This window comes from Streptomyces sp. NPDC056347 (assembly GCF_042262625.1).
Classification (GTDB): domain Bacteria; phylum Actinomycetota; class Actinomycetes; order Streptomycetales; family Streptomycetaceae; genus Streptomyces.
The window spans coordinates 1-52175 of record NZ_JBHJQP010000002.1 but is presented as its reverse complement, the minus strand read 5'-3'; the positions used below and the strand labels follow the sequence as shown (position 1 = coordinate 52175).

Genomic DNA, 52175 nt, shown 5'->3' with positions numbered 1-52175 from the left:
CCGGGGAACAGCGGCCTGGGTGCGGCGCAGTTCGGGCGGCGGGTCGAAGATGGCACGCTCGGCCTTGAACAGGTCCTTCTCTTCCTGCATGCCGTCGGTGATCCATGCCCACACGGAGGACACGATCCGGTGCCCAGATGCGGTGTCGGGGTCGAGGCCGCGGCGGGCGCACCAGGCGGACCAGTCCCGCCACCGCTTCTGTGCCAGGGAACACAGACGTTGCGCTGCCCACCACTCCACGCCATACAGTTCAGGCGCCAGCCCGAGCGTGATCCGGAACGCGGCGTGCCAGGTCATCGGGTCGGACGCTGCCCGGAGCCGGTCGATGACGTGCTCGCGGTCCGCCTCATCGAGGAGGCCGGGGAGAATCTGCGGCCACTGCCCGGACACGGCGATCCCGGCGAGGACCCGCCCGTCGGGCACCTGGAGGGTCAGGAGGGTGTCGTCGATGGTGATGGGCAGGGGCCCCGGCGAGGCGGGGCCGAACCTCACGACCGGGCAGCCCTGGGCGCCGCAGTCTTCTTCGCCGCAGGCCTCTTGGCCACCGTCTTCTTCGCGGTCCGCCGCTGTTCGCGGTTGCCGGTCGCCATGCCCATCTCCTCCTGGTACGCGGCGAGCTCCGGCTCGTAGTGCTCAACGAGGCGCGGCAGCAGGTCGTTGAACAGCTCGCTGATCGACACTGAGCTCTGCGCCGACCGGGCCTTGACCAGGAGCTCGTCGGCGGCGGTCTCGTCGAAGGTGTGCAGCAGCGCGCCCCGCAATTCTGCGAGCACCCCGGCGGCGTCCTCGCGTCCGGCCACGTCCTGCATGTATGAGAGCTGGAGCTGAACGGCGGACGGGTCGAAGCCGTGCGCCTGGTATCGACTGCCGTCGGACAGCTCGACGGTGACCGGCGGCAGAGCGCGCGGGTCGAATCCGGACGGCTCGGACTTGATGACGAACTCGGTGGTCATGATGTCCCCTTGTGGTGGCGGTTCTTCGCCACGACCGTAAAGGTCAGTACCGCACGGTCCCGTCGACCGGTCCCGGCGCCACGTCCCGCAGCGCCCTGAGCAGGAACGGATTCGGGCGCTGTCCCTTCACCGAGCGGGCAAAGGCACGCGGGCCGCTGCGAGGCTGCCACGACAGCACCCGGGCCCGCACCGGCCGGATCGGCTGACCAGTCGGCCCGTAGATACCGGTGCCCTCATGCACATAGGCGGCGTACTCCAGGTCCGAGTACACCTCGCCGACCACGGTGCTGCCGCGTACCGCTACCGACTCGCGGATCGACGCGCGCAGCATCCCGTTGTCGACCGGAGCGCGGCGCCTCGCCTGATTCGCCGTGGCGGTCGTGACCTCGGCGACGATCTCGCGGACCAGCTCGGCGACGGCCGCCTCGTCGACGTCTGTCGTCACCCGCACGGTCACTTCCGCCGCCTCTCCGCCGCTGCCTCGATCCGGGAGATCTCCACCTTCGCCCGCGCGAGGACCGCCGTCACCGCGACCACGCACCCGCCGAGGAGCACCCACACGAAAGCCGTCGTACCAGCCATCTATGCCTCCACCGTGATCTGTACCGTCACACCTGCACAGCCGCCCTGTGGCCCCATCGGGGTCACCGCGCCCGGCCACACCTGCACATCCGCCAGCGCGTCGCAGCACGCCACAGCCTCCCGCAGCAGCCGAGTGTCGAGGACCAGCCCCCACGCATCCGTCTCGCGCTGGTCGCATGTCGGCGCCGACTGGCCGTCCGGCGCGGTCACGGCGACGCACCGGGCAACACCCAGCTCGATGACCGTCTGCATGCGCCACGTCTGGCACCGGCGCCGCCGCTGATCCGTCACCGCCGGGTCCTGGCGTACGACCCGCACCCACGCCTGCCCATGCCCGCCCTCGCAGTCGCAGCTGCAGAAGTCCTGCGCCGGTGGGGACGCACCCCAGACCAGGCAGCACGCGCACGCCGGGCGGCCGCCGGCCGCGAGCGTCGCGCACAGGCACGCGGTCAGCCCAGACAGCACCGGCCCGAGCTGCGGATCGGCATCGGGCGGCAGGAGCACCTCGTCGGTCGGTGTCATCATCGGGGCACCCCCGGCCGATACCGCGCCGCCACAGGGGCAGGCGGCAGATCCAGGCTGAACACGGCCCCGAACTGCCGCACTTGCTTGGGGTTGACGAGCTGTACCCACGCCCACACCTGTGGCATGTGTGCCTGCAGCGTCTCCGGCCACGACCCCGGCGGCACGATCTCGTACGCCACGCCCTCGCGCGTCACCGACTTCGTACCAGTCGGCAGCGCACAGCCGCCCGAGGAGCCCGAGCACAGCTTGTCGATCTCGCACGCCAGTTGGCCGACCGCCCGCCGCCCGGCCGCCGGAACCTCCAGGCCACGCAGGTAGTGCACGGACAGGGTGCCCGGCTCGGTGTCTGGCAGCCGAAGATCCTGGCACTCTGGCCAGCACTCACCCCCGGTACGGATGAGACGCCCTCCGGTCGCCGTTCGGTGCAGCTCGTATCCGGACGGGTCGACGACCTCACCGTCTTGCAGTACCTCAAGCACCTCGTATACGGGCCCTGGCAGGTCAATCACGCACAGTGGGACGCACGAGCACCCGCTGGGACCGCAGCCGCACGGCCGGTTGAACCAGCGGCCACCGTCCAGGACGGGGCGCAGCAAGCCGCCGCCTCCGTAGGACGTCGACGGCATCGGCTCGTCGCAGCCCTTCCGGCACGGCCGCAGCACCTCCTCGCACAGCCCGTACCGGCCAGCCGTCAGCCGCCACAGCACATCCGTGGCGATCTCCGCTGCAGCCAGCTGGGCCGGAGACCAGTCCGCCGGATCCTCCGGCCAGCCGGGGCAGCACGATGTGTCGAGCGGCCACGGACCGCACGGCCCGTCGAGTACCTCATCCGGCACGGCCGGCCTCCTCCGAGCAGGGCGGGGCCGCCGCGTGGGCGGCCCCGCTTCGGCTACTTCTTCCGGGCCGCCGCGCGCAGCCCGGCACCGCCCGGCGTGAACACGGTGGTCGCGGTCTTGGACGCGTCGCCCACGGACGTGGCCGTGATGGTCTGCTCCATGGTCACCGCCGCGTCGTAGACGTGACTGCCAGCCGTGGTGCCCGCCGCGATCTCCTCGGCCGTCGACCCGTCGCCCCAGACGACCGTCACGGCGCTGTCGGCCGGGAAACCGGTCAGAGTGATGGTGGCGGTGTGCCCGGTTGCATCGCCCGCGTCCGCGACCGCGGTGACGGCCGGCGCGGGCACCGGGGCGGTCGGGGTGAACGCGGTGGTCGCGGTCTGCGTGGTGTCCTGCTCGGATGTGACCGTGATCGTCTGCTCGGTCCCTCCAGCTCCTGCCGCGTAGGTGTGGGTGGCGGCGCCTCCGCCGCCCGTGGTGGCGAGCCCGGTCTGGGCGGCGGTGCCGTCGCCCCAGTTGACCGAGACGCTGGTGGTGGCGGCCGGGAAGCCGGTCCACGCCAGGCTCGCGGTCATCGAGTCCGCGACGTCCGGCGTGGCAGTTGCTGCCGGGGTGGCCACGGGCGGGGTCGGGGTGAAGGACGCGGTCGCTGTCTTCGTCGGGTCGCTGACCGACGTCGCGGTGATGGTCTGTGCACCCTCGACACCGGTCGCGTAGGCGTGCGTCGCGGTCGTGGTCCCGGCGGGCAGCTCCTGGGCGGCCGTGCCGTCACCCCAGTTGATGCTCACCGCCCCGTCCGCAGGGAAGTTGGTGAGCGTGATCGCGGCGGTGCGGCCGGTCGTGTCCGCCGGGTCCGCGGCCGCGGTGACCTCGGGGGTCTCCTCCGGCACGGCCGGGACGAGGATCGCGGCCCGGGTGCGGTAGGTGTCGATGTCGCCGCGCCGCACCGTCACCGTGTACACAGACGGGACGCTGTACTTGTGGATGACGGCGACCGTGCCGTCCGCGCCGACGGTGACCTCCTCGGGCTCGGTGCCGTCGCCCCAGTCGATGGTCGCGGTGCCGTCCGATTGCGACGGCATTCCCACCGTCGCGGTCACCTCGTACGGGTCGTCCGGATTCTCGGCGGACAGGACCAGCGTCGGCTCGTCGGCGGGCAGCGGGATCGTGACGTCGCGGCTGGAGCAGACGACGGGGGTCTGCTTGTCGCACGCCGTGATCGTGTAGGTGCCGTCGGTGTCGTAGACGTGGGTGACCCACGCCCCGTCCGCGACCTCCTGCGGCGGGGTGCCGTCGCCAAAGTCGACCATGAGCGGGCCGAAGCCGTGGTTGTCCGCCCGGAAGCGGATCGTCTTCCGCGGGGACTCGTTGCCGATGCCGGTGATGTACAGGTCCGCCGGGTCCGGGGTCGGACGGTCGACCGGCTGGCACCCGCACTCCGGCTCGGGCGGCCGGATCGTCGTCACGAAGAAGCGCCTCGGCACCTTGGGCCCGACGGGCTTCAGCATCGGGACCGGCACACCGCCGGGCCCGGCCTGCACGTTGTACGGGCCGCGCCGCCAGCCGGAGCCGACCTTGGTACGGCCGTTGAAGGTGAACGACACCGCGTCATTCGTGATCTCCAGGTCGCCCGGGGCGCCGCCGACGACCCACGGCAGCAGCAGGTATCCCCACTGGCCCTGGGATCCGGCACCGGAGCAGGCGTCGTTAGAGGAGGAGACGTTGGTCCACAGCTCCAGGGCGTACCCGGTGTCACAGCGGAGCTCGATCGAGTCGTCCCAGCCGATCGCGTTGCCTTCGGCGTCGCGGTAGATCTCGAACGACGGGTTCATGATCTGCACGAGGTCGGGGTCGACCGCACAGAATTCGATCTCGGTCGTGTAGCCAGTGAGCTGCTCGCACCCGGCCTCGTTGATGCAGGTCTGGCCGTTGGCCTTGGTGACCGAGATCGCTTCGCCTTCCTCGGTCTCGGCACTCATGGACACGGTGACGAAGCCGTCGCTCACGACCTGGTTGCAGTCGCCGTAGACGGGGCGCCCGCAGGCGTCCAGTCGGGTTGCGCGCATCACGACGCCGCGCAGCAGGGAGGGGCACGCCATGTCAGTTCTCCTTCGACGTGGACTTGCGCCGCGCGGCATGGCGGCGAGAGGACTTGGTCGAGCCGTCGTCGGACTCGGCGGGAGCGAGCGGGGGTTCGGGGACGGGGGCGGCGTGCGCGGGGACCACCAGCCCGGCACGCTCGCCACCCGTCACCACCTGCACCCCGGCCCGCACCTCGGGTGACAGGTCAGGCAGGACGCGGCACACGAGCTGACGCAGCGTCTCGCCTGGCTCTGGGAAAACTACTTCGGCCATCAGGCACCGGCCGGGGGAGCGACGGTGACGAGGACGGCCGCGATGTAGCAGTCGTGGTCGAGCGCGTAGGTGCGCTCGGCGATCGCCACGAGGCTGTTGGTCGGAGGCTCGAACGCCTCATGCGCGAACGGCTGGCTACGCCTCGCTGTGACCGTCCCGGTGGCGTACAGCCAGAACTGGCCGGCAGCCGGGGCCGGATCGGCGGGCGCGGCCGGATCGTCGTAGTAGCCGCCGCCGAACGCGACCCTGGACTCCAGCTCGGTACGCAGCACGGGCCCCTGCTGGGACACGAGCCGCGCCTCGGTGAAGAACGGCTGCGCCCAACGCGGCGCGTGGAGCGTGGGCTGCCCCGCGTAGTACAGGGCGGCATCGGCCTCCAGCGCGCCGAGCGCCGTCAGCAGCGGCACCGCCGTGGTGCCGAGCGGCAGTCGCGGAGTCTCGCCCGCGAGCTGGAGCGAGAACGCCCGCTCGACCTCGCGGCTCTCGATGATCCGCAGGCGGCGCAGGGCCCGGTCCTGCGCCGCCGCGAAACCGACCGGCGAGCACTCGGCCCGGGTGTAGACGGTGAATGGGCCGCCGCCCTCGACCCACGTCATGCCCTCGACGAGCGGCTTGTCATGAGAGGTGCCGCCGCCATCGACGGGCACCGGGCACGATCCCTCGACGCGGCCGCCTTGGGCGCATGCGTCGGTCTCGTACTCGACGCCGCCCATCTGCCAGCGGCCGTCCTCGGTGACGACTTGGGCGACCGAGAGCAGGCCGTAGGTGTAGGGCTCGATCGGAGGCGCGTCGACTTCCACGCGCCCCGGGACAGGGGTACTCAACTGCGCCTCCGCGAAACGATGGGGAGGCAGCCCGGAGCGTCAACGCCACCGTGGGGGGACGGGCCGGCGGACGCTCCGGGCTACCGGATCAGGGGGTCGGGGCTGCGCAGGTCGTGGTCTGCAGACCACCGCTGAGCCCGTTCGGGCAGAGCGGGATTGTCACGACGTACGAGACGCCGCACCGCATGCACACCTGGAGGCCCTCCTCGGTGAAGAGGCTCGTGTACATGTTCTGCGTGAGCGACGCGTGGTCGTAGATGCCGTCGAGGCTGATGACGTCCGCCTGGAGCTGGAAGAAGCTGCCCGCCCGGTAGAGCAGGATCTTGACCTCGCCCGGCCACACGGTCGGCACGGTCGTGCCGCCGAACCCAGCTGCGTCCTGCTCGGCATAGGCGTCCTGCCAGTCGTACACCCACTGCGGGTTCACGCCAATGCTGCGGAGGTAGCCGTCGATGTCGCCGTCCGCGACAGTCCACCGGCCCTCGATCGCCTGCTTCTTCCGCAGGTCGCTCTTGAGGATGCCGCGCAGCCAGTACGGGGCGAGCATCTCCAGCGTCGCCGACTGCGACAGGCGCTCCCGGTACCGCTGGTACTGGACCTGGAGCTCCAGCATCGACAGTACCGACTCGATCAGGCCCGGACCGTGCGGGTCGGAGACCGCCGCCTGCGGGTTCGGGGCACCCGGCGCGGGCATCGCGATCGGAGTGCTCAAGGCCTCCATCTTCGCGATCTTCCACGCGTTGAGCTTGTGCGCGTGGATCGCGAGGACGCCCTCGGTGAACTGCGCGACCCTCTCAGGCCACCCGCGCTCGGTGAGGATCGGGGTCCGCAGGCACACGCCGTCGACATCGAGGCGGCACTCGATGAAGTCGTCCGGGCACGGCACTTCCATGCACGGCTTCTCGGTGCCCGCGATCGCCTCAGCCTCGGTCTGGTGGAACCCGACGGTGTCCCAGGCGCCGAAGATCGCGGCCCAGTCGAAGTCCGCCGGGTAGCGCACGCCTCCGCGACGGGCGGTCACGGAGGGGAGGTTGACCATGCCCTCCTGGGTGATCCGCATGTCGCACAGGTCGTACAGCGTCTCGGACGGCGCGCACCAGCCACCCGCCGCGACGAGCGACCCACCGGAGAGCTTGGTCTCGTCGGTGGCCCGCTTGATGACCTCGTCAGCGTCACGGTCGTCGCGGATCGTGAACTCCGCCGGGGTGCTCCGCTTGATGCGGGCGACACCGACACGCTGCCGGCCACCACCCCGCCCACCACCGGACGAGATCAGCGGCATCATCCGCTGTTCCCACGCCTGCCCGAAGTCGGCGAGCCCGTTGAGCTGCTGGCCCTGGGAGAAGCCAGGGACGTCGGCGGCGGCGACGAGGGTGAAGGTTTCCCGGTCGCCGGAGATCGCGGCCGGGGCCTGGGTGTTGTTCAGGCCGAGCGGTACACGCGGCCGGGCCGAAGCCGCGATCGGCTCAGCCACCGGGGCCACCTCGGCCGGCGTCGGGGCCTCCACCGCGACGGGAGCCACGACCGGCTCGGTGACTACGGGCTCGGCCACCGGCTCGGCGGCCGGCGGGCGGAGAGCGTTAAGGCGGTCGCCGAGCTCCGCCGCGCGGGCGGTGCGCTGCTCGGCGGCGGTCTGGTGCGCGGAGATGCCCTCGCCGATCGTGGCCAGGGTCTCCAGTACGGCGACGGCCTCGTCGTCGGTCGGGGCGTCACTGGCGGTGGCGGCGTCGAAGCGGGCCAGGACATCGGCCTGCACCGCGCTCGGGTCGAAGTCGGTGCCGGCGTCGGTGATCGCCTGGCGGACGATGTCCGCGTGCTGGTCGCCGGGGGCCTCGCCGAGCTTGGCGAGGAGGTCATCGAGGAAGCTCAAGGCTCCGTCCCTCCTGGGTCGGTTCAGTGAGCGTCCGGTCCACTAACCAGCGACGCGTGTGGGTGGTGAGGCTAAGTGCGTGTACGGCTAGGCCGTCTTGGTGCTGGGCTGGATCGGTGCCCCGGTCCGGGCGTCGACCTGCTGGATCACGCCACCACGGGCGTTCAGAGCGATCTCCGCGCGGTCCTGGGTGGGGTAGTCGACCCGGCCGCCGTACTGGTCGGTGTGCCGCCACACGACGCCCGCAGCTCTGCCGGTGGCCCGGCCGCCGGAGCGCCCTCCGCAGCTGCCACATGCCATGGTGTTCTCCTTCGGGTTGGTGGTGCCTTGACGGTAGGGGCGGGTACGAGGCGGTCAGCTGGCGCGGGATTCGGCGCGCTTCGCTTCCCACTCACCGAGAGCTGCACATGCCTTCGCCTGGGTGTCGGCCTTCACGTCGCCGCCGCCGCGGCACCATTCCTTGGTCCGGTTGACGGCCGTGGCGATGGCCCTGCTCTCCGCATATCCGTGGTCGCGGATCAGTGCGTCTGCGATCTCCCGGATGTACGGCGGGAGATGACCGGTGCCGGTCTGCTCGATCCAGTTCTCCGCGAACCTCGCGCGCGGTCCCTGGAGTCGACGACTGGCTGCCTGGACTCGTAGGGAGCGCACCCGGGCGGCAGCCGCACCCGCCCGGGTGCGCCGGTCCTGCTCGGCGAGCACCGCATCGGCCAGCACTGCCACGTCCACCTGGGCAAGCACGGGCGGCACAGCCCCGGCCGCGACGAGCGCGTAGTCACCCTGCTCGGTACGACGAGCCTGCGGGACCGGGAAACCCTCGGTGTTCACCGCGAGCGCGGCCACCAGCTCCAGGCCGCCGCCCTCCTGCCGCCAGTCCCCGCTGAACCGGGACAGCGACAGACGGAGCCGCTGCTCCGCCGTAAGGTCCGGGAGCACGGCCCCGGCCAGCCAGATCCCGCGCGAGTCCTCGCCCGCGCGCACGACCGCGGCCATGGTGCCGGTGTCGTCGTAGTGCGAGGCCGCGGCCTTCCGGTCGAGGCCAAGTGCGGCGTGCCCCGTGCCCATGGTGATCAGGCCGACATCGACGAGGCCCTCACTCGTCGAGACGGGCCGGGTGTTGAAGAGGCCGTACTTCGAGCGCGATCGCGGCGGGGTGATCGAGCGGCCCGGGTACGAGCGGTGGCTGACGCCCCACGCCGCGAGGTACCCGCGGACACGGCCGTCGTCGTCCACGGTGACCGGCTGGAGATCGGCCAGGTCGGGCGACCGGAACCACTCGGTGCGCGGGAGCCAGCCGTCGTGCCGGAACGCGGCGGCGACAACCACCTCCTCCTCGACCGCGTCCGCGTCCGCTGCCGGTCCGTCGCCAGCCTCGTTCGCGGGTACGGCGCCGTCCTCATCGCAGGCAGCGGGCACCCACGTGCCGGTCTCGTCGTCCAGGCGGACGCAGGCCGACGGCTCTTCCTCCTCTTCGCTGTCCGGTTCCTCCGGCATCTCCTCGTCGTCGACCGCGAGCGCGGCAGCGGCCATGCTGATCTGGGCTTCGGGGAAAGCGGGGTGGGCGAGCAGCGAGGCGCCCATGATGCGCCACCGGGTGTACAGCTCCCCGGCGTCCATGCTGTCCTCGGCCAGGTCGCAGTCGTCGACGATCTGCCCGTCGTCACCGACGCACACGACACGGCCGTCGACGCGGTCGACGTCGGCGGAGACGAAGCGGAGGAAGCCGCGCTCGATCTTCCGGGCGAGTGCGGCGCCTTGCGGGTCGTCGAGGTCGATCCGGCCGCGGCCCATGACTCGGTGCTCGTCCTGCCAGACCTCGTCGAGGGTCATCAGGCCGACCGTGGCCCCGTCGTGCCCGGGGCCAGTGACGTACTGGACGGTAACCGGGAGTGGCAGGGGGCGCACGTCGACCTCTGCGCCGTCGGCGAGCGCGAGCATCCGCTGATCCGCGCTCCACTCATTCACGAGGGCGATCGTGCCGGTCCAGGTGCCGTCGTCCGCGACGGCCACGGTCGCCGGATCAGCAGCAGCGATGAGAGATGACGTCCAAGGGATGAGCACGATGGATCTCCTACTCGGGGGCGGGGCTCAAGGTCATCGAGCAGCGGCAGTTCGCGATGGTGCCGAAGCTCTTGGCGCGGGGATCGCCGGGGAACTGGATCCGATCCGCCCCTACCCGGAACGGCTCGCCCAGAGGCCGGGCTTGCCCGTCAGCCGTGCGATGTTCCGCGCGGGTCCGGTCGTCGGACGTCGCCAACCACGTCTTCACCCACGGCCGACGGGTACGAGCCTGCTCGTCGAGCGCGGCCCCCATCGACCCGCTGTTCAGCGCGCCGATCGTCTCGGTGCGGGTCATCGTCACGGCGGCACCGTCCCAGCCCTCCAGCGTCGCCAGCTCAGCAACACGAGCCCGGAGTGCGGCCGGTGACTCGCCGCGGGCGATGCCGTCCCGCCACGTCTCCCGCATCCGGGACCACACCCGGCGCGGGAACTGCCGCAGCCGCTCGGCCAGCTGATCGGCCTCGTCGTCGGCGCGCGCGTCACCGGCCCCGTCCGGGGCATCCGGGGCAGTGCGCCGGTACGACCGGCCGAAGACCCGCCGCCACGCCGGGGCGATCCGGCGGCCCACGATCCGCCGCCACAGGCTGTCGTCCGGGAACCCGTCCCAGTCCGGCTCGCCATCGTCCGGCGCCGCAGCAGCAGTGACCGCACCGTCGAGGCCGAGCCCGAACCGTACCGCGGAGAGGTACTCGGCGACCGCCGCGCGCACTGCCGGCCTCACGTCCGCTTCGGCGGCCGCGACCTGCGCCCGGTTGTGCATGCGCGCAGCAAGCCACGGATCCGCCATCAGGCCGCCGCCCGGTCACGGCTGGCCGAGGCCAGATGCCCAGCGAGGAGGCCGCGCTCGTGCGCGATCCCGGTGAGCAGCAGCCGCCGCACGTACAGGTCGACCGCCGCGTGCAGGCCGGTCTCGCCCGGGGTGGCCGCGTGGAAGTCGCGGTACGCCCCGTCGAGCATCTGGGCCAGGTCTGCCTGGTCGGGGACCAGGTGCATGTGCACTTCGTGGACTGGTACCTGGGAGAGCTCTCCGCGCCGGGATCGGCCCGACCGACTGAGCAGCCAGTTCCCGGCCCGTGCGAGGGCGCGGCGTGCGGCGAGGTCGAGGCAGGCCATCCGCCATCCGTCGTCCAGCACGGCGGACGCGGTCAGCTCCGGCGGCCCCGGCCGTGCCGTCTCCCCGCTGGTGACGGCCGCTGGCGGGGAAGGCGCGGCGGGGAGTGCCGCAGATGGTGCACTGGCATCGACAGCGGATTCCGGGTCGTCGACCACTGCGTCGGCGATCGCCTCGGCGGCTTCGGTCTCGGGGATGCTGATCCCGAGGAACGGCAGCAGCGACGGCGCGAGGGTCGGTGCGGCCTGGACGATCTGCTGGACCAGGGCGCGGTTCCGTTCCTCGTCGGTGGGGGCGTCCTCGTCGGAGAATCCGAGCTCCCTGCGGGTCGGGGACGCGCCGATAAGCCCCTTCCCGAATGCCTCCAGGGCCTCGGGGCCGCGGTTCGGGCGCTGCTTGAGATCCGTGGTGTCGTACCAGCACGCCCATGCCTCGGGGTCGGGGACGCCGAGGGCTTCCCAGGCGGGCCGGAAGTACCGGTCGGTGAGTGCCTCGGCGATCAGGCCGAGCTTCGGTTCCAGGTGCAGCTTGATCGAGTCGTCGCTGATCAGCCACGCGTTCCAGTGATTCGTGTCCGCGAGCCCGGTGAGCACCTCGGGCGGCATGTCCAGGCCGATCGCGATGCGTTTGATCGCAGCCTCGCGCAGCGGGAGAAGGTTCGAGTCCAGCTCCGTCGCGAAGCTGTGCCACTCAAATTTGTCCTTCACGCTTCCGGGGACGCGCAGCAGCAGCGGGACCAGCGCGGACGCGGAGTCGCGGTCTCGTAGAGAGGCAGCCATCGCCTCGATGAGCGCGGCTGTCACCGGGTCGGAGTGGACGGGGTTCGCGCCGTCCGTCTGCTGTGGGGCTGCGGGTGCCACGTCGTCGGACATCACGCCCATGCCAGCGCCAGCGAGCCTCGAATCGACGGTGGCCAACACGTGCGAGGTGAGCCCCCGCAGCTCTCTGAGCGGGTCTTGGAGCCCGTTCAGTGGGGAGTCGGGGAGGTACGCGTACTCGTCATCGGGGCGCCACAGCCGGATCAGGGTGCAGTCGTCGAGCGACAGCTCGACCCGGGCGCTCTGCGATTCGGGGAGCTGGACTCGGATTGTGCCGCCGCCGCCCGTGCTGGTGATCTCGGACGGGGAGCAGACCAGCCACCGCCGGTCGCCGCTCGCCGGGTCGTCGAAGCCGACCAGGTAGGACTCGCCGGGGATGTCGAGGTGGACGCTGAAGCGGCGCAGCATCTCCGACTGGCCGAGCTGCCCGCCCGCCAGTTCCTCCAGCGGGGCGAGGAGCTGGGCGACGAGGTCGGGGCTGAGGTCGTCGGCCTGGGCGTCGACGGGTGTCGGTCGGCTGCTGCCGTCGGGGTCGATGCGGCCGATGTACAGGCGCGCCCGTGAGCACCCGTTCGCAGCCCACCGGACGCCAGACTTCAGCTCGCTGACGGTCCGGTAGAAGTCCCAGCCCTGGGTCTGCCACTCCTGGCCCTTCCCGACGACGCTTCGGACCTGGTCGCGGGTGATGATCGCGGCGGACGCCAGCACGGTGCCGCCCGCTGTCGGGCCGCCGGGCTTGTCACGCTTGTGGAGCTTCCACCAGGCCACGGGGTCCTCCTATCGGCGCTGGTCGCGGACGGCCATCGCGACGGCCACCGGGTCGAGGACGATGTGCCGGGGCGGGGGAGGGGAGTCCAGCCACGACGCGGCCAGCGCGACGACGTGCGAGGCGGTGAGCGCCGCGACGACGTACACGTACGGGACTGTGCCGCTCCACGCCCAGTGCGCCACCGCCGCAGCAGCCGACACCCAGATGCTCGTGCACCACGAGCAGGAGATCAGGTCCGCGAGCCACGCGAAGAACTTCCGCCCGGCGCGCTTGTCGACCGCCGCCCGGACAGGTTGGAACAGCACGTCGTCGACGATGAACCGCGTGACGCGGGCGATCGCGCCGAGCGTGAGGAGAGCGATGATCACGGTGTGGGCCACGCGCCGACGGTAGGGGCGGGTACGGCCTGGGTCAGCGCCCGTAGCCGCCGCGGCCGATGCTGATCGCCCCGAGACCGCCCCGCGCCTGCCCGGCCTGCGACAGGGACACGGCCGCCGGGCTGCTGATGACGTCCGCCGTCACCGGGTGCGCGAACGCGAGAAGCAGCGCGTCAGCGTTGTCCGGCGACCGCCCCAGCCGCTTGATGACCTCCTCCTTCTTCTCCACCCGGATCCGGCCCCGCGGGTCGACATCCCAGCGCGGTTCTAGGAGCTGGGCGACGGTGGTATCGGCGTTCTCCATCCCGGACAGGTCCCACCCGTGCTCGGCCGACGCGTTCCGCCCGATCTCCCACCACAGCTCGGCGCGCAGGTTGATGTACTTGTCCGGCCGGGATGACGCTGTGGCGACGTTCACGGCGCGGATCGCCGCCGTGTGTTCGCCGCGGGTCGCCGCGTTCCGAAGCTCGCCGATCACGCCGAAGCCCACGCCGATGCTGTCGACCTTCACTGCGGTCGCGCCGGTCTCCCGGATCGCGGCGATCACCATCGGGGCGATCTGCTCGGGCCGGTCCGTACGCGCCCGCCACTCCCGCCCGGCTTGCCGGCCCCGGCGCTCGCGGATGACGGTCTCGTCGGAGCCGCCGCCGACGTCAACGCCAAGTTCGACGGGGAGCAGCAGGTTGGGAGTGGGCGGGGTGTCGGGGGCGATGCGGCAGGCTGCGATGTCGGAGGCGCGGACGATCTGGTTCGGGGAGTCGTCGGAGAACTGTCCGAGCACCTTCGACTTGTAGAGCGGGTTGTCCTCGCCCCACTCGCGTCGCTTCTCCTCTACCCATGCCTCGCCCACGAGGGCCGTGGCCATTTCCTCCGGCACCCGCTCGCCGGTCAAGTTCGGGGAGTCGAAGGCGCTGATGCCCATCACGTGCCAGGACGAGCCGGGCGCGCACACCTTCCGGAAGTGGCTCGCCGGGTTGTCGGGGTTGCCGATCGCGAGGATCCGGCAGTCCGGCCCGGTTGTCAGCGCGTCCGCAGCGGTCCACAGCTGCTCGGGGACGCCGCACGCCTCGTCGATGATGACGAGGACGTACCGGGCATGGATGCCCTGGAACCCGGACTCGTCCTGGTCGGCCGGCTTCCGCCCGTAGCCTACGAGTTCGTCCTCGATGAGCCACTCGGTTTGGTTGACGCGGCCGGGCAGGTCGGCAACCTTGTGGTGCTTGCGGATGTACCGCCACAGGATCGCCCGCACCTGCGCAAAGGTCGGCGCGGTGGAGACGACGAACGCGGTGCCGGGCGGGTGGGTGTCCAGCCACCAGCACGCTGCGAGCGCCGCCGTCCAGCTCTTGCCGACACCGTGCCCGGACCGTACCGCGGTCCGCCGGTGGTCCCGGACGGACTCCAGCACCTGCCCCTGCTTCGACCACACCACCTGACCGAGCCGTGACTCCACCCACCCGACCGGGTCGGCCGAGTACCGGGCCGCACGCTGCTCAACCGCCCGCCGGTCCGCCGCAGTTTTCAGCTGGTCCCGGACACGGCGGAGCGCCTGGACGTCCCCGGCGCGCACGAGTTGCTCAATCTGCCGGCGGACATCGTCAGCCGTCGCTGTCGCCATCTGCCGTGATGGTGTCGAGGAGGCCGGTGATCTCGGCGCCGAGCTGCTCGGCGTCCACGCTCACGCGGGCCGGGGCATCGAGGCCGAACAGCTTGCGGTACGACTCGCGTAGCGACCTGAGTTCGCGGATCGCGGCGAGCCGCGGCCCGTCGTCGATGACGGGCTCCTCGTCAGGGCCGAGGATGAGTCGGCCGCCCGAGTGCGCGTAGTGGGTGCGCTCCAGCACGGTGAGAGCTTCCTCGTACAGGCCGTCGAGGCGGCCGGCTTCGCGGTCGCGGAGGGCTTCGGCGTCGGGGGCGACGATGGCGCGGAGTGCGCGGCCGACGGCGTCGTGCGCGGCGGACTTGGAGGCGAAACCCAACTCGTCGGCGATCTGCCGGAACGTGAGCCCTTGGGCGCGGAGCCGGCAGGCGGCGGCGTCTCGCTCGGCGGTCTCAGGTCGCCGTACCCAGCGCGCGTACCCCGCGCGCGGCCTGTTCTGCCCTTTGAGGTCGTCCATGTCCCTGGCCCCTCCCTTCGTCGTGGGAAGGGTAGAGGCGGGTACGGGAAGGCCCCGCCTGGTCGCAACAGGCGGGGCCTTGGTCCGTAGCGGCGCAGCAGCCAGAAGCGCGGATTGGGACGTCTTCTACGGTAGTGGCGGTGTCCGACAGTTGGGTCAGGTCGGCCACTCGCGCTCGGCCATGTCGTCGGGCTCGGTGCGGTACGCCTCGTCGAGGAGGTCCTCCTCGGCATGCCCGGGGCAGCCGTCGGGGCAGTAGTCGGGGTGCTCCATGTGGGTCCCTTCGTAGAGGTGTACTTACTACCGCCGGTGGTGAAAAGGCGGCCAATTTGAGGCTGGTGTGGCGGCTGAGGTGGGTCAGGCCCCGCGCTGGGCTGCTGCGGTGCGGCACGGGCACGGCCGGGTGTACGGCGTGCCATCCGTGATCACTTCCGGGGGGTGTTGGGCTGGATGTCGGAGTGGACGACCACGGCGTTGTCGAGGCCGAGGGCGGGGTGCTCGGCCGTCAGGGCGGTGCGCAGCTGGTCGTACACCTCGTTGCGCCCGGCGTCGGCCGTGGCCAAGAGTGTGCCGCTGAAGGTGCTCATCCGTAGGTCGGTGGAGGCCGGGGACGGGTAGGTGCCGAGGGTGAGGATGTAGTGCCACACGGTGGTCATGGGGGTCACGGGGGTCATCCTTTCGTAGCGGTAGATCCGAGGTAGGCAGATCGGTCAAGTCGTCAGGTGTTGCACATGCACGTGGGTGCGCGCCGGGTTGGTCTCGTCGTCGGTGAGGGTGATCGTGACCCCCTCTCGGTGCGTGGTCGAGGTGTTGTTGTTGTCGTTGTTGTTGTTGCTCTGACCTGCGGCAACAACGGCAACAACCGGGTCTCCAGGGGCCGTCGAGAGGAGGGGGAGGAAGTCCTCCTTGTGCACCCCCTCACGGCCGCCCACGGGCGGCACCCGGACGCCGGGCCGGATCCTGATCGAGTGCCGGGTGAGGAGCACCCGCACATCCCGGGTGGCCCACCGGGCGGCGGGGTGGCCCATGAACTCGGCCTGATCGAGGCGCTCGGCCAGGGCCGCGAGGTGGACGCCGGAGCCCTCGGTGTAGACGTCGTGGAGGAGGCGGCCTACCTGGCTGCTGGTCATGGTGATGGAGGGGTGCGGCTGGTCGGCAGGCGGGGCCTCGGTGGGTGTCTCGGGTACCTCTGCCGTGGGCGGGGTTTCCTCGGCGGGGGCTTCCTTCTCGGCGCTCGCGGGCTGCTCGTCGACCGGGTCGGCCGGCGGCTTCCAGTCGGGGTGTCCGATGCGGTAGGCGGCGATGAGCCAGGCCGCTCCGGCGGGCCACAGGAGCCACCGCCAGGAGTCGGACTGGGCCAGGGCGCCGAGGCCCGTGAAGAGGCTGAGCAGCACCTTCCGGAGGACCAGGCCGCCCCCGACGAGCATGGCAACCTTGATCAGCCACGCGATGCCCTCGGACTCCCCCAGCCAGTCCTTGATGCCGTCGTACGCGGACCGGCCCTTCGCTGTGGCCTTCTTGGCGGCGCGGCGGGCGCAGATGAGGCAGATGCGCGAGGAGCCGGTGGCGATGCGGTTCCCGGCGGCCCGCAGCCACTGCGCGGTGGTCTGCTCGCTCATACCAGCACCCCGAAGTCGGCGTGGAGGACAGCGTCGAGGGCCCAGTTCCCAAGGTCATTCGCGCCGGGGACGACCAAGTTGCCGATCATCGCGAAGACGCCGGTTCCGATGGCCAGCAGCACGCCGATGAAGACGCCCTTCTTGAACTTTCCCCTCGTGGCCTTGGGGAACTTCTTGCGGAGCAGCCACAGGGTGACGACGAGGGCGGTGACGACGAGGGCTCCGCCCTGGTCGATGCGGGGGGCGGACGAGTTGGCGATGGTCTGGGCGTCGGCTCCGGTCATCCACGACATGATCGCGCCGCCGATGCCGTTGCCGCCCCAGCGCAGGAACCCGCTGGCGTAGCCCAAGAGCCCGGCAGGGCAGGCGACCATCAGGGTGCCGAACGCAATCCCGAACCAGCCCGGAATCAGCTCCATCGGGTCCTTCGCCTTGCCGCCACCTTCGGCAGTAGCGGCTCCTGGGCCTCCGCTCTTCTTGCCTCCCCCGCCGCGCCACCAGGTGACGTGCTCGACGGCCAGGAGAGCAATTCCGAGGGCGAGTCCGGCGCTGGTGAGGGTGTAGGAGGTCATCTCTCCGACACCGGCAGCAAGGGTGACGGTGGTGGTGGCGGTCATTTCTGTACTCCGGTGATCCAGTAGATGACGGTGGTAAGGGGGAGGGCAAGGCCGGTGGACAGGGTCAGGGACCACAGGGCGATGCGGGCGCAGGCGGCCCGGATCTTCGGCATCCACAGGTCCGGGTGAGCGCCGGCGGCGGCGATTCGGTGGTGGTTGTCGGCCAGCGCGGCGATGCCGAGCGGGATCGCCGCGACGACCCAGGCGGAGGTCAGGCTGGCCTCGTCGCGGAGCGTCGCCAGGAGACCTGACCAGGCGTCGGTTATGGGCAGCCCAGCGACGATGCATGCGGCCTGGTAGCCGGGCCGCCATCGGATCCACCAGGGCGGGCCGGGCTCGGGTTCCGGCTCGACGGGCAGCCACGCCGAGGGGTCGATGTGGATGTGGATGTCCATCGGCGGGGGCACGGCTGGCGGGGCCGGAGGGGTGGCAGCCCGGCGCCACCAGTCCCCTGCGGACGGGCCGGCTGGTGGCCACGCCGGCGGCGGCGGGGGCGGCGGCGGGGGCGGCGGTGCGGCGGCGCCCTGCGCATGAAGAGGCGGGGGCGGCGTGTACTGGTCGTCTTCCCTGGTCGGCAGCGGTTCACCTGCCGGGATGATCCGCGTCGGGGTGACGACCCGGGGCGCCTCGGTTCCGCTGGGGGTGCTCATGCTCGGGCCCCCCACCGGCGGATCGCGGCGATCATCCGGGCCCTGACACGGAGTTCGTCCTGGCCGGGAGCGGTCGGGTCGCCGCCGGTGATGACGGTGAGGGTGGGGCGGCGGGTCCATGCGTACCCGTCGGGCAGGACGGGGCCGAGCGTGTACCGGACATCGCCGTCGCGCGTCGGGCGGGGACTGCTCGGTTCGGCCGGCCATCCGGGCGGGGCGTAGTACGTGGTGGTCATCGGTGCGTCCTTGTGTACGGGGGGAAGTTGGTGGTGGCGAGCTCGGTGAGGGCGGCCGCGTCGTGGCTGGTGCGGGTGGCGCCGATGGACCGGAGTACGGCCTGGGCCCGCTCGGCGGGGACGATCCGGATGCCGTCGACGTGCAGCTCGCCGCCCTCGATGCGGGCGCCGTCCATGACGACGAGCGGGATCGCCTGGACGCCGAGGACGCGGGAGACGGTGCTGGTCTCGTGGCGGAGGCCGCGGAGCCGGTCGGTGACGTCGCGGTCGCCGTGGAGGAGCCGCCCGCCGACGGTCCGGAGCGGGTAGCGGGCTGACCAGCGTTTCGTGTCCGGCACGATCACGACGCCGGACGGCGAGATGGCGAGGTGGTCGATGTTGGCGCGGCCGGTCGGAAGGGCCCGGTCGTGGAGGATAGTCCAGCCCTCGGCGCGCAGCGGGTCGATTCGGTCAGCGGTCCGCTGCTCCGACTCGGCCGCGACCGCGTAGCGGCCGGCCTCGCGGCCGCGCTGGGTCGGAATGTTCAGCGCCTCCGCGATCCGCACGGTCGGGGTCCGAAGTTGCCGGGCGCGGGCTTCGGCTGAAGCGCCGGCGCCGGGCGTGGGGGTCTTGGTGCGGTGTTGGTAGAGCCAGGCGGCGATGACGGCCAGGACGATCAGGGTGGTCACGGTGATCCTTCGGATGGATGGCGGCGATTACGTGTTGTGACCGGTGACCTTGGCGTGCACCTCCTTGTAGAGGGCGCGGATGTCGTCGGTCTTGAGGCCGAAGCCCTTGTCTCGCCACGCCTTCTCAAAGGCGTTCTGCGAGGGCGCCGCCCCCGTCCCGCGAAGGTCGAAGTAGAGGTCGAACGCGAGGGTGCGCCGCCCCTCATCGCCTCCGTCGGGCCCCTTGTTCGCCTGCGCCTCGCCTGGGTTCGCCTTGGGCGCGCCTTCATCGCGTCCTGAGGTGCGCCCCGGTGTGCCCTCGCTGGTCAGAGGGTCGCCTTCGTTGGGCGTCGTCTCCGGTGCGCCCTGGGACCCGACAGTGGGGCGCAGGGAGCGGAGGTTGTACTGCTCGGCCCGGTCGGGGAGGTTCTTGAAGGCCTTCATGCGGTCGATGCGGGTCGTGATGCGGAGCTCGACTCCGTACTCGTCGAGGGTGTCGGTCAGGCCGTGGAAGGAGGCGTCGCCTGCCCGCATCAGGGCCTTCTCGTAGGTGCGCTGCCCCATGATCCGGGGCTTACCGAGGGTGACGAGAGCGACGAGCTTGTCCTGGGCGGTGCGGCGGCTGATCGCCTCGGCAGACGCGCCGCGTGACCCGATCCCGAGCCTGGATTCGAGGCGCTTGAGCCGGTCGCGCCAGGCCCGAGCAAGCAGCCCATCGGGCCGGATCTCGACCTTGCCGAGCTTCGCCTCCAGACCGAGCAGCTTGTGAAGCCCGTACGCGAGCATCACCGGGCCGACGATCCGGACGAGCGCCGTGCCGAGGTCCTCGTTCTCCTGCCTCACGACCTCGACGGCGCCGACCGCCTGGACGAAGACGAGGAAGTACGCGGCCCTCGTCGTGCCCTTGTCGTTGAACGCCCACGCATACAGGCTCAGGCCCAGGACGATCGCTTCGAGGACGAGGCCGACCGTCATGTGCCACGGCGACTCCAGGTGGAGACGTTTCTCCGCGAAGCGGGCGGAGGTGTTCGTGGACAGAGCAAGGCCGGCGACGACGACGAGGCCCATGCCGAGGAAGCCGATGACGCTGCGGCGCTTCTTGGTGTCGCGGGGCTTCCTTCGGCTTGTGCGGGCTCGGAGGGTGGGGGCGATGCGGTAGCCGAAGGTGAGGGTGGCGAGGGAGAGCAGGACGGCCCATGCCTGCGCGGGTACCTGCTCGACCGCGTTCTGTACGTAGGGCGGCATGGTCGGGTCCTTCCGGGAGTTGGGGTGGTCAGGAGTCCTGGCGGGTGATGGCGCCGAGGACATCGCGAATCGTGTCGGCGGGAAGGAGGCCGTTGTCGATGGCGGCGAGCGTGGCGAAATGGTTGGCGATCCGCTCCCGGCCTTCGGTCAGGTGGGAGGGGTACTTGCGGTTGTTCTCCTCGTTTGTCGCTGCGGCCTTGCGGAGGAGGGTGGCGGCCTCTTCGAGGTAGCGGCTCACGGTCGGATCCTTTGGTTGTTGGTGTGGTGCGGGAGTGCCCCGGGCCCGATCTGATCCGGCAGCGTCACGCCGGGTCCGGGGCTGGTGGTGCGGTCAGGCTTCGTCAGCCCGGAGCTGCTCGCAGTCGTCGCACAGCGGGATCTGCCAGTCCTCGTCGTTGACCTCCCAGGCGAACGGGTCTCGACGGACCGTCACGTCGGGCTTTGCCTGGTCGCAGAACTCGCACTTCATCGGGCCGCCTCCGGGCGCGGCAGCCCGCGGCACTTCTCGGCGTGGCCCTGGGCGTGCTCGTGGGCGACGCGCTCGACCCAGTACGGGCCGGAGCGGTAGGGGCAGCCGGTGCACCGGTAGCCGGTGTTGTCGCCGCCGCCGGTGATGTCGATGGTCGCGCCGACCTGGTTGACGTACCGGTGCGTGACGCCCTTGGGCCACGGCTCGGTGAAGACATGGGTGGTCATGAGGTGCTCCTGAAGGGTGTGGGGCCGAGCGACGGTCAGAGCTGGTTCGGTTCGAGGGAGAAGAAGAGGAGGGCGGCGCCGCGCATGGCCGGGTTCTGCTTCACGTGCTCCTCCCGGATCGCCAGGTACGTGTCGTGCCGGGTCCAGTCGGGCGCGGGAGTCATGACGCCGGACCAGTCGGCGACGGCGTATCCGCCGCCGCCCGGGGCGGGCTTCTGGACGGCGAGGATGAAGTGGTACTCGCGGGGCTGATCAGTACTCATGGCTTGGTCCTTCGTGGTCAGTGGCCGGGCCGCGCGGGGGGATGTGGCGCGGCCCGGCCGGTCAGGTGGTCAGCTGCTGGCGGCTTCGTTGCCGTGCATGCGGGCGAACGCGAGCGCGTCACGGGCCTCGGCCGCGCGGTCCTGCGCGGCTGCGTAGTCGGCGGCGGCCTGGCGCTGAAGCTCGGCCACGCGCGCGGCCTCTTCCTCGGCGGACATCAGAGGGCACCCCCAACCTGAACAAGGGACGCGATCTTGCGCGGCTGGATGCGGCGGAGCATTTCGTCCATGTCGGGGTCGCTGTCGCCGGTGTTGGCGAGTGCGGTCAGGGCGCGGAGGGCGTCGCGCATGGCGCGGGCGGCAGGGCCGTAGAGCGGCTCGTCGACGGGGATCATGCGGCCACCGCCAGGAGGCGGGCGCGGGCGGCGATGTATGCGGCCTTGCGCGGCCGGTAGACGGCGAGCGCGGCGGCGAACTGGGTGGTGGTGTAGCGGACGACGCGGCGCAGGCGGCCACGGCCGTCGACGGTACGGCGGGTACGGCCGGCCTTCCCGGTGAGGCCGAGGCGCTTCGCGGCGGTGCGGAGACCGTTGGCGATGCTCTTCGCGGTCTCGGCGGACTCGCCGCGGGCCACGATGTGGCTGGCGAGGGAGTGCGGGCGGCTGGCCCTGGCGCGGTCCCGGAGGACGGCACGGGCGGCGCGGCGGTGTGCGCGCCGGGTGCTGCGGATAGCCTTGGACACGGTCAGTCTCCTGTCGGTAGCAGGCGTCTGGCTGCCCCCGGCCCATATGGCGTTCGCAGCGCCGGTCCGGGGGCTTTTGCGTAGCAGCGTGGGCTACTTCCATAGACTGTATGGGTCCCATACACTCTTGGCAAGTACCCCGCCCGATCGGAGAGGTGCGGGTGTGAGTGACGAGGAGGTGCGACAGGTGTCTCAGGCCCTGGATGCTGTCGAGCAGATCGCCGACCTGGAGGCGCGCGTACGGGCGAAGAGCCAGGTCATGGCAGAGCAGGTGAAGCGCAACAAGACGTGGCAGAAGGAGCGCCGGGATCTGGTCTTCGACCTGAAGTCGGAGGGCCTGTCGTATCGGAAGATCGCCGAACGGGTGGGCACGTCACTCGCCACGGTGCAGGACATCCTGCGCGGATACTCCGGGTCCGGCACTCACCGCCCGCGGAAGGAAGGCGCGACGGGGTGAGCGCAGCAAGCCCCCGCCCAACTTGGGCGGGGGCTTCTCGCTGTCCGTCCGCAGGCTACTGCGGCAGGCTCAGTGGGTGAGCCAGTTGATGAACACCAGGAGCAGGATCCCGCCGCCGAGGAACATGACGGCCTGCCGGAACCACTCGGTCTGCTGTGCTTCGCGGAAGCCCTTCGAGCGGAGCCCGCGAAGGGCGACTCGGGCGATCGACTGCGCGACCAAGGAGGCGGCCTCCCATGCTGCGCTGCCCATCTGGTCGAGCGGTCCCGGCGACTCGATGATCTGGTCGTCCGGGCGGGCACCCTCGTGGACCCGGTACATGTGGGCCTTCCGGTCGGCCTTGGCATCGCGGTAGTCGTCGTGGGCGTCCCAGGTGAGGCGGCAGACGTCGCAGCGGTAGGTGTATCGCACGGGCCGGACCGTATCGGCCGGCGCGCCTCGTGCGTCGGGGATTCGGTCAGGTTGTCCGAGAACGCCTCGCGCACCCGTCCGGCCCGGTAGGTTCCGACCTTTCGGACCATTCGGCAAGGGGACGTAATGAGCAGCGGATGTCGGGACTGCGGGACGTGCACGAAGCCAGGGCTCGCCCGGATGATCCAGACCTGGGCCGTGGGCTTCATGCACCTGTGCACGGCGGGGATCTCGTGGGTGGTGAAGCGGGGCACGATGCGGCATTGCCCGCAGTGCAAGCACCTCCTCGGCGGGCACCAGCGACGGGTGGACGGTTCGTTCGTCGACTGACCTGTCCGCCGGGTGGCCAGTGCCGGGGTGCGGCCAAGCGCCGGCCGTCGGACGCTGGGGGCATGAGTGCTGTGCCTGTGGTCGTGTACCCGCCGGACGAGTCTGGTGGCCGGCGGGTACGTGCCGATGGGGAGATCCTCGGCATGGCGTACTCGATCAGGGACGTCGTCGAGTTCCTCCGCCGGGCCGGGCTGGACACCATCACGGAGGACGACGTGGCCGTGTCCGGGCTGATCGAGTGGCGGGGCGGCGGCCCGGAGTCGTGGCCCGGGCCGCAGTAGCTCAGGCAGCCCGCCGGTACCACTTCCCCGAGCTGGGCCTGTCCGCGTAGTACGCCTTCCGTACGGCCCGGCACCGTACGCACGTCGGCAGCCCCAGCAGAAGCTCCAGCCGGTACCCGGCGAGGCTGCCGCCACGTGCGTGCGCGCGGTCCAGCTGCTTCAGCCGCTGCTTGCGCAGCCGGTCTTCGTGGGCTTCGCGGCAGATCAGGCAGGACTCACCGCGAAGGAAGTGGCTTCGCCATCCGGCGTCGGTGCCGCACTTCGGTCGTCGGTGGGCGCGGCGTTCTGCGGGTGTGAGGCCGCCCCAGATTCCGTCTGTTTCGCCGTGGCGGATGGCGTGCTCGACGCACGCGGCGCGGATGGGGCACTGGGCGCAGAGCGCCTTGGCCTCGGTCACGGCCGACTGGTACGGGGTGCGGCGGACCGGGTGGACGAAGATGTCGCTGCGCTCGTGGCAGGGGGTGCGGGTGCCGGCGGGGAGGTTGCGGAGGAAGTCGGGGGTGATGGCGTCGATCATCGCGGTGGTCCTTGGGTGCGGGGTACGGTGATCTTGCCGAGTGGGGCGCGCCGGTCCGGCCAGACAGCGGGCGCGCCCCACCGTCGCGTTCAGGGCCCCTTGGGTGGGGCGATGAGGCCCAGGGCCAGGGCCTCGGAGTACAGGGCGTCAGGCGGTACGCCGGTCAGGGCGGCGGTCGCGGTGATGCTTCCGGCCCTGGCGCGGCGGCGAAGGTGGTCCTGAAAGAGGGCCGCGTCGATCTCGTCGCGGGTGATCCGCCGCAGTGGCGGCATGGGCGCGGTCACTGCTGCTCCGCATGGGCATTACGCCACTCCTGAAGGACGCCGATCAGCTTGTCGATGCCCTCCGGGGCGAGCCGCACGGCCACGTGTTCGTCGGGGTTCTTGCAGCCGATGAACACCCCGCAGCTCGGCTCGCCTGGGTGGACCTCCATGACGTACAGCTCGTCATAGGGAGAGATTTCCTCGCGGTGCCGGAACAGGTCTTTGCCCCTGCGGCGTCCGTGCGCGATTTGGTACGCGTCCATGGGTTCTCCTATCTGGCGCGCCGTGGCGTGCCCTGTCGTCGTGTTCAGGCGGCGTTGTCGAGGGTGGCGAGCAGCTCCCGGGCGTAGCTGGTGGCCGGGGCGCCCTGCCCGTACCAGCGGTCCGCGAGGGCCCTCACGCGGGCAACGGCGGCCACGTCGCGGAGGGCATTCCGAGCAGCCGCGCGCTGCTGGCCGATCACCTCATCGCGGGACCGAAGCTCGGCCCGCAGCTCGACGATCTCCTGCTCGCCGCGGCCGATCGCCCGGATCGCCGCGATCAGTCGGGCGCGCAGCTCGTGGTCGGTGCCGGAGATCGCGGTCGGGGCCTGGCCGTCGGCGCAGGGCCAGCAGAAGGACTGCTCCAGGTAGTTGTGGTAGTCGATGGGGGTGTCCCCGCAGACGCAGCATCCGCTGCTGTCCGGTCGGGTGGCCCACTGGATGCCGCGCATGTCCTGGTGGATGTCGCCGCGGTGGCCGGGTCGGAGGACACACGGGCCGACAGGCGGCCGGTCGGTGGCGTGGGTGGAGTACTCGGCGCAGATGGCGGTCGGGTTGGTCACTGCTGCTCACCCCGCACCGCTGCAACGAGCGCGAGGAGCGCTGTGGCGACCGCGAGGTTCGACTGGGCGGTGAGAAAGCCCGCAGCGGTGGGACCGTCCATGTTGCGGCGGCGCCCGTCGGGAAGCTCTGCCGCACGGCTGATGTCGCTGGAAACGCTGTTGATCAGGCGTGTTGCGTCGTCGATCAGGTGCTGTGTGGTCATGGGGTTCTCCGTTCGCGGCGATTGGGGTTCGGGGCCGCCCCGGGGTGTGGGGCGGCCGGGCGGGTCAGGGCTGGTCGGGGGTGGCCGGCGGCCGGTGAGGGGGGTCGATGTTTTCGCCGAGCGCGGGCATCTCGTAGGCGGCTTCGAGGGCGGCCGTCTCCTGGCGGGCCCGGTGTTCCCGGGCGACCGAGGCTGTGATCCAGACGACCTCGCCGACGATGACGGTGGTCATGGGTGAGGCTGCGTGCCCGGTGGTCAGGAGCCAGATGGCGTTGGTGGTGGCGGCTGCGAGGCCGCCCAGGAGAGCGCTGTGCAGCATGCGGATGGCGAGTGCGGGCATCAAGTGCTCCGGTGGTCAGGTGGTGTGCGGGTCATCGAGGGCGGCGCGGATGTCTGCGGCCCGGACCTCGGCGTACGGCCAGTCACGGGTGGCGAGTACGGCCCGCACTCGGGTCGCGGCGGCCTCGGCTTGCTCGGCGCGGTCCTCGGCCGCGCGGATCTGCTGGCGGCGCTTGCGGAGCACGGTGAGCCGGTGAGTGGCCATGCGGTCGCGTCGCTGGGCGCGGTGGCGGGCGGACGTCCAGGCGGCCCGGTAGCGGTCGCGCTCGGTGTACAGCTGGTTGAGGTCGGCGCTGGTGAGGTCGTCGAGGCAGATGCGGCTCATCGGGTCGGCTCCTCGGCGGCGTGGGGCGCAGTGCCCTCGTCGACAAGACCGTCTTCACGGAAGTTGTGCACGTCCCAGTCGTCCTCGCCGTAGGCGTAGGGCTCCCACTTGCCGTGGAAGAACCGCCAGCCGAGGGCCGTGCGCTCACTGTCCTCTGGGTGGGTGATGACGGTGTCGCACCGGAACTTCCACCCGTACTGGGGGAACCTGCCGCTGGTGTATGTGTGACCAGGCTGGTAGAAGTCGGCGGCGGAGACCTCGGCCGGGCTGCCGGCGGCGGGCTGCTGCGCCTTGTCGGCCAGGCGGTGGAGATCGACGGCCTTGGTGCGCAGGTGGCTGGCTGCGAACATCTCGTTGTCGTAGTCGGAGGAGGAAAGCGCCTCTAGGACGGAAGCGTGGTCCACCAGGAGAGAGGCGGTTTCCCGCAGCACGGCGGCCCGCTCGACGGGAGCGGGCTGCTCACCGTGGATGAGCGGCACGGCCCGGACAGCGCGCTGGGTCCAGGACCACCGGCCACCACGGTCTCGGCGCCGGGTCATGAGCCGCCACTCGCCGGGGCCCTTCTCGACCCACCCGTTCTCGTACGGAGAGGCGCTGGCGGGAGCGGTCCGCTCGGCGAGGGCGTGTGTCTGCGCGGTGACGAGGTCAGGCGCGGCAGCGGTCGGGGCGCCGCGGAACAGGATGACGAAGACGGTCACCGGGTCTCCTCGGTGGTGGGGTTGGTGGTGCCGAGGATCTGCCGGGCCACCGCGAGGGCAGCGCGGGTCTCCTCCAGCTCGGCGGCCAGTTGCTCGGCGCGGGCTTCGGCCTGCTGCCGGAACTGGTGCGGGGTCGGGCACTCCCGCCGCTGAACAGTGACGGTGAAGGCGTCACCCGTCGCCCCGTCTGTCATTTCCATCTCGACGTAGTTCGAGGCGCCGTGACCGTCGAGGCAGCCGCGCATTCCGGCGGCGAAGATCCGAACCATCTCGGTGGCCTCGGCGAGTTCGAGGGTGGCGACGCCGTCCTTGATGGTGAGGGACCGCATCATCGTGCCGTCGACGAGGATCTCGGCGGCGAGGTCACCGAGGGCATCGAGTGCGGCGTCGGCTGCCCAGTCGAGGCGGGGTGGGGACTGGTGCCAGGCGTCGAGGGTGTTACGCAGGCCGGTTTCGATGGCGGTCCGGGCGCGGGCGCGGCGCTCCTCGCGCTGCTCTTCGGACAGGTCGGCGGGTGTGGTGGTCACGGGGTCCTCCTGTGTGGGTGGCGGGGTGTGGTGTGCTGGTCCCGGACGGCCCCGGTTGCGACGGGGCCGTCCAGCTGTGCGTCAGGCAAAGTCGCGCGGCAGGGCGTCAGGGATTTGGGCCATGGCGTCGGTGACGAACTTCGCTGGCAGGACCCGGGCGGATCCGTCGGTCTCCCGTTCCGCAGCCCGGGCGAGCAGGCGGTCCAGCTCCGGGCGAATCACGGACAGGGTGGTGCTGGCCATGTCGAGGCGGGTGGCGAGGCCGAGGTAGACGTTCACGCCGTTGTCGTTCTGACGGATGGGGACATCAGCCAGGGCGCGGGCGATGCGGTCGAGCAGTGTCTCGGTCATCAGAGGCTCCAAAGGGTCGGTTGCATGGCCTGCAGCGGGAGTTCGGTCTGTCCGTCGATGTGGTGGTCGGGGTGTGGGGTGGGGATGTGGGGTGTTGTGCGGTCGCCTGCGGCCTTGGCGCAGACGGGGCCGATGCCTCGGGCCCGCCAGCGCTCGGAGCGCAGGAGGCGGCCGCAGACGCGGCACGACGGGCTCACGCGGCACCTCGGCGGCGGTCGGCGCCGACCATGGCCACGACGCGGGTGTCCTCGGAGAGCCGGGACACGATGCGCTCGCCGAGGACGCTGGCGAGGTCGCGGCCGTCGGCAGCCTTGGCCGGGAGGTTCGAGGTGTACAAGGTCGGTTTGCACGAGTTGTAGCGCTCGTTGATCAGTCGGCCGGTCACGTCCTCGGTCCACTCGGAGCCCTTGGCGGCGCCGAGGTCGTCGAGGAGGAGCAGCGGCACCTTGACCAGTCGCCGCAGTTCTGCTTCGGCCCCGCGGTCGGAGCCCTTGGGGCGAAGCAGGCCGTACATGTCGGCGGCGGTGATTGCCCGGATCTCGTATGGGTGGGTGCTGCCGGCGGCGGCGATGCGGCGGAAGGCGCCGTATGCCTGGTGGGTTTTGCCGGTGCCGGTGGTTCCGGTGAGGAGCAGCGACCCGGCGGTCTCGGGGTCGGCGGCAACGGCGTCGGCCCACTGCTGGACGTCGGGGTGGGTGGCGTCGGCGCGGCGGTAGCGGGGCGGTACCGCGGTTTCCCAGCGGCTGAGGTTCCATTCGGCGCGGCGTCGACGGTGGTACTCGGGGTGGCCGGGCTCGTCGGGGGTGGGCTGGTCGTCGATCGGCCCGGCGGTGACTCCTTGGCGCCGCTTCTCGGCAATGCCGCCCATGATGCGGGCGAACGCGGAAGGGCCGAGGGCGCCGATGGTGGTGGGTTCCATGGTCAGAATCCGTTCTCGTACACGGACGGGTCGACGGGGTTGGTGTAGGGCTGCCAGCTGCTGCCGGACACGGCACGGAGCGGCGGGCGGGTGGTGCCGGGCTCGGGGAGCGGCGGGAGTTCGCGCCAGCCGGGCAGGAAGTACCGGGCGTAGGAGACGTCCTTGGCCGCGGCCTGCTTCTGGGCGTAGGCGGCAAGGGCCGGGATGCCGGTGCGTTTCACGAGCGCGTCAACGATGAACCACTCGGAGGTCGAGAGGTTCCAGCGGACGAGGATTCCGGCGGCGGTGAGAGCGTCGACCAGCGGCCTGGCGTTGGTGGGGATTTGGGGTCCGAGGTCGACCGGTTCAGGCTCGCGCTCTTGCTTGCTAGCACTCCTGGTAGGAGTGGTCTGGTTGAGGGGCCCTGATTCCGGGCCCCTAGGGGCCTCGATTCCGGGCCCCCCCGGCCCTGATTCAGGGCCCCTAGCATTTTCGCTACCGGCCCTGATTCCGGGCCCCTGCTCAGAGTTAGGGGCCTTGATTCCGGGCCCCTGCTGTTCGGCTACCGGCCCTGATTCAGGGCCCCTAACTCCCGGGGCCGGACGGACGTAGCCGACTGCGAACGGCAGCTGGTACGTGGCCGGGCGGCTGCCCTTCGCAGGCTCGGACTCGATCAACTCGCCGGACTTCAGCGCCTTGTCGACCGCCAGCTGCACGACCGAGCGAGAGGCGTTGAGCCGGGCCCGGAACTCAGTGGTGCCCATGCGGGTCGTGCAGTCGGGCCCCGGTGCCTTGTCGGCGACCGCGAGCAGCACCATGCGGACGTTCCCGGTAGTGCGGGAGCAGTTCCACACCCACTGCATGGCGTCGATGGTCACGCGGTCCTTCTTCCGTACGGGCGATCGTGGTGCGGGTGGTGGCCCGGGGCGCGGCGGCCCCGGGCCAAAGGGGTCAGGCGGTGGAGACCTTGGTGGTGCCGGTGTTCCTGAGGCGGCGGTCCGAGTCGGCGTTGGCCTGGCGGCAGGCGTCACAGGCCACCTCGCCGTCGCGGCGGTGCTTCTGGTAGCCGCGGCGAGTACCGCACGTGATCGGCGACAGGTCCCGCTTCCGCTCGGCCTTCTCGGCGCGGCTGGTTTTCTTCCGAGGCCCGGTGGATCCCTTGTGCCTCAGGCTGCGTCCGAGCCTGGCGCGTTCCACCGGGGTGAGGCCTCCGCGGACCCCGGCTCGGCGGTACTGGTCGTTGCCGAGCTCCTCCTCCATGGCCGCGGTCAGGCACTCCGGCCGTACCGGGCAGGCGGCGCAGATCTTCAGGGCCTTGTCGGGGGTGGCGTCGCGTTCGGTGCGCGGGGGCAGAAAGACGTCGCCGTGTTTGATGCAGGCGGCGCGGTCGGCCCATTCGGCGGGCCGGGGCAGGGTGTCGGGTGCGTGGCTCATGCCGCGGCCTCCTGCACGCGGTGGGCGGCGCGGACGCGGGCGACGGTGCGGTCGGTGACACCGAGCCGGTCCCCAACCTCGGCCGCGGTGAAGCCCTGCGCGGCGAGGGCGAGGATCTGCCGGTCTCGGTGGTCGCGTGCAGGGGCCTGGCGGGTACGGGCGCTGGCGGTGAGCCCGGCCCACGCCCCGTACCGGCGGCCCTCCGATGCGTCCTCCACCTGCTGTGCGTGCTCCCCGCACTCGGCGATGACCGGGCAGGTAGCGCAGACGCGTTGGGCGGCGCGGCTGGAGGCGCCGGAGCCTTCGGGGAACCAGATCTCGGGGTCGGTCTGGGCGCACAGGGCGCTGTCCATCCAGGCGTACCTCAATGGTTCTCCTTCGGGTTGCCGCACCAGGTGCAGGTCCAGGTGCGGGGCTCGGCGGCGGGGGTGTGGCGGGTGGTCATGCGGCCGCAGGCCGGGTCGTCGCAGACGAGCCACCGGGTGCCCTCGATGACCTCGGCACGGCTGACCTCGGCGGTACGGCGCCTGCAGTTCTGGCAGGTGAGCACCCCGTTCTCGACGGTGTGGGTGGTGACTCGGTCCCAGCCCTGGCACGGGCACGGGGCGGCCCGGGTAACGAGCGGCGCGTCCGGTGTGTGCGGGGCAGCCCGGTGCTGGCCGGCGGGGGCGACGAGGCGGCGAACGGCGGTCAGCGGGTTCATGCCGACCTCCGCTGGTGCGGGACGAGCGGCCAGCCAGTACGAACCGACGGCGCCTCGTGCTCACGGCCGGGGGTGCGGGCGAGATACGACGCGTACGAGGCGGTCTGCTGGGCGGCCCACTGCTGCTGCACGGCGTGCAGCTCGTCGAGGGCGGTGCCGCGGAGCTGCGGCCACCGCTCGGCCAGTGCCTGGGCGACGCGGCAGGCGGCGAGCGCGTCCGCGTCCGCGGTGTGCGCGGCGTCGAGCCGGAGCCCGTAGTACGAGCACAGGTCGGTGAGGCGCCTGCGGCCCTTGCGGTACGGGTCGACGGCCTTATCCATCACCCGCGGGTCGATCACCCGCAGCTCATCGCCGACCAGGTCAGTGAGGGGCGTGACGCCGTACCGACGGGCCTCGCGATCAAGGAGCGTCAGGTCGTACGGCGCGTTCATGATCACGATCGGGCTTCCGGCGTCGACGGCCGTGACGAGGTCGTGCACGATGCCCTCGACCACGTCGGCAGCCGGGCGCCCGTCAGCGCGCGCCTGCGCGGTGCTGACGCCGTGGACGGCGGTGGCTTCGGCAGGGATCTCGATACCGGGATCGGCCAGCCACGTCGTGGAGGCGACGGGGTCACCGCCGCCACATCCGACGACGCAGGCGGTGACGATGCGGTCCGTCTCGACGTTCAGGCCAGAACTTTCGATGTCGAAGCCGACCATGCGGCTCGTGTGCCAGCTCATGCGCGGGCCCCCGATCCGGCCTGCGCGGCCGCCGGCCAGCCCGCGGTGTCGTCTTCCACGAACTCCGCCTCGATCGGGCCGTCGTCCTCGGCACCCTGCTCGTCGATGACCTGCTGGGGTGCGACGGGCGGTGCCACGTGCTGCTCGGCCGCCACTTCTGCCTGCGCGCGGATCTGCTCACGCATGTACTCGGCGCTGGTCGGCACCCACTTCGTCAGGCGGTGGGCGGCGGTCTTCATCCACATGGCCTCCTCGTGCTTCTGCCACGGGGAATACGGGGAGTCCGAGCCCTGGGACATAGCTCGCGCCTTCCCCACCTGGGCCCGGTTGAGGACGACGACCTTTGACGTGGCGCCGTCCTTCATCACCGCGTACGCGTAGACCAGGCGGAGCGCGCCACGGTCTTCGACGTCCCAGTCGATCTCGTGGACGGGCCGCTCGTCGCGGCCGGGGCTGTAGCGGAACGTGTCGGCTTGCCGGACCACCTCGACGATCACGGAGGACACGGCTCCGGCTCGGTAGATCAGCTCGATCTCACCCTGGTAGCCGCGGATCCCCTGGACTTCGAGGCGGCCCTTGGTCTTGCGGGGGACGAGGTAGAACTGCTCGGTGCCCGGGGTGAGTCCGAGCTGGGCGGCGTCCATCAGGGCGCCCATGAGCGCGGCGGGGTTGTTCTGCGCGGCCTGGGCGAGGTTGCGGTCGCGGCGCAGGACGCCGACGGCGAGCCGGACGAAGGTGTCGGGCTTGACGTGGGACGGCATGACCTGGGCGAGGTCGTCCTTGTAGTGCTCGACCATGGCGCCGGGGCCCTGCTCGCGGACGGCGACGGCGTTGGTGATGGTTTCGGTCATGAGGTGCTCCGGTTCCGGGCGGGCTGAAGGGAGTAGGTGCGGCCGCCGCGGACCGTGCGGGTCGCGACCGGGCGGCGCTCGCACACGGCCCGGCGGCCCGTCCCGATCTCGTCGAGAAGGAGGCCGGCGGCGGCCCGCTTCTCCTCCTCGGCCTGCTTGGCGGCGTCGAGGGCAGCGAAGTACCGGTCACGGCGGGCGGTCGACACCTCAACGTCGACGTCGTCCTGACCGTCGGGCAGGGACTTGATGGTCTGGAACGTGGCCGAGTGGCCGTCGATGTCCGGCCGTTCACCGGCCGCGAGGGTCCGCATGAACTCGGCCCCGGCGTCCCGCATGGCGAGCGCGTCGGTCTCGTCGTACTCGACGACGTACTCGCGGTACTCCGACCCGGCGATCAGGACGGCAACGTGGCAGGTGGTCAGGCCGAGCGTGTCGAGGTACCAGAGGCACTGGGCCCGGTAGTGGACGGGGATCTCGTCGGTCCCCTCTGCGCCCCATCCCTCTGCGCCCCATCCCTCGGCGTCGCGAGCGGTCTTCGCCTCCAGCACAGCTGTCGGCAGCGCAGTCGCGAGGTTGTTGACGATGAGCCGGTCCGGGTTCGCGATCTGCCACGGCCGGGCCGAGTGCGAGTACGTCGGTGACGAGTCGACCACCAGCTCGGGGTGGCGCGTCGCGAACTCGGCGCAGATGGCGGGCTCGTGGACCTTCCCCCAGTACATGACCTCGGTCTCCTCGACCGGGGCCACGAGCCCCTGCTTGCGGTGCCAGAGGGAGAACCGGGACTCGTACGGGCTGAGGCCCATGACGGCGGCGATCTCGGAGCCGCCGATACCGGACGCGCGGGCGGCGTGCCAGTCGGTGCTGCCAGGCCTGAACCATCCGAGGACGTTCGGGCCGGCGGCCGGGGCCGAAGCCCCGGCCAACACGGTGGTGGTCATCAGGCGTCCGCCTCCGGGTCGTACTCGGCGGCGACTTCGATGCGGGTGACGGTGTAGTCCGTGGGCTGCTCGTCGCCATCGATCGTGACGAGCAGCTCGTACGGGTCATCCGGCTCGGACTCATCGCCGAGCCAATCGAAGGTGAGCCCCTCGGGGTTCTCCGCGTTGTTCGTGGCGTCGGCCATGCAGTGCGTGCGCGCGGCGGTCTGGTTGGTGTACGTGCCGAGCGGGGTCATGCCCCAGGAGGCGCGGTAGACGTAGGCGACGGTGGGCTCGGTCTCCAGCGGCGGCGCGGCCGGGGCGGTCTGCGCGGCCAGCAGGGCGAGCGTGGCGTGAGCCGTGGCCAGCTGCGCCATAACGAGGGCGCCCTCGGGGTCCACGACTTCGGCCTGGCGGGTAAGGCGCTCGGCCTCGCGGTAGTGCTCGGGTCCGGTCATGCGATCACTCCGGTGGTGGTCAGGGCGGCGATGATGGCCAGCCCGAGGAGGGGAAGGGAGAGGATGAGGAGGCAGGACGCTCCGGCGGCGGGGGCCTGGTCGAAGGACGCGCGGTCCTGAAGCTCGCGCTGGGACCGGCCGATGCCGTCCTGCCGCGGGCGGGTCCAGGTACCGGCGAACGTGGACGGGCGGTCGCTCACTGGGCACCGCCCTGCTCGCGGGCCTGCTGGAGGGCGTGCCGGGCGTCCTCGAACCGGGCCAACTGGGCGGCATCGGCGATCGGGTCGACGTGGGTGAGGCAGATCCCGCCCGCCTCGCCCTCGACGGACACGACCGCCGCGCCGTGGCCGAGCGTCCACGCCGGGGTCCGGGTCACCGTGTCGAGGGGCTCGGCGTCCCGGGTGCCGGGGTACGCGAGGACCGGCGTACCGACCGGGTGCCGGGCGTTCCACTCGTCGGCCGTCATCGGCTGGCACGGGGTGAGGTTGGAGTGGGCGTCCTTGCCGCACCCGCAGCGGTACCCGGTCGGCCCGTAGGCCAGCGGGTCCGGCGTCACCTCGGGCTCGTCGTCCTCGTCGTCGTGGGTGAGGACCCAGCGGCGGGCCCGCAGGTCCCACTCGATGTGCTCGTCACTGAACGGGGCGCTGATGTGGCCGTCCGGCTCGACGTGGAAGTCGACGCCCGCGTCCACCAGGGCATTCAGCCCGGCCACGGCCCGCTCCCACGGAGGCGCCGCCTCCAGCTCGGTGATCCGGACCCGCAGCTCGCGCCGCCCGCGACGCGCCGACTGCAACGCCAACCGCAGCCGTGTGGAGTCCTGCTCCTCCTCGTGCCGGTCCAGGAACGCCCCGGTCAGGTCGTTGGACAGCTGGTTCACCTCAGCGGCCAACGTCAACGCGATCTCGTACAGCTCCCGTTCCGTGCCGCTGTCGTACGTGGCGGTCGACCAGGTCGACGTGCGTTCGCCGTACTGCCGCAGCCGGATCAGCGCCGTGTTCGGCGTCATCGGGGCGCCCGCGATGCTCTGGCCACTGCGCCGAGCACGCATCCGAGCCAGGACAAGGCGGTCATCCGGACGCTTCCAGGTGTGCCAGCCAGAGGACTCGACCCACTGGCGTCCGTGCGCCCGCTCGTCCAGGCCGCACAGACCACAGCCGTACGGGGGGATGATCTGCGCGCCCCGGTCTGCGACCATCTCGGACTCCGCCGCCTCCGCATCGCGCTGCTCCGGCGTCATCGTGGCGCTCACGGCGTCGACTGCTGGGGTGGTGTTGTGCTTGCGGGCGTAGGCCCTTACCCAAGCCCGGCGCTCGGCCGCGGTCTCCTCGGGAGGCGTCATCGGGGCGCTCATGCCGCACCCGCTTCCCGCGCCGACGGAATCGGGCGCGGGGCCACCGCGCGGCGCAGCGTGTCCGCCAGCTGCAGCACCTCACCGCCGTACACCGGCAGGGTGCCGCCGTCGACCAGCTCATCCAGCAGGGACTGCACCGCCTCGTCCCGCTCGTGCGTGGCGTGCGAGTCGCGGCCCTGGTGCCGGGCGGACCGGTCCAGTTCAGCGATGGCCACCAGGTCGTCGAGGAGGGACGGACCGTCCTCGGAAGCGGCCTCGGCCAAGGCGAGGACCAGCGCCGACAGGTAGTGAGTCACGTCGAGGGCGACCCCAGACGGGGTGGCGTCCACGGAGATCCGGAACGGGCCGGTCACAGGCGTCGGGCTCATGCCGCCACCGCCGAAACGATCTCGGTCATCAGCGTCTCGCCCACCGGCACCGACACCGACACACGCACCGGCACCCGCACACCACTGGCACCCGGGGGCGTGAACGTGGTCAGCGACCACAGCTCGATCCCCGACCACGCCGGGGCCTTGCGCACCACGCCGCCCAGCAGGTCCAGCCACGGCAGCAGGTCGTCCGCGTCGGCCACCGACACGTACACCGCCTCCGGGCGGGCGATGACAGTCGGGGCCGGCAGGTTCTCGTAGTTCAGCAGCGATTCGACAGCGGCCCGGTTGTCGCTGATCGTGGCAAGTCGGGAGCTGATCTCGTCAGTAGGATTGGTGTTCACGGTGACCTCTTCTTTCTGAGTTGGTTGAGGTGATCGAGGGGTCGTACGGACCGCGCATGGTCCGGCGGCCCCGCTCTGCGTTGGTCAGGCCGACGCGGCGAGCTGCCTCTCGCTCGCCATCCAGGCGGCGACCTTGTCCAGGTCGAACCGCCGGCCGCGGAAGGCCGTGGGCTCGACAGGGCAGCCCGCCTTCACCCACTCGTTGACCGTCCAGTTCGAGACCCCGTATCGCGCCTGGAGCTGTGCGGTCGTAAGGAGCGGGGTCAGGCCGACGGCGCGCAACGTTTCCGTGCGGTCAGTGAGAGTGGCCATGAGGGTCTACCTTTCTACTGTGTCGGTTGAAACCGTGGGCATGCTGAAATGCTCCTGGAGCGGCTCGTTCATGGCAGTGGCCATGAGCCAGGCGGTACGGAGGCGACATTTACTGGCGGCCGCCGATCCGGACCCGGTGATCTTCCAGATCGTTGCCGCGCTGATCCCGCGTCCCGCCGCGTCCACCGCCCTGGTGGCCGCCGCGAGCTGCTCGGCCGACAGCCCCTTTCGCTTCATCGCCTCACGGAGCGGCTTGCCGTTGTCCCTGCGGATCAGGTTGGTCATGCTCACGCCTCGCGCCGAGTGGTTACGGTGCGGCCTGCGCCGCCCTTGACACATTTCTACTGTGTAAGTGTCAGTGAGGTCAAGCGAGGAGGGGTGAGTTTCGGTGAGTCGACCAGATGAGCTAGCGATTAATCGAACGCAGGTTCCATAGTCCGCATATGCCAGGGGTTGTAGTACACGGCAGGGGAGACTGTGCGTCGAATATCAACCCCGCCACGCCTCTACTTTTACTTGCAAAAGTAGAAGATCAGCGGGCAATCTTGAGCTGTGGAAAGCCATGAGCAGCAGGAGCCTGAAGACCTGGCGCAGCTGATCGCCCGACTCAAGGACACCTACAGTGTCAGCGACTCGGAGATCGCGCGCCGGATCAGCGTTTCCCCTGCCACGGTGAACGCATGGGTCCACCGGAAGCGAGGCACCGGGCGCGGGCCGAACAAGGACAAGCTCCGCGCTCTCGCCGCCGCCTTCCCGAAGTTCACCCCGGACGAGATCTTCGCCGCCGCCGGCCGACGCACCCCGGGACCGCTCAACCCCGAGGCGCGCGACCGGATCCTCGCGCTGATCGACGAACTCACCGAAGACCAGCAGGAGATCACGGAGATCCAGATCCGTGCGCTGGTCGACCGGAACCGCTCCGGAGCGTAAGCCCGACACGGCCGACGGTAGTCGCGTATTCCACTAATTCGGAGTACGGTCTTCCGGTCGGCCGATGTCCTCCCCCATCGGCCGCAGGTATCCACTTGCCTGCGCCCCGGGGGGTTCCATGTGCATCCGTGTCCGCTTTTCCGCCCACTGCCCGTCTGATCCGTGGGATCCGCTCGCGCGTACCATCACGCTGCCAGCCGCGCTTCCCACCGCAAGCACCGGCCTCGTTGTACGGGCCGTTCTGCGTGAACTTGCCGTGGAACAACCCGATGTCGGTGCAGTCTGCTTCTGCGGGGACCCCGTATACATCCGGCCCCGCGTCCCACATCAGCGACGGATGGACGAGGTGATGCGCCGTGGCGCATGAGAAGCCCTACCAGATCGGCAGCCGAAAATGCGGCTGCGTCGACTGCGTTATCGACTACCCACCAGATCAATACGGCCTACGCACCCCCGTGAGCAAGTGCATCGGGCCGTGGCAGGTGCGCTACATCTCGAAGAAGCGACAGCACCTCAAGAGCTTCACCAGCCCCGCAGAAGCGGACGCCTTCCTTGCGGAACTACGTAGTGAGGAGGTCAGCCGTGGCGCGTAGAGCAACCAACAACCCACGACAGCTACGCAGCAAGACGTGCGGCTGCGCTCAGTGCATGGAGAAGTACCCGCCTGAGACACACGGCCAGCGAAAACGCCGCCGCGACTGCGTCGGCTCATGGCAGGCGCGATACCGCGACCCGGCAGGCCAGCAGAAGGCGAAGAACTTCACGAAGAAGGGCGACGCCGATGACTTCCTCGACGACGTACGCACCCGTGTCCGGCGCCGCACCTACAACGACCCGAAGCGCGGCGAGATCACCCTCACTGCCTGGTGGGACATGTGGTGGCCGGCGCAGCCACCGCGGGCAGTCACGACCACGAACCGGAAGCTCTCCAACTGGACCGCCCACATCGAGCCGAAGTGGGGGAAGTGGCGGCTGTGCGACCTCGAGTACATGGAGCTCCAGGGGTGGCTCACCCGTGAGGTGAAAGGGCACCACACCCGTAAGAAGGTGCTGGAGCTCCTCAACGCGATGCTCCGCGGCGCGGTGAAGGACGGGAAGCGGATCCCGTTCAACCCGGCCGCCGAGATCGAGATCGAGGCGCCGCCGAAGAAGCACGCTGACGATCTCCGCCCGCCGTCGAGAGAGCAGTGCGCGTCGATCCGGGAGCACACGCCCATGTACTACCGACCGCTGCTCGTCTTCCTCGAGCAGACCGGTCTGCGGTGGGGAGAAGCCACCGGCCTGCGGTGGGGAAATGTGGACCTGGAGGCCAAGCACTTCAAGGTCAAGGAAGTGCTCAGCGAGGACAAAGGCACCCTGTTCCGGAAGCCGGCACCGAAGTCGACGGCCGGGTTCCGTACCGTGCCGCTTACACCTGACGCGATCGCGGCCGTGCTGACGATGGTGGGTCGGTGGCGGCCGGCGGACACTGTTTCCCCCTTCGGCGACGGGAAGGACCTGCACGCGGACGAGCTGATCTTCCGTGGCCCGCAGGGGGGCGTGCTGACCCGGCACAACTTCCGGCGCACGTGGATCCCTGCGATTCAGGGCGCCGGCCTGGCCCGACAGGTCACCAACCCGGAAACGGGCCGGGATGAATGGTGGCCTCGGGTGCACGATCTGCGGCACGTCTTCGCGACGTGGCTGAAGGATCTGGGCGTGCAGGAGAAGGAAGCGCAGACGATCCTCGGTCACGACCGCGGTTCCAAGGTCACGTGGATCTACCAGCACTCGCCGGAGGATGTGGCTGCTCAGGTGCTGGAGATGATGGCCCCGGCGCCGCCGCCTGTTCGAACGTTGAGGGCCGTGTAGCGGGTGGAGTCCACGAGAGTCCACATGGAATCCACAACACCCCCTCACTGACCCTCACCAACGCTTGCTGAAACCTGTTTTTCGAGGTCACGCCCCTGTCATCGGTGCCTCACCGAGGCTCACTCGGCCTCGCTGTGGCACATGATCGCTTTACGTTTTCTCCTAAAGCGGGTGTCGCAGGTTCGAATCCTGCCGGGGGCACAGCTGTGAACAGCACGGGCTCCGCGTTCGGCCAGGTCAGGCCGGATGCGGGGCCCGTTCTCTTATCCCTGTCGCACTCTGCCAGCACTCTCAAGGCACTGTCGGCGAACCCTCAGCGGAAGAGCCCACCTCCTAAATTCCTCCTAAGCGATCTTGAAGAGCTCGCAGGTCACCCGCACTGCGAAGCGGCCCATCCCATTCAGGGGTGGGCCGCTTCTTCATGTTCGCGCGGGCTACGCGGCCGACTCCGGCGGCTCGTCCGTTTCGGCGCGCACCTCAATCTCCTGCAACTGCGGCTGCGCACGCCGCCACGCTTCGAGTGCGGCCTGGATCTCCTCCGGGCTGCCGCCTTCCTTGCCGCGGGCGACCACCACAGCCTGTCCGCCGCCGGGAAGTCGGATCACCATCGTGTCCAGCAGCTGGCCGGCCGCCAGCTCTTCGGCCACACGGAGAGGGAGGCCATCGGGGACAGGGGCGCTCGGCTCGGCGTCCGGCGCGACGGCGTCGGCCTCCAAGGTCGGTTCACCGCCGACGGCTACGGCATCAACGCTGCCGTCCGTCCAGTCGAGGAGGCGGGCGTACGCACGGTGCGTCCACGCCTCCTTTGCTCCTGTATATGAGTCAATCACAGGAAGCAACGTCGCCGCCCCTGCACTCCGTATCCGTAGCCGGAGTCGTGGTGCGCGAAGACGGGCACCTCCTGGCAATCCGCCGAGCCGACATCGGCACCTGGGAGCTCCCCGGCGGCATTCTCGAACTCGACGAGACCCCCGAGGCCGGCGTAGCCCGCGAAGTCTGGGAAGAGACCGGCATCCACGTCGAGGTCAACGATCTCACCGGCGTCTACAAGAACACCACCCGAGGCATCGTGGCCCTGATCTTCCGCTGCAAGCCCTCCGGCGGCACCAAGCGCACCTCAAGCGAGTCAACAGCCGTCTCCTGGCTCACGCCCGACGAGGTCAGCGAGCGCATGTCCGAGGTCTACGCGATCAGGCTCTTGGATGCCCTGGACGGCAACGGCCCCCACGTACGAAGCCGCGACGGCAAGCAGTTGATCCCAGCGGAATAAGACTTTCCCTACTTCATCAAGGCACCCGGCTGCGCTCCGCTCCGCCGGGCGCGCTTCCCAGCTCCGCTCCGGGCGACGCTCCTGCCTTCGGCCCGCTCCGCCCCGGCTGCGCCGACGCCCGCCCACTATGAATAGGCTCGGAGGTCACGAGTCAATCACCCCACCATCGCGGCCCACGGTCACAGACGATGCCTCCGGCGGGGGATCGGCCGGCACCGGGTGGGAGGGGGCACCGTTCCCACCCGCGGGCACATCGTGGGAGCAGGGTGGTATGTGGTGACGCGAGTTAGATATGCGCCGCCCCACGGGGCGGGGAAGTTTCATGATTGCCAGGAGAGGGGCATGCCCTTTCGTGCTTTATTCTTAAGCATCTTCTGCATCCCCGGCCTATCTGCAACACGCCACATCCTTTCCCATGCGCGCACATCCGTCAGGTATCCGGGGATCTTAATTTCTTTCTCGCATGCGCACTCGATGAGCGATTCAACGATTGCGACAACTCGACCCCTGCTCGGGTGAGTGACTCCCTTGAGATAGGAAGAGAGCTTCGCAACTTCATACCCTGTCTTCATTGAAACGATATCGAGATCGGGCGCTCCAGCGCGGCGATGCAGTGCGCGCAACTGAGAAGCGAAGGCGAAGCGGAAATCCCGCGGGGTCGCTTCTTCTACCGTCTTGCCCAGAGCCGACACCAGCAGGTCGATGGCTCCCGCCAGCTCGTAGTCCGCTTGCCGCACAGATGTGCCCCGCGTAGGCTTCGCCGTGGCGATCCCGCCGCTGGTCTGACGTCGGGCCGGAACGGCGAGCTCATCTCTGCGGGATTCACTCAGCTTATTCCTCAACGGGACAAGTACTTTATGGCCCTGCCCGGCAACAATGACCGTCTCGTCGTTAACATGCTGCCAGTAAATTTGCTCGGATTCCGGCTCGAACAACATGAGAGTGACGGGAAGTGAGTGATTCATCCAATACTCTACATGTTTTGCGTCGCAATAGAACCACCACCCAAGATCCGTCGGCTTGGTGAATTGACTAGCGCCGGATTTGATCTGCACAGCCAACAGTCGGCCAGTTCCTATTCCAGATGTACCGCCGGGAGCGCCGACCCCATCGACCACCTCGATGTGGGCATCAATTCCGATATCGCTAGTCTCTTGTTCACGGAAAAGCCAACCCAATTGGGTGGTAACCAAGTATGCGGCCCGAGACACTCCAGCACGGTCCACCAGGTGGGTGGCAGGGACGACTGTCAAAGTTGCACCTCCTCGCGCCGACTCCGGCCAACCGATGAGTCCAGCCTAGAGGGAGGGACTGACAGCTGGCCCGTAAATCGCTCTCGCCGGCCCCGAGTTGGCATCGCTACCGAAGGTCAGACAGTTGAACGCCCCGCGCCAGAGCCGTGCCAGGTTGGGCGGGGAACGGCGAGGCAATGGGCCGTCAGTGTCGAGCGTTGTTCGGCCACCACTATGGCCAAAGGCACTCCGTATATTGGTCATGGCAAGGCCCCCTCCTCGTTGACTGGGGAGGGGGCCTTGCTAATGGTCACGGTACTGCTAGGCGAGGCCGCGGATCTTCTTGCCGACATCCGAGGACGGGTCGGTCAGGGCGGTGTAGACCTTGTAGCCAGAGTCCTTGGCGCCGCCGCCCCAGGTGACCTTGCCGTCGGTCTTCACGGTGGCTGAGACGCCACCCCAGTACTGAGCATCGCGCTCCCAGCGGACGATCTTGAGCAGCCCCTTCACGTCCACGTGCGGCTCGAAAGGCTCCTCGGTCCAGGACATCGTGCGGTGCATGGCAGCCCCGAGACCGGCAAGGACGGCCGGGGTAGTGATCGCGTTTTTCTGGACGAACTGGTCGGTGTGGGTCGTGATCAGCTCCCTCAATGCGTCGACGACCTCGTGGAGGGCCTGGGATTCCGTCACACCGTCGGGGAGGTCGGCGAGGGTGATGCTGGCATTGCCTGAGGAAGCCTGAATACCGGACCGACCGAGCAGCGTGGTCACGACCATCGTGCGGAGCGCCGAGAGGGTGATCCACTCGTTGGGGCTGGATCCGGCCTGTCGCTTGCCGGTGACGATGAAGTCATCCAGCGGCTTCTCGCCGTCCGGCAGCATAACCGTGGTGGCGTCCACGAGCTGGCGGGTGATGGTGGTCGCGAGGTCACGGTTGTCCATGGACAGGGCGAGAGACTTGTCCACGGGGACGCCCTTGAGGTTGCGGTCGTGGAAGATCTGACGCGCGTCGCTGGCCGGGATGCCGTGGTAGATCTCGAAGGCGACCATTGCAGTGGAGAAGTCGAAGCCATCCAGGCCGTAGAACTTCTTGTTCTTCCGGATGCGGTGCATGGCCGTGATCTGGGTCTCGGCGTCGACTGCAACGATCGCGTCCAGGATCGGCAGGTGAGTGTTGCCGTTCTCGTCGATGATCAGGGGGCGCTGGCACCACAATGTCAGCGGAGGCGTCGACCATGCGTTGCCGAGCTCGCCCTTAAGCGCCTTGGCGAGGTAGTCGGCGTAGGGGCCGATGTTCTTGGCCTTCGAGCTGCCCTTGGAACCGATCAAGCGCTGGACCGCGGAGCGCATCTCCGCGTACTCGTCCATGCCCATGTTGGTCTTGCTGTTCGCGGACGCCTCGACGATCTCGGGGTCGTTGACGATCCCCCAGGCGTTTTCCCAGTCGATGACGCCGATGGCGAGGTGGGGATGGACCACCTGCACCTTGAGCGCCAAACCGGTACGGACGGGAGACAGCATGCGTTCACCTTTACCTTCTGTGAGTTGGAGCCACAGCGCTTGCCTTGGCACACCTTCAACTTAGGTGAACGACCATCAGCAACACGAACCGCGGATTGAGTTGGATCACACTTCTCGACCCTCAGCATCGATTAGACAGCCCTAAAGATTGATTTCTTACACAGAGACGGAGCCGCAGGTAGGGGCGTTGGTCTAATCTTCGAGATTTAGCAATCCGCGGGTTGGCCATCGCGATCATGGCTCAATCCCGTTCCTTTAAATGACTCAAAGTGCCGGTGGGGGTGCAGCGAGGCATGCGCGTGCATGGTCGGTCGGCACCCCCCGTCGTGGCTGACTGTCGTCGGCTGGGGATCAGGCAGGCCGCATCGAGGGTGCTGACGTCGGTCGAGCTTGGCGCAGCTGGGCTGTCCGGGGCCTCTCAACAGTGGCCAAGGACGACCAACGGCGACCAACAGACGCATGGTCCCGCCACCCCTGACCAGCAAAAGCCCAGCTCACCAAGATCCCCGACGAGACCCAGGGCAAGAAGACGTGGCGCTCCGCGGCCTCTTTGGACGCATGCCACAAGCGAACGCGGGCCGTGCCAGGTGAGTGTCCATGCACACCGAAGGATGATCGCACCAACTCAAAGCGCAAAGGCCGAGCACTCACTCAAGTTACTTCGGGATGAAGTGGTCCTCGGGATGTCTCAGACAATGCCAGAAGCCCACGGCGTCTGAGCTGTTCAGAGCCGTGGGCTTCACTTGCTGTGCAGGTCGACGGGAGCGTAGATCAGTAGGCGGGCTCACGCGGTTCGCTCGCCGCCTGAAGATGGCCGCGGCTGGTTGCGACGCGGAGGACGTCCCGCAGAGCCCCGGTCAGCTCCTTGGCCAGGCGCCGCGTCTCCTCAAGGGCCGCATCCTTGTCGTTGAGGGTTTCGAAGGCATGCTCCAGCAGCTCGGCTGCCGCGCCGAGTTGGACAGCTTCGATGTTGTCCGCCAGGCGGGACACATAGCCGCCCCGGTCGTCGGTGCTCAAGTAGCACGGCTTGCCGTCCGGGCCGGTCCATGGGAGGAGCCGCAGCTCGTTCGCTGCTGCCACCCTTGGGCCTGCCTCTCGTGGGTCACGTGGTGGGTGGTGAAGACGGCGTCTACGCGATCTCCCGGGAATGCCAGGAGCGTGGCTTCGACGACGCGGCCGGTGGAGTCGGTGGCGATGCGGGTGATGGCGAGGACGACCAACGCGTGGCCAATCCGGAGGGCCGTTACTTCGTCCGGCGTCGGGGGGCGAGCGCGCACCGTCTCTCGGAGGGCGGCCGGCGGCGGGCCGAGGACGGCGAATCTTGTTGCTGCCTCTCGGGACGTGAAGTCGCCATCGAGTACTCCGGCCGGGACCAGGTCGCACGGCATGTAGGTGCGAGCCAAGCCGTGCGGAGACTCCCCTTCGTGGCTGATGCAGGTGGTCTCCACGACGGGACTGCCCGTGGGCACCTTCAGCAAGGTCGTGAGGTGCGCTTGAGCCTGAACGGTGGTGCTGCGGACGGTGACGCGCAATGCTGGCTCGGCGGCGGTCCACGGGTCCGGGGTGCCCCAGCCGCCGATGTACAAAATCTTGTGGTGAGGGCGACGGACACAGTTGCCTTTGCCGTGGATTTTCTCCACGAGGCCTTCGCCCTGGAGCGCGGCGAGGGCTCTCCGCAGGGTCACCGTGCTGACCTTGTGCTGGTCGGCAAGGTCGGCTTCGGACGGAAGGCGTTCGCTGGGCTAAATGCTGCCCGTGGTGATCTGCTGCCGGAGGTCGTCGGCGATGTCGTGGTGGCGTGAGCGCATGGAGGCAGTCACCGCCTTCTCAGCATTCGCACGGCGACGAGCCGGGTACGCGCGTGCATGGTCAGCAGCTCACCCGACTCGAAGAGCAATTGCTTCGCTCCCTGGGGAAGCTGAATGAGGTCTCCCACCCGGCATGCCTGGCCGCCAAGTTGGATTACGTCGCCGCGCCGAACGGTGGCAGCGGTGATCTCGATGCTGGAGATCAGCACGCCGCCAGGGGCCCACGCGCTCACCGCGTCACCTCCATGGGCATGGACGGGTCGGGAGACGAGTGGCACGGGCAGTCACACGCTTCGCAGATCACCGGGAGGTCGTCCGATACCAAGGCCGGGGAGGATTCCGTGCAGGAGGCGTGTGTGCCGATCCTGCAATCGGTTGAGCGATAGGAGACAGCTGAGGTACCTGAGACGTGTAGTTGTCGACGAGGTGGCATCAGTGGCCTCCCGCGAGCAACACGCAGCCATTCGGCGGCAGGTGAGGAGCAGCGATCATCGCGCCTGCTCGAACACGCCTTTCTGACGCCAGCACGTACGGGCGGACGAGCGCGACGTCTTCCCCCCTGAGCAAGGTTCGGTGAGGCGCCACGTCGGCAGTTACTCAGCCCAGGAAGGGAGTCGGCACGCCAACGGATTCGTGGGAGGCGAGCGGGGACACCGGAGGGCAGGAGGGCGTTAACTCGCGGCGGTGCCTGCCTTTTGAGCAGTAACGCGCCCTGGCGAGGGCGAAGACGCGACAGATACGGTTGAGCACGCTGTTCAGCTCCTATCGCTGATAGCCCCGTCCCCCGACATCGCCCGTCGTGGGGACCGCTTTGCGTACGACCGCCCATAAGGTGCGGCCGTTCAAGCTGGTGGCGAGGAGCCCGAATCGATCGACCTCAGCCACCGCGTCCAGGACCTCCCGCCATGACTCGGCGGAGAGCGCATCGGGCACCTCCGCTTCCACCGACGTGTGCCGGGGGTGTTCCTCCGTTCGCGCGGGCAGCCCGAGGGCGGACAGCCGGGCAGCGATGGCCACCGCGCTAACTCCCGAAGCGGGCACAGGCAGCCTCCGTCACCAGCAATCACTTTCAGTGAAGTTAGTTAACTAGAGCTAGTGGACTAGATTTTCCATATGCCTGAGCAGCCGCCCTATCTCCGCATCGCCGACGAACTCCGGCGGCGGATCGTGGAGCACGTGTGGGAGCCGGGAGACCGTCTGCCCTCCCGCACCCAGATCGGCCAGGAGTGCGGCGTGGGCGAGAACGTGGTCCGCCGGGCGCAGGAGTTGCTGATCTCCCAAGGCGTGCTGGAGGGCCGCGCCGGGTCGGGCACCTACGTCGCCGAGCCCAGACAGCGAGTGCGGGTGGTGCGGTCGTCGGCGCGCGAGCAGCCGACCGGGTCACCCTTCCGCGCCGACATGAAGGCCGCGGGCAGACAAGGGGATTGGGAGAGCCGGACGGACGCCAAAGTGCCAGCCCCCGCACACGTCGCGACGCGACTCGGGATCGCCGAGGGCGAGCTGTGCGTACGCACGACGTACGAGTTCCTGGCGGACAGCAGGCCAGTGCAGTTGTCGACGAGTTGGGAACCGTACGACCTCACCGCCGGCACCGTTGTTGTTCTCCCTGAGGGCGGGCCGCACGCCGGGGCGGGTGTCGTGAACCGTATGGCCGAGATCGGCATCACGGTGAGCCATGCAGTGGAGCAGCCCGAGCCGCGGCAGGCGACCGCCGAGGAGGCTTCACTCCTGGGGATCCAGAAGGCCGGTCTCGTCACGCACATCCGGCGGACGTACTACAGCGACCAGGGGCGGCCGGTGGAGACGGCGGACATCGTCGTGCCTGCCGCTTTGTGCGAGATCGTCTATGAGGTTCCGGTCAGCCGTTGACAGGCAGCGCCGGTCGACATGGGAGGGGTAGGTATGGCGGGTGATCTTCAGTTCAGCTGGGAACTGAGTGGCTCTGGATGGGCCACGTGTCGCATCGCCGACACTGCCAGGGAGCAGAAGAACTTCGTCAGCTACTGCACGAACGCTTTGGCCGACCTGTTGCATGGAGTGGCGGGTCTGTACGGCGAGTCGTCCGTCCAACGGGTCTCCTTCGACCTCGAACCGGCCGAGGTGAGGTGGCGGATGCGGCGCCGAGGGGCGGACGTGGACATCGCCATCTACTACTTCCCGGACATGGACGGGAGCTGGGATGCGCCCGACGAGGACGGCAAGCTCTCATGGAGCTCCACTCAACCCCGCAGCGTCCTGGGCCACGCAGTCATGGAAGCCGCCCAGGCAGTCCTCAGCCTTCACGGCGAGGCCGGCTATCTGGAGAAGTGGGTGCAGCACCCGTTCCCCGTCGCCGCGCTGCAAGACCTTCGACGACTCCACCACCGAGACGACGAGTGCGAGCAGTACCAGGACAGTCCCGATTCCTGACATCCATAGCTGACATCAACGACGGTGGGCGGCAGCAGTCGCACCCGGCCAGCCACAGCAGCCGTCAGCAGCGCCGCTCCCCCGCCCAGCCCCGCCCGATCGAACTCCTAAAGCGGGTGTCGCAGGTTCGAATCCTGCCGGGGGCACACAGGTCAAAGGCCCACCTGGGAACGTTCGCAGGTGGGCCTTTGGCATCCGCTTCTGATATCAACGCGGGGCGGTCACCCACGATCGGGCGCCTCTTTCTGAGCAGCCGGCCCTTGTGGCCTGCGGCTTCTCGCCGGCCGCTCCGGACAGAGCGACGCATCGGGCGCTCCCCGTGCCGCATCCGTGCCGGAACGGGCGGGGAGCCGCGGGGAACAGTGGTCGTCGGCAGGGCATGTGGCCCAGGTCCGCGGGAGCACGTACTCCCCCGGTGGGCCGGCCGTCGAGCCGCCCGGTCCCGCACCCGGCTCGGTGATCACGTGTCAGGCGGGCCGGGCGCGGGGCGGGGATTCTCCAGGCGAAGGACGAGTGCGCGCAGGGCGCGGAGTTCGGTGTCCAGGGCCTGGGCGCCTTCGCGGCTGAGGGAGATCCACGTCCGGGGGCGCCGACCGGCGTAGCCCTTCTCCAAAGTGATCAGGCCCGACTCCTCAAGCACCTTCAGGTGCCGGGAGAGGTTTCCGTCGGTGACGGCCAGCTGCTTCTTCAGGAAGCCGAACTCGACCCGGTCGGCTTCACGGGCGACGGTGAGGATACCGAGTCGCACGCGCTGGTGGACGACATCGTCCAACGCCTGGGTCGGATGCATCTCCTGCTGGTCGTCCGGCATGGCGGCACTCACGAGATGACTGTACGCGAACCGGCGGCGTCGGCCGCGGCCCGGCGGCGGGCGAGCGCCCACTCGGACAGACCGGCGAGGAGCAGGACGGCAGCGAGCAGGAGCGCCTTGGCCTGCGGCCCGTCGGTCCAGCCGGGGTGAGCGGGGTGCGTCCAGGGAATCCACCCGGTGCCCCAGGAGGCCCCCAGGTAGCCGGTGAGCAGCAGCGCGTGCGTGGCGCCGGCCGCCGCGGCGGTCCAGCTGCGCTCGGCCGCGCCGAGGGCCAGGAGTCCGATGCCGACCAGATACCACGGGGAGGCGTAGCTGTTCTCCAACAGCATGGCCTCCCATGGCTGGTCCCGGCCGACCAGCAGCATTCCCAGTGCTGTCGCGATCGCCACGGCAGTTACCGCGGTTGCGCGAATCCACACCTTGCGACGGGGAACGATGCCCCGGTTCTCGCCGCGCAGGCGATACCAGCGGGCGAAGACGAACCATGCCAGGGGGAGGAGTGCGAACCAGATGCCCCAGGCCGTGAAGCGCAGGGCGGCACCGTCGAACTCGCCTTTCAGGCAGGGGCTTCCCGGCTCGTGGACGACGCACAGCCCGGTCAGTTCGGCGTAGGCGAAGACCGGATAGGACCCGATGTCGCGCCCGTGGGCCCCGAAGTTGAAGGCATACCTGGCGACCGGAGCGGCTGCCAGCGCGAGGAGGCCGAAGCCGAGGAGAGGAATCCACGAGCCGTTCAGCTGCGTGCGGGTTCTGGCCCGCAGACCTTCCGTGGCCGACAACAGGCCGGCCGCGTGCGCCCTCGGTTCGGATCCTGCGCCGCTCAGTGCGGGTGCTCCCATGGTCTCCCCCTGTGGTCGCGCTTGGGTAGCGCTGGGAGCGGACCGCCGGACGGCCGTCCGCCGAGCATCAACTTTGCAACGCAAAGTACATGGCAGTCAAGAGCGTACGTCGTTGACGCAGCCCAAAACCCCTCCCCAGAGCGGCAATTCACGGTCGGCGCGGGCGGTGACCAACCGTGGGGACGTCCGCGATCGCCACGGGACGGGCGGTACGGCAGCGTTGCGCGACGACCTTCGCAGCCGCCCCCGGCCTCAGCAGTTCCGGGCGGAGACGGCGGCCGTCACGGCGCCCGCAGCTCGCTACGAGATCGGCTCGGGGACGCCTGCTGGCCGACGGTCGCGGCGTCGTCCGGCACTGACGTCAACGCGGCCGGGCGGGGGCGCACGGCAGCTCCCCGAGCGGCCGCCGGACCGGGCGCCGGACCGGCCGACCGCAGCGCCCCGGACCGGTGTGGGCCGAACCCGCCAAAGCGGGTGCCGCAGGTTCGGATCGTGCCGGGGCGGCGCGAAGCAGCAGGTGAGGAGCCCTCCCGGCCGACGGGCGGGAGGGCTCCTTCCTGTTCCTGTTCTCGGTGGCCTCGCTCGAACGGCAGGGGCAGCGGCGCATCACGGGCGCTCGCCGCCCGCGCCCGGGTGGTCAGCCCGCCAGGGGGACGGCGGCCGCTATCGCGTTGCGGTCCTTGCGGCTCACCAGGGGGAAGACGATCTTCAGGCCCTGCTCGTTGTCCGGCGAGGAGACGACGAAGGACGAGTTGAGCAGGCGCTCCTTGATCTCCGAGCGGACGAGACCGGCGCGCGGAATCGTCATCAGGTGCTCTTCCGGCCGGGCGAAGGTCGGGTTCGCGCGGAAGACGAAGAAGCGGCGGTCGGTCATGGCCAGGTACATGGGCGCCGGTGCCGGGATCACGGCCATCCCGCCACCGCTCACTATCGCCGAGGCCGCGGCGAACGCGGCCGTCCTGCGTACCGAGACCGAGCTCAGGTTCACGATGGTCGCCACCTCCACCCGCTCCTCGGGTTCGAGCATGGGGTCGATGGCGGCCAGCAGCAGCCGGCGGCGCTTCCCGTTCACGGGTGCACTCCTGCGATGTTTCGTGGGGCCGGGCGGAGACACTTCCCCCGGCGAGTAACCGCAGATCGGGCTTCCTCTCGGAGCACGACCGGCGTGAGGTGTCGGCACACTGTGCCACACGCTGTCCCGGGCCCGGTTCCGGAATCAGCGGTCCGGGTACGCACGGCCCCGGCCGACGCGCCGACGCGCCGACGCGCCGACAGCACGGTGCCGGTTCGCCGGCCGGATGCGCTCGAACTGCCCCGGACCTGAGCGTCGGCGGAGCGGCTGGGGCGGCTCGGGCAGCCGGGCGAGGAGGGGCGTGGCCCGGTGGTGGTGTGCGGGAGCGGGCCGGCCGGGGGCGGGGCGGCGGCCGAGACCGCCGAGCGACGTCCGGGGCCGGAGGCCGTGCTGCCGGGGCGGCGGGCGCCCGGGGTCACGATGAACGAGCGCGCCGGGGCGTCGCCACGGCCGCCGTCGGCTTCGCACCGAGGGTCGCACGACGACCGTCCGCAATGTGGCCGACCCCGGCGAGCGCCGCCCGGCCGGCGAGGGCGTCCGTCACGACGTACGAACCCGCTGGGCACGTCCCGTACGCCGTGACGCCGTCGTCAGCGCAGCTCCTCCGGGCAGGGGGTGCCGGGCGAGAACTGGTACGGGGCGCCCAGCCGGTACACGCCCGCCCTGGGTGCCAGAAGCTCCGTCCACTCGTCGCCGTCCGCGTCCTCCTCGACCTTGAGGAGGCAGCCGTTGGGGTTGACGAAGGTGCGCGGGGTGCTGTCGTCCGTGCGCCGCTTGGACTCCTCGGTCTCCCGCGGCCGCTCCAGGCTGTTGCCCTCGGCGTCGACGAGGGCGAGCCAGCGCGAGTACGGGACGCGGATCAGGACCCGGCCCGGGGTCTTCACGTGAATGGTCAGCTCGCCCGCTTCCGCCCGGTCCACCGTGGCGGGCGGGTCGGCCATCGGCACCGGGCGCTCCACCTCGTAGAGCCGCCAGTTGGCGTCGGACCACAGCGGCTTCAGGTACGGCAGCCCCTCGTCGACGAGCTCCGCCTCCCGCACCGCCCCGCTGGAGTCCGGTCGGCCCTTGGGCAGCACCACGTAGTGCACGGCCCAGCGGTCGAGCCACTGACGGTAGTTGGCGCTGTTCAGCGTGTCGTCGTAGAAGAGCGGGTTGCGCTCCATGTCGGCCTGCCGGTTCCAGCCGCGGGCCAGGTTGACGTACGGGGCGAGCGCCGACGCCTCGCGGTGGCTGCTCGCGGGCACGACCTCGACCCGGCCCCTGTCCGCGTCGGCCTGTTGCAGCTGGTGGACCAGGGGGGCCAGCTCGCGCGCCCAGGAGGCGGTGGGGGCGGTGCGGACGATGTCGTCGACGCCCTTGAAGCCGATCCAGAAGTTCAGCCCGGCGAACGCGATGACCAGCGCGTACCAGCGCCGGGAACGCGGCACGGTGTACGGCAGCGCGGCGAGCAGCACCACTCCGGCGTAGAGCATCGCCATGCGGGTGATGTTCGAGCCGATCTGCGAGTCGATCACGTACGTGAGCAGCGTCCCGACCCCGTACACGGCCGCGGCGGTGCGGACGGTCCGCCAGTCGCGCGGGACCAGTACGAAGACCAGCGCCGAGAAGACGAACGGCAGCGAGAGCGTCGCGATCGACATCGGCTGCGTGCCGGAGAACGGGAACAGCAGCGCCGACAGCGCCACCACCGCGACCGGGGCGAGCCCGATGGCGTACGCGCCGGGGCGCCGCTTGTTCAGGAAGAGCGCCGCCGCGACCACGCCCAGGAAGAGCCCGGCCACCGGGCTGCTCGCCGTCGCGAGCCCGGCGAGCGGCGCGGCCACGGCCGCCTTCGCCCACCGCTTGTACCGCCAGCGGTGGGGCCAGCAGAACACCGCGGCCGTCGCCCCGACCGCGAACATCATGCCGAGGCCGAAGGTCACCCGCCCGGACAGCGCGTTGCACAGGTACGCGAAGACCCCGGCGAGCGAGCAGGCCAGCGGATTGCGCACGGCCCGGACCCGGACCAGGATCAGCGCGGTCAGCGCCGCCGACACGGTCCCGGCGACCATCATCGTGGTCCGCACGCCGAGCAGCGACATCACGTACGGCGAGACCACGCTGTACGAGACGGGGTGCATGCCCCCGTACCAGGCGAGGTTGTACGCCGTGTTGGGGTGCCGCCCGACGAACTCGGCCCAGGCGTCCTGGGCCGCGAGGTCACCGCCGCTGTTGGCACCGAGGAAGAACCAGAGCACGTGCGCGACGGCCGCGACGGCCGTCGTGAACAGGACCGGGTGGCTGCGGCACCAGCCCTTGAATCCGGCGAATTCGGTGGAGGGGCCGCCGTCGCCGTCGCCTCCGGGAGCGGAACGGCGACCGGTGGCCTGTTCCGGCTCCGCGGCGCCCGCGTCGGAATCCACCCGTCTCGGCTCAGCAGTGGTCACTGCGCTTCTCCCCGTCCTTACCCGGACCATCATCGGAACCGACGGCGTACCGCGCGGGCCTCATATGCCGGAAGACGCGCTCCAGGATCCACACGTTGTCCCCGGGACGCTAGCACGCACCGTTTTACCGTCCGAAAATAGCCGCCCAGAAATGATTGCCCGGAAATGCCCCGGGGCACGGAAACGCCCGTGCCCCGCGCAGAGCTGCGG

At 70.0% G+C, this 52175-nt stretch carries 76 protein-coding genes, 2 tRNA genes and 1 pseudogene (1 of these 79 running past the window's edge); 11 read left to right on the top strand and 68 right to left on the bottom strand.

Annotated elements, in window-relative coordinates; genetic code table 11:
• From ACFCV8_RS01030 to ACFCV8_RS00880, 31 genes are all read right to left on the bottom strand, one after another.
• Positions 1–492: the 5' portion of a hypothetical protein gene (locus ACFCV8_RS01030; RefSeq protein ID WP_376683111.1), read on the bottom strand. 72 nt of this gene lie to the left of the window's left edge; the window shows 492 of its 564 coding nt (coding positions 1–492); it begins with the start codon at positions 490–492; its stop codon lies beyond the left edge, outside the window.
• The gene (locus ACFCV8_RS01025; protein WP_376683110.1) at positions 489–953 is read right to left on the bottom strand and encodes a hypothetical protein; all 465 of its coding nucleotides are present in this window, start codon (positions 951–953) and stop codon (positions 489–491) included. The genes ACFCV8_RS01030 and ACFCV8_RS01025 overlap by 4 nt, the downstream gene beginning before the upstream one ends.
• Positions 954–996: 43 nt before the next feature.
• Complete coding sequence (locus ACFCV8_RS01020; protein WP_376683109.1) at positions 997–1404, bottom strand: HK97 gp10 family phage protein; 408 nt, start codon at positions 1402–1404, stop codon at positions 997–999.
• A 2-nt stretch (positions 1405–1406) separates the two neighbouring features.
• Positions 1407–1535 carry a hypothetical protein gene (locus ACFCV8_RS01015; protein WP_329821191.1) on the bottom strand — a complete coding sequence of 43 codons (129 nt, stop codon included), beginning with the start codon at positions 1533–1535 and terminating at the stop codon, positions 1407–1409.
• A complete protein-coding gene (locus tag ACFCV8_RS01010) occupies positions 1536–2060 on the bottom strand; it encodes a hypothetical protein (protein WP_376683108.1) in 525 nt (174 codons plus the stop codon).
• Positions 2057–2896 carry a hypothetical protein gene (locus ACFCV8_RS01005; RefSeq protein ID WP_376683107.1) on the bottom strand — a complete coding sequence of 280 codons (840 nt, stop codon included), beginning with the start codon at positions 2894–2896 and terminating at the stop codon, positions 2057–2059. Before ACFCV8_RS01005 ends, ACFCV8_RS01010 begins: the two co-directional genes overlap by 4 nt.
• Positions 2897–2949: 53 nt before the next feature.
• Entirely contained in the window at positions 2950–4995 is a 2046-nt protein-coding gene (locus tag ACFCV8_RS01000) for a hypothetical protein (protein WP_376683106.1), read from the bottom strand.
• A 1-nt stretch (position 4996) separates the two neighbouring features.
• Positions 4997–5251 carry a hypothetical protein gene (locus ACFCV8_RS00995; RefSeq protein ID WP_376683105.1) on the bottom strand — a complete coding sequence of 85 codons (255 nt, stop codon included), beginning with the start codon at positions 5249–5251 and terminating at the stop codon, positions 4997–4999.
• Positions 5251–6075, bottom strand: coding sequence for a hypothetical protein (locus ACFCV8_RS00990; protein ID WP_376683104.1), 825 nt, complete (start codon positions 6073–6075; stop codon positions 5251–5253). The genes ACFCV8_RS00995 and ACFCV8_RS00990 overlap by 1 nt, the downstream gene beginning before the upstream one ends.
• Positions 6076–6163: 88 nt before the next feature.
• A complete protein-coding gene (locus ACFCV8_RS00985) occupies positions 6164–7945 on the bottom strand; it encodes a major capsid protein (RefSeq protein WP_376683103.1) in 1782 nt (593 codons plus the stop codon).
• An 87-nt stretch (positions 7946–8032) separates the two neighbouring features.
• Positions 8033–8245 carry a hypothetical protein gene (locus tag ACFCV8_RS00980; RefSeq protein ID WP_376683102.1) on the bottom strand — a complete coding sequence of 71 codons (213 nt, stop codon included), beginning with the start codon at positions 8243–8245 and terminating at the stop codon, positions 8033–8035.
• 54 nt (positions 8246–8299) lie between these two features.
• On the bottom strand, positions 8300–10006 hold the full coding sequence (locus ACFCV8_RS00975) for a hypothetical protein (protein ID WP_376683101.1): 1707 nt from the start codon (positions 10004–10006) through the stop codon (positions 8300–8302).
• Between the two features lie 10 nt (positions 10007–10016).
• Entirely contained in the window at positions 10017–10766 is a 750-nt protein-coding gene (locus tag ACFCV8_RS00970) for a phage minor head protein (RefSeq protein WP_376683100.1), read from the bottom strand.
• 26 nt (positions 10767–10792) lie between these two features.
• The gene (locus ACFCV8_RS00965; RefSeq protein ID WP_376683099.1) at positions 10793–12703 is read right to left on the bottom strand and encodes a hypothetical protein; all 1911 of its coding nucleotides are present in this window, start codon (positions 12701–12703) and stop codon (positions 10793–10795) included.
• A gap of 9 nt (positions 12704–12712) precedes the next feature.
• Positions 12713–13084: a DUF1360 domain-containing protein gene (locus ACFCV8_RS00960; RefSeq protein WP_376683098.1), complete on the bottom strand. Its 372-nt coding sequence runs from the start codon at positions 13082–13084 to the stop codon at positions 12713–12715.
• 31 nt (positions 13085–13115) lie between these two features.
• Positions 13116–14699, bottom strand: a complete 1584-nt coding sequence (locus ACFCV8_RS00955; protein ID WP_376683097.1) for a hypothetical protein — start codon at positions 14697–14699, stop codon at positions 13116–13118.
• The gene (locus ACFCV8_RS00950) at positions 14680–15198 is read right to left on the bottom strand and encodes a hypothetical protein (protein WP_376683096.1); all 519 of its coding nucleotides are present in this window, start codon (positions 15196–15198) and stop codon (positions 14680–14682) included. Before ACFCV8_RS00950 ends, ACFCV8_RS00955 begins: the two co-directional genes overlap by 20 nt.
• 425 nt (positions 15199–15623) lie before the next feature.
• The gene (locus tag ACFCV8_RS00945) at positions 15624–15863 is read right to left on the bottom strand and encodes a hypothetical protein (protein WP_376683095.1); all 240 of its coding nucleotides are present in this window, start codon (positions 15861–15863) and stop codon (positions 15624–15626) included.
• A 45-nt stretch (positions 15864–15908) separates the two neighbouring features.
• Positions 15909–16817 carry a hypothetical protein gene (locus ACFCV8_RS00940; RefSeq protein ID WP_376683094.1) on the bottom strand — a complete coding sequence of 303 codons (909 nt, stop codon included), beginning with the start codon at positions 16815–16817 and terminating at the stop codon, positions 15909–15911.
• The gene (locus ACFCV8_RS00935) at positions 16814–17434 is read right to left on the bottom strand and encodes a hypothetical protein (protein WP_376683093.1); all 621 of its coding nucleotides are present in this window, start codon (positions 17432–17434) and stop codon (positions 16814–16816) included. Before ACFCV8_RS00935 ends, ACFCV8_RS00940 begins: the two co-directional genes overlap by 4 nt.
• Complete coding sequence (locus ACFCV8_RS00930; RefSeq protein WP_376683092.1) at positions 17431–18084, bottom strand: hypothetical protein; 654 nt, start codon at positions 18082–18084, stop codon at positions 17431–17433. The genes ACFCV8_RS00935 and ACFCV8_RS00930 overlap by 4 nt, the downstream gene beginning before the upstream one ends.
• Positions 18081–18320 (bottom strand): hypothetical protein, encoded by a 240-nt coding sequence (locus tag ACFCV8_RS00925; RefSeq protein WP_376683091.1) that lies wholly within the window; start codon positions 18318–18320, stop codon positions 18081–18083. Before ACFCV8_RS00925 ends, ACFCV8_RS00930 begins: the two co-directional genes overlap by 4 nt.
• Positions 18317–18988, bottom strand: a complete 672-nt coding sequence (locus tag ACFCV8_RS00920) for a nuclease-related domain-containing protein (RefSeq protein ID WP_376683090.1) — start codon at positions 18986–18988, stop codon at positions 18317–18319. Before ACFCV8_RS00920 ends, ACFCV8_RS00925 begins: the two co-directional genes overlap by 4 nt.
• A gap of 27 nt (positions 18989–19015) precedes the next feature.
• The gene (locus tag ACFCV8_RS00915; protein ID WP_376683089.1) at positions 19016–20212 is read right to left on the bottom strand and encodes a hypothetical protein; all 1197 of its coding nucleotides are present in this window, start codon (positions 20210–20212) and stop codon (positions 19016–19018) included.
• A gap of 28 nt (positions 20213–20240) precedes the next feature.
• A complete protein-coding gene (locus ACFCV8_RS00910; RefSeq protein ID WP_376683088.1) occupies positions 20241–20450 on the bottom strand; it encodes a hypothetical protein in 210 nt (69 codons plus the stop codon).
• A 93-nt stretch (positions 20451–20543) separates the two neighbouring features.
• Positions 20544–20681 carry a hypothetical protein gene (locus ACFCV8_RS00905; protein WP_376683087.1) on the bottom strand — a complete coding sequence of 46 codons (138 nt, stop codon included), beginning with the start codon at positions 20679–20681 and terminating at the stop codon, positions 20544–20546.
• Positions 20678–20908 carry a hypothetical protein gene (locus tag ACFCV8_RS00900; protein WP_376683086.1) on the bottom strand — a complete coding sequence of 77 codons (231 nt, stop codon included), beginning with the start codon at positions 20906–20908 and terminating at the stop codon, positions 20678–20680. The genes ACFCV8_RS00905 and ACFCV8_RS00900 overlap by 4 nt, the downstream gene beginning before the upstream one ends.
• A gap of 35 nt (positions 20909–20943) precedes the next feature.
• A complete protein-coding gene (locus tag ACFCV8_RS00895; protein ID WP_376683085.1) occupies positions 20944–21171 on the bottom strand; it encodes a hypothetical protein in 228 nt (75 codons plus the stop codon).
• A 69-nt stretch (positions 21172–21240) separates the two neighbouring features.
• Positions 21241–21387 carry a hypothetical protein gene (locus ACFCV8_RS00890; RefSeq protein WP_376683084.1) on the bottom strand — a complete coding sequence of 49 codons (147 nt, stop codon included), beginning with the start codon at positions 21385–21387 and terminating at the stop codon, positions 21241–21243.
• Complete coding sequence (locus tag ACFCV8_RS00885) at positions 21387–21563, bottom strand: hypothetical protein (RefSeq protein ID WP_376683083.1); 177 nt, start codon at positions 21561–21563, stop codon at positions 21387–21389. The genes ACFCV8_RS00890 and ACFCV8_RS00885 overlap by 1 nt, the downstream gene beginning before the upstream one ends.
• Complete coding sequence (locus ACFCV8_RS00880) at positions 21560–21910, bottom strand: hypothetical protein (protein WP_376683082.1); 351 nt, start codon at positions 21908–21910, stop codon at positions 21560–21562. The genes ACFCV8_RS00885 and ACFCV8_RS00880 overlap by 4 nt, the downstream gene beginning before the upstream one ends.
• A 187-nt stretch (positions 21911–22097) precedes the next feature.
• Here ACFCV8_RS00880 and ACFCV8_RS00875 point away from each other — a divergent pair, with 187 nt between their 5' ends.
• Entirely contained in the window at positions 22098–22367 is a 270-nt protein-coding gene (locus tag ACFCV8_RS00875) for a helix-turn-helix domain-containing protein (RefSeq protein ID WP_376683081.1), read from the top strand.
• Between the two features lie 69 nt (positions 22368–22436).
• On the opposite strand, the gene ACFCV8_RS00870 is transcribed toward ACFCV8_RS00875, so the two are convergent.
• On the bottom strand, positions 22437–22778 hold the full coding sequence (locus ACFCV8_RS00870; protein ID WP_376683080.1) for a hypothetical protein: 342 nt from the start codon (positions 22776–22778) through the stop codon (positions 22437–22439).
• A 126-nt stretch (positions 22779–22904) separates the two neighbouring features.
• Between ACFCV8_RS00870 and ACFCV8_RS00865 the strand changes: the two genes are divergently transcribed.
• Together ACFCV8_RS00865 and ACFCV8_RS00860 are read left to right on the top strand one after the other, a co-directional pair.
• The gene (locus tag ACFCV8_RS00865) at positions 22905–23108 is read left to right on the top strand and encodes a hypothetical protein (protein WP_376683079.1); all 204 of its coding nucleotides are present in this window, start codon (positions 22905–22907) and stop codon (positions 23106–23108) included.
• A 62-nt stretch (positions 23109–23170) separates the two neighbouring features.
• A complete protein-coding gene (locus ACFCV8_RS00860; RefSeq protein ID WP_376683078.1) occupies positions 23171–23389 on the top strand; it encodes a hypothetical protein in 219 nt (72 codons plus the stop codon).
• 1 nt (position 23390) lies between these two features.
• Here the strand turns inward: ACFCV8_RS00860 and ACFCV8_RS00855 are convergent, their stop codons facing one another.
• The 25 genes from ACFCV8_RS00855 to ACFCV8_RS00735 form a co-directional block, all read right to left on the bottom strand.
• Positions 23391–23906 (bottom strand): WhiB family transcriptional regulator, encoded by a 516-nt coding sequence (locus ACFCV8_RS00855; RefSeq protein WP_376683077.1) that lies wholly within the window; start codon positions 23904–23906, stop codon positions 23391–23393.
• Positions 23907–23995: 89 nt separating this feature from the next.
• The gene (locus tag ACFCV8_RS00850) at positions 23996–24190 is read right to left on the bottom strand and encodes a hypothetical protein (protein ID WP_376683076.1); all 195 of its coding nucleotides are present in this window, start codon (positions 24188–24190) and stop codon (positions 23996–23998) included.
• Positions 24187–24432, bottom strand: a complete 246-nt coding sequence (locus ACFCV8_RS00845; protein WP_376683075.1) for a hypothetical protein — start codon at positions 24430–24432, stop codon at positions 24187–24189. Before ACFCV8_RS00845 ends, ACFCV8_RS00850 begins: the two co-directional genes overlap by 4 nt.
• A gap of 44 nt (positions 24433–24476) precedes the next feature.
• Positions 24477–24992, bottom strand: a complete 516-nt coding sequence (locus tag ACFCV8_RS00840) for a hypothetical protein (RefSeq protein ID WP_376683074.1) — start codon at positions 24990–24992, stop codon at positions 24477–24479.
• The gene (locus ACFCV8_RS00835) at positions 24989–25195 is read right to left on the bottom strand and encodes a hypothetical protein (RefSeq protein ID WP_376683073.1); all 207 of its coding nucleotides are present in this window, start codon (positions 25193–25195) and stop codon (positions 24989–24991) included. The genes ACFCV8_RS00840 and ACFCV8_RS00835 overlap by 4 nt, the downstream gene beginning before the upstream one ends.
• Positions 25196–25259: 64 nt before the next feature.
• Positions 25260–25535: a hypothetical protein gene (locus ACFCV8_RS00830; RefSeq protein WP_376683072.1), complete on the bottom strand. Its 276-nt coding sequence runs from the start codon at positions 25533–25535 to the stop codon at positions 25260–25262.
• Positions 25536–25550: 15 nt separating this feature from the next.
• A complete protein-coding gene (locus tag ACFCV8_RS00825) occupies positions 25551–25859 on the bottom strand; it encodes a hypothetical protein (RefSeq protein WP_376683071.1) in 309 nt (102 codons plus the stop codon).
• Positions 25856–26557 (bottom strand): hypothetical protein, encoded by a 702-nt coding sequence (locus tag ACFCV8_RS00820; protein WP_376683070.1) that lies wholly within the window; start codon positions 26555–26557, stop codon positions 25856–25858. Before ACFCV8_RS00820 ends, ACFCV8_RS00825 begins: the two co-directional genes overlap by 4 nt.
• Positions 26554–27084 (bottom strand): hypothetical protein, encoded by a 531-nt coding sequence (locus ACFCV8_RS00815; protein WP_376683069.1) that lies wholly within the window; start codon positions 27082–27084, stop codon positions 26554–26556. Before ACFCV8_RS00815 ends, ACFCV8_RS00820 begins: the two co-directional genes overlap by 4 nt.
• Before the next feature lie 81 nt (positions 27085–27165).
• Positions 27166–27435, bottom strand: a complete 270-nt coding sequence (locus tag ACFCV8_RS00810) for a hypothetical protein (RefSeq protein ID WP_376683068.1) — start codon at positions 27433–27435, stop codon at positions 27166–27168.
• Positions 27436–27628: 193 nt separating this feature from the next.
• Entirely contained in the window at positions 27629–28354 is a 726-nt protein-coding gene (locus ACFCV8_RS00805; protein WP_376683067.1) for an ATP-binding protein, read from the bottom strand.
• Between the two features lie 2 nt (positions 28355–28356).
• Positions 28357–29211, bottom strand: coding sequence for a hypothetical protein (locus ACFCV8_RS00800; RefSeq protein ID WP_376683066.1), 855 nt, complete (start codon positions 29209–29211; stop codon positions 28357–28359).
• Between the two features lie 73 nt (positions 29212–29284).
• On the bottom strand, positions 29285–29767 hold the full coding sequence (locus tag ACFCV8_RS00795; protein WP_376683065.1) for a WhiB family transcriptional regulator: 483 nt from the start codon (positions 29765–29767) through the stop codon (positions 29285–29287).
• The gene (locus ACFCV8_RS00790) at positions 29764–30135 is read right to left on the bottom strand and encodes a WhiB family transcriptional regulator (protein WP_376683064.1); all 372 of its coding nucleotides are present in this window, start codon (positions 30133–30135) and stop codon (positions 29764–29766) included. Before ACFCV8_RS00790 ends, ACFCV8_RS00795 begins: the two co-directional genes overlap by 4 nt.
• Positions 30132–30470, bottom strand: a complete 339-nt coding sequence (locus tag ACFCV8_RS00785) for a hypothetical protein (RefSeq protein WP_376683063.1) — start codon at positions 30468–30470, stop codon at positions 30132–30134. Before ACFCV8_RS00785 ends, ACFCV8_RS00790 begins: the two co-directional genes overlap by 4 nt.
• Positions 30467–31192 (bottom strand): exonuclease domain-containing protein, encoded by a 726-nt coding sequence (locus tag ACFCV8_RS00780; protein WP_376683062.1) that lies wholly within the window; start codon positions 31190–31192, stop codon positions 30467–30469. The genes ACFCV8_RS00785 and ACFCV8_RS00780 overlap by 4 nt, the downstream gene beginning before the upstream one ends.
• Positions 31189–32043, bottom strand: a complete 855-nt coding sequence (locus tag ACFCV8_RS00775; RefSeq protein WP_376683061.1) for a recombinase RecT — start codon at positions 32041–32043, stop codon at positions 31189–31191. Before ACFCV8_RS00775 ends, ACFCV8_RS00780 begins: the two co-directional genes overlap by 4 nt.
• The gene (locus tag ACFCV8_RS00770; protein WP_376683060.1) at positions 32040–32981 is read right to left on the bottom strand and encodes a YqaJ viral recombinase family protein; all 942 of its coding nucleotides are present in this window, start codon (positions 32979–32981) and stop codon (positions 32040–32042) included. Before ACFCV8_RS00770 ends, ACFCV8_RS00775 begins: the two co-directional genes overlap by 4 nt.
• Entirely contained in the window at positions 32981–33418 is a 438-nt protein-coding gene (locus ACFCV8_RS00765; protein WP_376683059.1) for a hypothetical protein, read from the bottom strand. Before ACFCV8_RS00765 ends, ACFCV8_RS00770 begins: the two co-directional genes overlap by 1 nt.
• Entirely contained in the window at positions 33415–33618 is a 204-nt protein-coding gene (locus ACFCV8_RS00760; protein ID WP_376683058.1) for a hypothetical protein, read from the bottom strand. Before ACFCV8_RS00760 ends, ACFCV8_RS00765 begins: the two co-directional genes overlap by 4 nt.
• Positions 33615–34769 carry a hypothetical protein gene (locus tag ACFCV8_RS00755; protein ID WP_376683057.1) on the bottom strand — a complete coding sequence of 385 codons (1155 nt, stop codon included), beginning with the start codon at positions 34767–34769 and terminating at the stop codon, positions 33615–33617. Before ACFCV8_RS00755 ends, ACFCV8_RS00760 begins: the two co-directional genes overlap by 4 nt.
• On the bottom strand, positions 34766–35137 hold the full coding sequence (locus ACFCV8_RS00750; protein ID WP_376683056.1) for a hypothetical protein: 372 nt from the start codon (positions 35135–35137) through the stop codon (positions 34766–34768). Before ACFCV8_RS00750 ends, ACFCV8_RS00755 begins: the two co-directional genes overlap by 4 nt.
• Positions 35134–35484, bottom strand: a complete 351-nt coding sequence (locus ACFCV8_RS00745) for a hypothetical protein (protein ID WP_376683055.1) — start codon at positions 35482–35484, stop codon at positions 35134–35136. The genes ACFCV8_RS00750 and ACFCV8_RS00745 overlap by 4 nt, the downstream gene beginning before the upstream one ends.
• An 84-nt stretch (positions 35485–35568) precedes the next feature.
• Positions 35569–35796: a hypothetical protein gene (locus ACFCV8_RS00740; RefSeq protein ID WP_376683054.1), complete on the bottom strand. Its 228-nt coding sequence runs from the start codon at positions 35794–35796 to the stop codon at positions 35569–35571.
• A 6-nt stretch (positions 35797–35802) separates the two neighbouring features.
• On the bottom strand, positions 35803–36081 hold the full coding sequence (locus ACFCV8_RS00735; RefSeq protein WP_376683053.1) for an XRE family transcriptional regulator: 279 nt from the start codon (positions 36079–36081) through the stop codon (positions 35803–35805).
• Between the two features lie 267 nt (positions 36082–36348).
• Between ACFCV8_RS00735 and ACFCV8_RS00730 the strand changes: the two genes are divergently transcribed.
• From ACFCV8_RS00730 to ACFCV8_RS00715, 4 genes are all read left to right on the top strand, one after another.
• Entirely contained in the window at positions 36349–36726 is a 378-nt protein-coding gene (locus ACFCV8_RS00730; RefSeq protein ID WP_376683052.1) for an XRE family transcriptional regulator, read from the top strand.
• Positions 36727–37082: 356 nt separating this feature from the next.
• Positions 37083–37319, top strand: coding sequence for a hypothetical protein (locus ACFCV8_RS00725; protein WP_376683051.1), 237 nt, complete (start codon positions 37083–37085; stop codon positions 37317–37319).
• Between the two features lie 55 nt (positions 37320–37374).
• Positions 37375–38577 (top strand): tyrosine-type recombinase/integrase, encoded by a 1203-nt coding sequence (locus ACFCV8_RS00720; RefSeq protein ID WP_376683050.1) that lies wholly within the window; start codon positions 37375–37377, stop codon positions 38575–38577.
• Between the two features lie 125 nt (positions 38578–38702).
• Positions 38703–38778 (top strand) — tRNA-Ser (locus tag ACFCV8_RS00715).
• Positions 38779–39011: 233 nt separating this feature from the next.
• On the opposite strand, the gene ACFCV8_RS00710 is transcribed toward ACFCV8_RS00715, so the two are convergent.
• The gene (locus tag ACFCV8_RS00710; RefSeq protein WP_376683049.1) at positions 39012–39224 is read right to left on the bottom strand and encodes a hypothetical protein; all 213 of its coding nucleotides are present in this window, start codon (positions 39222–39224) and stop codon (positions 39012–39014) included.
• Between the two features lie 158 nt (positions 39225–39382).
• On the opposite strand from ACFCV8_RS00710, the gene ACFCV8_RS00705 reads away from it, so the two are divergent.
• On the top strand, positions 39383–39847 hold the full coding sequence (locus ACFCV8_RS00705) for an NUDIX hydrolase (protein ID WP_376683048.1): 465 nt from the start codon (positions 39383–39385) through the stop codon (positions 39845–39847).
• 320 nt (positions 39848–40167) lie between these two features.
• Here ACFCV8_RS00705 and ACFCV8_RS00700 read toward each other — a convergent pair whose 3' ends face one another.
• From ACFCV8_RS00700 to ACFCV8_RS00675, 6 genes and pseudogenes are all read right to left on the bottom strand, one after another.
• Positions 40168–41058 (bottom strand): DUF4365 domain-containing protein, encoded by an 891-nt coding sequence (locus ACFCV8_RS00700; RefSeq protein WP_376683047.1) that lies wholly within the window; start codon positions 41056–41058, stop codon positions 40168–40170.
• A gap of 342 nt (positions 41059–41400) precedes the next feature.
• A complete protein-coding gene (locus ACFCV8_RS00695) occupies positions 41401–42600 on the bottom strand; it encodes a DNA sulfur modification protein DndB (protein WP_376683046.1) in 1200 nt (399 codons plus the stop codon).
• A gap of 771 nt (positions 42601–43371) precedes the next feature.
• On the bottom strand, positions 43372–43680 hold the full coding sequence (locus tag ACFCV8_RS00690) for a hypothetical protein (protein WP_376683045.1): 309 nt from the start codon (positions 43678–43680) through the stop codon (positions 43372–43374).
• A pseudogene (locus ACFCV8_RS00685) lies at positions 43680–44408 on the bottom strand (GntR family transcriptional regulator); the annotation flags it as partial. The pseudogene ACFCV8_RS00685 and the gene ACFCV8_RS00690, both read right to left, overlap by 1 nt.
• 8 nt (positions 44409–44416) lie before the next feature.
• Positions 44417–44641 carry a hypothetical protein gene (locus tag ACFCV8_RS00680; protein ID WP_376683044.1) on the bottom strand — a complete coding sequence of 75 codons (225 nt, stop codon included), beginning with the start codon at positions 44639–44641 and terminating at the stop codon, positions 44417–44419.
• 529 nt (positions 44642–45170) lie between these two features.
• Complete coding sequence (locus tag ACFCV8_RS00675; RefSeq protein WP_376683043.1) at positions 45171–45449, bottom strand: hypothetical protein; 279 nt, start codon at positions 45447–45449, stop codon at positions 45171–45173.
• A gap of 72 nt (positions 45450–45521) precedes the next feature.
• Here ACFCV8_RS00675 and ACFCV8_RS00670 point away from each other — a divergent pair, with 72 nt between their 5' ends.
• From ACFCV8_RS00670 to ACFCV8_RS00660, 3 genes are all read left to right on the top strand, one after another.
• The gene (locus tag ACFCV8_RS00670; RefSeq protein ID WP_376683042.1) at positions 45522–46277 is read left to right on the top strand and encodes a GntR family transcriptional regulator; all 756 of its coding nucleotides are present in this window, start codon (positions 45522–45524) and stop codon (positions 46275–46277) included.
• A gap of 33 nt (positions 46278–46310) precedes the next feature.
• The gene (locus ACFCV8_RS00665; RefSeq protein ID WP_376683041.1) at positions 46311–46817 is read left to right on the top strand and encodes a hypothetical protein; all 507 of its coding nucleotides are present in this window, start codon (positions 46311–46313) and stop codon (positions 46815–46817) included.
• 47 nt (positions 46818–46864) lie between these two features.
• Positions 46865–46963, top strand: a tRNA-OTHER gene (locus tag ACFCV8_RS00660).
• Positions 46964–47277: 314 nt separating this feature from the next.
• On the opposite strand, the gene ACFCV8_RS00655 is transcribed toward ACFCV8_RS00660, so the two are convergent.
• The 4 genes from ACFCV8_RS00655 to ACFCV8_RS00640 all read right to left on the bottom strand — a co-directional run bounded on the left by ACFCV8_RS00655 (position 47278) and on the right by ACFCV8_RS00640 (position 51965).
• Positions 47278–47640 carry a transcriptional regulator gene (locus tag ACFCV8_RS00655; RefSeq protein WP_376683040.1) on the bottom strand — a complete coding sequence of 121 codons (363 nt, stop codon included), beginning with the start codon at positions 47638–47640 and terminating at the stop codon, positions 47278–47280.
• Positions 47637–48467, bottom strand: a complete 831-nt coding sequence (locus tag ACFCV8_RS00650; RefSeq protein ID WP_376683039.1) for a hypothetical protein — start codon at positions 48465–48467, stop codon at positions 47637–47639. The genes ACFCV8_RS00655 and ACFCV8_RS00650 overlap by 4 nt, the downstream gene beginning before the upstream one ends.
• 637 nt (positions 48468–49104) lie before the next feature.
• Entirely contained in the window at positions 49105–49539 is a 435-nt protein-coding gene (locus ACFCV8_RS00645; protein WP_376683038.1) for a hypothetical protein, read from the bottom strand.
• 590 nt (positions 49540–50129) lie between these two features.
• On the bottom strand, positions 50130–51965 hold the full coding sequence (locus ACFCV8_RS00640) for an MFS transporter (protein ID WP_376683037.1): 1836 nt from the start codon (positions 51963–51965) through the stop codon (positions 50130–50132).
• Positions 51966–52175 lie beyond the last annotated feature (210 nt).

What these genes read in the sequence shown, in the direction of transcription:
- ACFCV8_RS01025 (WP_376683110.1), bottom strand. Translation starts at nt 953, where the DNA reads ATGACCACCGAGTTCGTCATCAAGTCCGAGCCGTCCGGATTCGACCCG.
- ACFCV8_RS01015 (WP_329821191.1), bottom strand. Translation starts at nt 1,535, where the DNA reads ATGGCTGGTACGACGGCTTTCGTGTGGGTGCTCCTCGGCGGGTGCGTG.
- ACFCV8_RS01010 (WP_376683108.1), bottom strand. Translation starts at nt 2,060, where the DNA reads ATGATGACACCGACCGACGAGGTGCTCCTGCCGCCCGATGCCGATCCG.
- ACFCV8_RS01000 (WP_376683106.1), bottom strand. Translation starts at nt 4,995, where the DNA reads ATGGCGTGCCCCTCCCTGCTGCGCGGCGTCGTGATGCGCGCAACCCGA.
- ACFCV8_RS00995 (WP_376683105.1), bottom strand. Translation starts at nt 5,251, where the DNA reads ATGGCCGAAGTAGTTTTCCCAGAGCCAGGCGAGACGCTGCGTCAGCTC.
- ACFCV8_RS00980 (WP_376683102.1), bottom strand. Translation starts at nt 8,245, where the DNA reads ATGGCATGTGGCAGCTGCGGAGGGCGCTCCGGCGGCCGGGCCACCGGC.
- ACFCV8_RS00970 (WP_376683100.1), bottom strand. Translation starts at nt 10,766, where the DNA reads ATGCACAACCGGGCGCAGGTCGCGGCCGCCGAAGCGGACGTGAGGCCG.
- ACFCV8_RS00955 (WP_376683097.1), bottom strand. Translation starts at nt 14,699, where the DNA reads ATGGCGACAGCGACGGCTGACGATGTCCGCCGGCAGATTGAGCAACTC.
- ACFCV8_RS00950 (WP_376683096.1), bottom strand. Translation starts at nt 15,198, where the DNA reads ATGGACGACCTCAAAGGGCAGAACAGGCCGCGCGCGGGGTACGCGCGC.
- ACFCV8_RS00940 (WP_376683094.1), bottom strand. Translation starts at nt 16,817, where the DNA reads ATGAGCGAGCAGACCACCGCGCAGTGGCTGCGGGCCGCCGGGAACCGC.
- ACFCV8_RS00935 (WP_376683093.1), bottom strand. Translation starts at nt 17,434, where the DNA reads ATGACCGCCACCACCACCGTCACCCTTGCTGCCGGTGTCGGAGAGATG.
- ACFCV8_RS00930 (WP_376683092.1), bottom strand. Translation starts at nt 18,084, where the DNA reads ATGAGCACCCCCAGCGGAACCGAGGCGCCCCGGGTCGTCACCCCGACG.
- ACFCV8_RS00925 (WP_376683091.1), bottom strand. Translation starts at nt 18,320, where the DNA reads ATGACCACCACGTACTACGCCCCGCCCGGATGGCCGGCCGAACCGAGC.
- ACFCV8_RS00915 (WP_376683089.1), bottom strand. Translation starts at nt 20,212, where the DNA reads ATGCCGCCCTACGTACAGAACGCGGTCGAGCAGGTACCCGCGCAGGCA.
- ACFCV8_RS00905 (WP_376683087.1), bottom strand. Translation starts at nt 20,681, where the DNA reads ATGAAGTGCGAGTTCTGCGACCAGGCAAAGCCCGACGTGACGGTCCGT.
- ACFCV8_RS00900 (WP_376683086.1), bottom strand. Translation starts at nt 20,908, where the DNA reads ATGACCACCCATGTCTTCACCGAGCCGTGGCCCAAGGGCGTCACGCAC.
- ACFCV8_RS00895 (WP_376683085.1), bottom strand. Translation starts at nt 21,171, where the DNA reads ATGAGTACTGATCAGCCCCGCGAGTACCACTTCATCCTCGCCGTCCAG.
- ACFCV8_RS00890 (WP_376683084.1), bottom strand. Translation starts at nt 21,387, where the DNA reads ATGTCCGCCGAGGAAGAGGCCGCGCGCGTGGCCGAGCTTCAGCGCCAG.
- ACFCV8_RS00885 (WP_376683083.1), bottom strand. Translation starts at nt 21,563, where the DNA reads ATGATCCCCGTCGACGAGCCGCTCTACGGCCCTGCCGCCCGCGCCATG.
- ACFCV8_RS00865 (WP_376683079.1), top strand. Translation starts at nt 22,905, where the DNA reads ATGAGCAGCGGATGTCGGGACTGCGGGACGTGCACGAAGCCAGGGCTC.
- ACFCV8_RS00860 (WP_376683078.1), top strand. Translation starts at nt 23,171, where the DNA reads ATGAGTGCTGTGCCTGTGGTCGTGTACCCGCCGGACGAGTCTGGTGGC.
- ACFCV8_RS00855 (WP_376683077.1), bottom strand. Translation starts at nt 23,906, where the DNA reads ATGATCGACGCCATCACCCCCGACTTCCTCCGCAACCTCCCCGCCGGC.
- ACFCV8_RS00845 (WP_376683075.1), bottom strand. Translation starts at nt 24,432, where the DNA reads ATGGACGCGTACCAAATCGCGCACGGACGCCGCAGGGGCAAAGACCTG.
- ACFCV8_RS00835 (WP_376683073.1), bottom strand. Translation starts at nt 25,195, where the DNA reads ATGACCACACAGCACCTGATCGACGACGCAACACGCCTGATCAACAGC.
- ACFCV8_RS00830 (WP_376683072.1), bottom strand. Translation starts at nt 25,535, where the DNA reads ATGCCCGCACTCGCCATCCGCATGCTGCACAGCGCTCTCCTGGGCGGC.
- ACFCV8_RS00825 (WP_376683071.1), bottom strand. Translation starts at nt 25,859, where the DNA reads ATGAGCCGCATCTGCCTCGACGACCTCACCAGCGCCGACCTCAACCAG.
- ACFCV8_RS00810 (WP_376683068.1), bottom strand. Translation starts at nt 27,435, where the DNA reads ATGACCGAGACACTGCTCGACCGCATCGCCCGCGCCCTGGCTGATGTC.
- ACFCV8_RS00805 (WP_376683067.1), bottom strand. Translation starts at nt 28,354, where the DNA reads ATGGAACCCACCACCATCGGCGCCCTCGGCCCTTCCGCGTTCGCCCGC.
- ACFCV8_RS00795 (WP_376683065.1), bottom strand. Translation starts at nt 29,767, where the DNA reads ATGAGCCACGCACCCGACACCCTGCCCCGGCCCGCCGAATGGGCCGAC.
- ACFCV8_RS00785 (WP_376683063.1), bottom strand. Translation starts at nt 30,470, where the DNA reads ATGAACCCGCTGACCGCCGTTCGCCGCCTCGTCGCCCCCGCCGGCCAG.
- ACFCV8_RS00780 (WP_376683062.1), bottom strand. Translation starts at nt 31,192, where the DNA reads ATGAGCTGGCACACGAGCCGCATGGTCGGCTTCGACATCGAAAGTTCT.
- ACFCV8_RS00775 (WP_376683061.1), bottom strand. Translation starts at nt 32,043, where the DNA reads ATGACCGAAACCATCACCAACGCCGTCGCCGTCCGCGAGCAGGGCCCC.
- ACFCV8_RS00770 (WP_376683060.1), bottom strand. Translation starts at nt 32,981, where the DNA reads ATGACCACCACCGTGTTGGCCGGGGCTTCGGCCCCGGCCGCCGGCCCG.
- ACFCV8_RS00765 (WP_376683059.1), bottom strand. Translation starts at nt 33,418, where the DNA reads ATGACCGGACCCGAGCACTACCGCGAGGCCGAGCGCCTTACCCGCCAG.
- ACFCV8_RS00755 (WP_376683057.1), bottom strand. Translation starts at nt 34,769, where the DNA reads ATGAGCGCCCCGATGACGCCTCCCGAGGAGACCGCGGCCGAGCGCCGG.
- ACFCV8_RS00750 (WP_376683056.1), bottom strand. Translation starts at nt 35,137, where the DNA reads ATGAGCCCGACGCCTGTGACCGGCCCGTTCCGGATCTCCGTGGACGCC.
- ACFCV8_RS00740 (WP_376683054.1), bottom strand. Translation starts at nt 35,796, where the DNA reads ATGGCCACTCTCACTGACCGCACGGAAACGTTGCGCGCCGTCGGCCTG.
- ACFCV8_RS00735 (WP_376683053.1), bottom strand. Translation starts at nt 36,081, where the DNA reads ATGACCAACCTGATCCGCAGGGACAACGGCAAGCCGCTCCGTGAGGCG.
- ACFCV8_RS00720 (WP_376683050.1), top strand. Translation starts at nt 37,375, where the DNA reads ATGGAGAAGTACCCGCCTGAGACACACGGCCAGCGAAAACGCCGCCGC.
- ACFCV8_RS00695 (WP_376683046.1), bottom strand. Translation starts at nt 42,600, where the DNA reads ATGCTGTCTCCCGTCCGTACCGGTTTGGCGCTCAAGGTGCAGGTGGTC.
- ACFCV8_RS00670 (WP_376683042.1), top strand. Translation starts at nt 45,522, where the DNA reads ATGCCTGAGCAGCCGCCCTATCTCCGCATCGCCGACGAACTCCGGCGG.
- ACFCV8_RS00665 (WP_376683041.1), top strand. Translation starts at nt 46,311, where the DNA reads ATGGCGGGTGATCTTCAGTTCAGCTGGGAACTGAGTGGCTCTGGATGG.
- ACFCV8_RS00650 (WP_376683039.1), bottom strand. Translation starts at nt 48,467, where the DNA reads ATGGGAGCACCCGCACTGAGCGGCGCAGGATCCGAACCGAGGGCGCAC.